The sequence below is a fragment of the Kribbella albertanoniae genome (genome assembly GCF_004348455.1).
In the GTDB taxonomy this organism is placed as follows: Bacteria; Actinomycetota; Actinomycetes; order Propionibacteriales; family Kribbellaceae; genus Kribbella; species Kribbella albertanoniae.
The window spans coordinates 1-57,671 of sequence record NZ_SMKA01000018.1 but is presented as its reverse complement, the minus strand read 5'-3'; the positions used below and the strand labels follow the sequence as shown (position 1 = coordinate 57,671).

The window sequence follows — 57,671 nt, the reverse complement described above, 5'->3', positions numbered from 1 at the left end:
CACGGCGGCACCGCCATGCCGCGCGGAGACGACGTACGCGACGGCACCGCCCAGCAGTACGGCGAAGCCGGCGATCAGGGCGATGATCTTCCTCATCGTGCAGCCTCCAACGGTCGGATCACGGCCGCGGCGACGGTCACCGTCAGCAGGGCCGCAGTGAACAGAAGCAGGGCCGGGCCGACGTCCCACAACGTCCAGAGCAGTCCGACGGTGACGGCCGAGACCATCCGCGCCAGCGCCTGGCCGGTCTGCAGTACGGCGAGGCCCGACGCCCGAAGCTCCTTGGGAAGCATCGGGCCGGCGGCCGCCGGCAGCACGCCGTCCGTGGCTGCGTAGAAAGCCCCGTGCAACGCAAGAGCCAGCCACCAGTTGCCGATCGGCCCGCAGACCAGCAGGACCGCGACGACCAGCGCCAAGTGCCCGGCGATGAAGATCTTCCAGCGACCGATGCGGTCACCGAGTCGGCCAAGCGGAATCGCCAGCAGGAGGAACGCGCCCGCGGTCCCGAGCGGCAGCAGCGGGAACAACCGGCCGTCGATATCCCAACGGCGTTGCAGCGCTAGGTAAAGGAACGAATCGGTGACGGTGAAGAGCCCGAGCGCCGCAGCCCAGACGCAGCAACGCCGGAAGCTTGCCTCCCGCAACAACCCCAGCATGGTACGGAAGGACGGTTTGTTCTTCGCCGGCTCAGTGCTGAGCCGGGTCCGGTTCGGGACCAGCACCATCAGCAGCAGTACGGCGCACGTCGCCAACGAGAAGCTGGTGACGAAAACGGCGTTGTAGTTGCCGAGCGCCGCCCAGAGGACCGCGGTCGCAGCCAACGGGCCGAGGGCAGCGCCGACCGTGTCCATGGTCCGATGGACACCGAACGAGCGCCCGAGCGTTTCGGGCGTGCTGCTCAGTGAGATCAGGGCGTCGCGCGGTGCGGTGCGAATGCCCTTCCCAGCCCGGTCGACGGCCAGTACGGCGCCGATCGCGGGCACCGACGAACCGGCCACCAGGAACCCCAGTTTCGCGACCGCCGAGACGCCGTACCCGATGCCGGCAACAGCCTTCAGGCGCTGCCAGCGGTCGGCGACATGCCCTCCGACCAACCGCAGTACGGCGGTCGCACCGGCGTACAGGCCGTCGAGCAGTCCGAACTGCAGCGGGTTCAGACCGAGCCCGAAGACCAGGTAGAGCGGCAGGATCGCGGTCACCATCTCGGAGGAAATGTCCGTGACCAGGCTGACGACGCCGAGCGCGACGACAGTGCCGGGCACACGGCCGAGGACCGTGCGCTCTGGGGTCGTCCGGGCCGCGGCCTGGTCAGCGGCTCGGGTTCCGGCTAGGTACATACAACCTCCGTGGGGCGTGCCGGAGAAAATTGTTAGGAAGGTTACCTAACAGTCCGAGCACCGTAAACCCCCGGTGAACCAGACGTCCAGAGTTCAGTGTTCATGCGTTTCATGCATGAACATGGTTTCAAACAACTATTGGACGAATAAGCCCTCACCTGGTTGGCTCAACGCCATGGAGACGCGGAGCTTGGGACGAGTAGGGATCGAGGTCAGTCCGGTCGGGTTCGGCTGCTGGGCGATCGGCGGTCCGTTCAGCAATCCGGCCGGTGATCCGCTGGGGTGGGGCGAGGTCGACGACGACGAATCGATCCGGGCGATCCGGCGGGCGATCGAGCTCGGCGTGACGTTCTTCGACACCGCTGACGTGTACGGCGCCGGCCACAGCGAGCGCGTTCTCGGCAAGGCGCTGGAGGGCCGCCGGGACCAGGTGGTGATCGCCAGCAAGTGGGGCAACACCTTCGACGAGACAACGCGAGTCATGCACGAGCAGGACGGATCACCGGAGTACCTGCGCAAGGCCGTTCAGGCCTCGCTGGACCGCCTCGGCACCGACTACCTTGACCTCTACCAGTTGCACTTCGACACCAGTGACGAGGTGGCGCTGCCGTTGCGAGCTGCCTGTGAGGAACTAGTTGCCGAAGGCCTCATTCGCAGCTACGCCTGGAGCACAGACACTCTGCGCAGTGCCCAGTTGTTTGCCGAGGGCACCCATTGCTCAGCGATCCAGCACGAGGCGAGCGTTCTGCACGACGCCCCGGATTTCTTCGCCTTCTGCGAGCAGGCCGACCTGGCCAGTATCAACCGGACCCCGCTCGGCATGGGCATCCTCGGCCGGCGCGACGCTACTCGGCCGGCCACTGGTGCGGATATCCGCAGCCTGCCGCCGTCCTGGCTCCGCTTCTTCGACAAGGGCGGCGTACCGGCACCGGAGTGGTGGGAGAAGGTGTCCGCGATCCGCGAGGTGCTGCAGAGCGATCGGCGCACCCTGGCCCAGGGCGCGCTGGCCTGGTTGTGGGCGCGCAGTCCGCAGACTGTTCCGATCCCCGGCTTCCGGACGGTAGCGCAGGCCGAGGAGAACGCTCGTGCCCTCGAGTTCGGACCGCTGAAACCCCAGCAACTGCAGGAGATCGCCGGCCTACTGGCCTGATCTCGTCGTACCCCGTAGCACCAGGCGCGCCGGGACGGTCAGCTCGTGCGGACCGGCCGGCTCGGCGCCGCCGAGGTGCGCCAGCATCCGGGACGTGATCTCCTCGGCCATCTGCTCGTGGCCCGGATTGATCGATGACAACGACGGCACCAGGTACGCCGCCTCGTCCAGATCGTCGAACCCGATCACCTGCACGTCGGCAGGCACCCGGAGCCCCGCATCCGCCAGCGCCCGGAGCGCTCCCATCGCCACCACATCGGTCAATGCGAACACCGCGTCGAACGAGATACCGCGATCGAGCAACGACCGGATCGCGTCGTACCCATCCTGTAGCCCGAAGTTGGACGGCACGTTCAGCAACGGATCGACCGGCACGCCGGCCTCCTCATGCGCGAGTGCGTAGCCGCTCGCGCGCAGGCCCGGCATGGTCGCGCTCCCGGACGGATCACCGCCGATCATCGCCACCCGCCGGGCACCGGTCGAGAGCAGCTGCTCGGTCGCCATCCGGGCACCACCGATGTTGTCCATCCGCACGTGGTCGAACCGCGAGGGCAGTGCCCGCTCGCCGATCATCACCACCGGCGCATCGGTGTTCAGCCGGGACAACTCCCCTGGGTCGATGTCGACCACGCTGAGGATCAGGCCGTCGTACATCCGCAGCCGCGAGAACGCGACCGCTTCGAGCTCGCCCTCGCGACTCGCGCCGGTGCGCTCCATCACGATCCGCAGGCCGTGCGCGTCGAAGCGATCCGCGAGCCGTCCGGCCAACTGGGCGAAGTACGGGCGCTCGAGCTCAGGCACGGCCAGCCCGATCACGCCGGTCCGGCCGGCACGCAGGTGCCGCGCAGCCAGGTTCACCTGGTAGCCGAGCTCGGTGATCGCGGCCAGCACCCGCTCCCGGGTCGCCGCACCGACCCGCGGCCGGCCGTTGACGACGTTGGACACGGTCATGGTCGACACCCCCGCGGACCGGGCGACGTCAGCCATCGTCACCACGGAGGCCTTCTTCATACAGGCCACCCTAGAGGTCTTTGGTCCCCTGTATACGGCCTGCCTGACGGGCTAGTCCGCAAAGGGAGTCAGGAACCGATGTGGGTACGGCGTTCCCGGACGGCCGCGAACCCGAATCCGGCCACGGCGATCAGCAGCCCGCCCCCGGCCAGACCGGCGACCAGATTCATCCGGTGATCCAGCCGGGTGTCGCACTGCATCGGCGTGATGCCCTTGTCCGGCGCGTACACCGAGCCACAGCTGACGCTGTCGACATGCAGCGGCCGAATGGCGAGGAACAACCCGGTCAGCAGCAGGAGCACCCCCACCGCGCCGAGTACCTTGCTCAGCACTGCCCAGCTCTCGGCAGGTCCCGAACCAGGCCGCGCGTCGGACCTTGCCGCAGGCTCAGCAGACTCGACTGCCTCCGAAGGAGGGCAGACAAGCCCGACCGAATCGCGGTGGTCAGACCCTGCATGCACGCTCACGCTCCCTGGACGCCTGTCAGATTTGATCAAATCTAACGCGCCTAGCGCCCCTGGCTGAAGCCCAGCCCCATCCGAACGACCAATCTTCACTCATTCCTAACGATCCCCCGCCCTACCGACGATCCACCGCCCTAACCGGTTCACGTCCCGGCCGCTCGATCAAGGCCGCCCCCACACACAACGTCCGAAGAACCCGCAGGCCAGGTCACCGAACCGCCGGCCGACTCCTTCATTCGGCAAGGCGTACCGACGAACGGGTAGAGGTAGGCCGTCAGGCGATCCGCTGAGCCTGAACCCGCTCACAGACCGCCGCCGACCGCCACCACTACCCGCCCGCCGGTACACAAAGCCACGTCGCCCGCCAACGTCCGAAAGATCGGAGGGCCCGTCTCCGACTGTTCGGACGTTAGCCACCGCTCCGAGCTAACGTCCGAAGGATCGGAGGGCCCGTCTCCGGTCGTTCGGACGTTAACCACGACCCCCGCCAACGTCCGAAAGATCGGAGGGCCCGTCTCCGGTCGTTCGGACGTTAACCACGACCCCCGCCAACGTCCGAAAGATCGGAGGGCCCGTCTCCGGTCGTTCGGACGTTAGGAACCCGCAGCGAGCGGGTCGCCGAGTCCCTGCCCCAGACCGGTTGGGGAGGAACACTGGCCGGTCAGAGTGAACACCCACCCCAACCTCCAGCAATGAGTCCCGTCTCACCCGCCGGGAACTCAAACTTCCACACCCGACCACGGCTTCACGTTGCTTGGGGCTGAACCTTGAGCACCCATCAACCACACGAGCGCCGCCCAGACGGTCGAACCGTGCTCAAGGTCGACCGGTCGGCTCGCCTTGGGCACGCATCGACCACTTGCCGGCCGCGTACGTGGTTGAACCGTGCTCAACGTCGTACTGGGTCGTGCGGAGAGCCCTTGGCCGGCTGGCGAAAGGGTCATCTGACGGCGCTTCGGAGGGCTCGTTCTCGGCGGTCGGCTACTGCTGAGCCGGACTCGCGGCGTGCCATTCGGCGGAGGACGATCGGCGCGAGCAGTAGCCCGGCTACCGCCCAGAGTCCGAGAACGCCGGCCGTCTCGAGGTGCCGCCAGGATTGGGTGACCTCGACAACGACCGCTTCGTCGGGTAGCAGCGCCGAGCGCATGCCGAGTCCCATCCAGTAGATCGGGGTCAGCTGACCGATCCACTCGAGCCAGGTGGGGAGTGCGGTGAGCGGGTAGAAGATGCCCGAGATCGCGATGAAGCCCAGCATCGGCAGCTGGATCAGCCCCTGCGCCCGGGCGGTCGTGAAGACCGATCCCAGCACCGCGCCGATCGGCAGCGTTGCAATCAGCCCAAGTAGAAGCACCCAGATCAGAGTGAACCAGCCGGCGGCATCGACGGCGAGCCCGCCGACGATGATCAGCCCCGGAATCAGGACGATCAGGAGATCGACCAGCAGCGAGCCGGCCACCGAGACGACCTTGCCGATCAGGTAGCCGAGCATGCCGTGCGGTGTCGCCTTGGCCCGCAGCAATGTGCCGTCCTCCCGATCGCCCGTCAGTTGCTGACTCATCGCGACCATGCCCATCGCCGCGTTCATGCCGAGGATGCTCGGCAGGGCCAGCGCGCCGAGCAGCAACCCGCTCGATCCGAAGTCGCGGTGCCGTAGGAAGAACAGTGCAGCCAGGGTGAGCGCCGGCCAGAGGAAGTGACTCACCAACTCGGGCCCATTCATGAACGACTGCCGCAACTCGATCAGCCCACGCCGCCAACCGGCCCGGATCGCTGCGCTTCGGGGCGTCATGCCGCTACCTCCTGACCGCGCACGAGCGCGAGATAGGTGTCTTCCAGCGAGGCCCGGCGGACCTCGAGTTCGCGGAGCTCTTCGCCGTACTGGGCGAACAGACCGCGGACGAACTCCGTCGAATCAGCGGTCCGCTTCCGGAATCCCTGCCCGCCCACGCTCCACCGCACCTCGTCTTCACCGGCGATGGCGGTCGTGAGCTCGCTCGGTGTCCCGACGGCGACGATCCGGCCGCTGGTCAGGATCATGATCCGATCCGCGAGCCGGCTCGCCTCGTCGAGGTCGTGGGTGGTGAGCAGGATCGTCGTTCCGTACTCCGTAGCCAGCCGACCGACCAATTCGTGGAACTCACGCCGCGCCTCGGGATCGAACCCGGTCGTCGGCTCGTCCAGAAACAGCAACTCGGGCCGCCCGACGATGCCGATCGCCACGTCGAGCCGCCGCCGCTGACCACCCGAGAGCGTCCGGATCTTGTGATCCGCGCTCTCAGCCAGACCGACCGCGGCGAGCAGTTCGCCGGTCGGCCAGGGCCGCACGACTCCAGCCGTCGCGTACGGCGTGTAGTACGAACCGAGGTGTTGCAGCAGCTCACCGACCCGCCAGTTGCCGTGGTCCCGCCACGACTGCAGCACGATCCCGACCCGCGCCCGCCAACTCTCATCGGCCTCAGCCGGATCGGTCCCGAGCACCTCGACCCGCCCGGCCGAGCGCAGCCGGAAGCCCTCAAGGATCTCGATCGTCGTGCTCTTCCCAGCACCATTCGGCCCGAGCAGCGTCAGCACCTCCCCCGCCCGAGCCTCGAACGACACCTCATGCAGAACCTGGACCTCGCCGTACTGCATCTGCAGCCCGTCGACCGTCACTATGCCTTTACTCATGCCCGAAAGCTACGTTGCGTTTATCTCGCAAGAAAGCTCACTGAGCGGCAGCTGTGCAATCATATGAAGCTGAATGCACTGATGTTGCAATGACTAGAGATGAATGCTCGCGGAGGATCCCATGCCAGGTGGCCGGCTGACCCAGCAGGAACGACGGTCGATCGCGGCCGGCCTGAGCGAAGGCCTCGGGTACGCCGAGATCGCGCGGCAGCTCAACCGGCCGACCTCAACCATCAGCCGGGAGATCGCACGCAACGGCGGCGCGCGCGCCTACCGAGCCGACCATGCTCACTACGCCACCTCGTTCCGGGCCCGGCGGCTACGGCCGCAGAGCCCACCACCGTCCGGTGACACCCATCAGTACGCCGAGCGGTTCGCCGCGATCATGGTCGAGGGTGGAGTCCCCCGGATGGCGGCGCGGGTGCTCGTCCAGCTCTACACCGCGGAGAGCCGCAGCCTGACCGCGGCCGAGCTCGTCAGTTCGCTGCACGTCAGCCCAGCCTCGATCTCGAAGGCCATCGGCTATCTGGAGCAGGTCGGGATGCTGCATCGCGAGGCTGATCCGCGCCGGCGGCTGCAGCACTACGTGATGGCCGAAGACGTCTGGCAGAAGGCGTGGCAGGCCAGCTCGCGCACCAACGAGAGCTGGGCCGGGATCGCGGCCGAGGGGGTCGAGTTGTTCGGTGCCGACAGCCCGGCCGGCCGGCGCCTCGCGCTGATGGCCGACTTCTTCCACCAGCTCGCCGACGACATGAGCGGCGGGCCCGGGTTCGCCGTCATCGACGATGCGCTGACGATTCTCGCGGCGTACCGGGAGGCCGGTCGGGTGCTCGACGCCGACCGGGTGGCCGCCGTACTGGACTGGCCGGTCGACCGGATCAAGACCGCGCTGGACGTGGCGGCGGTTGCTCGCCTGTCCCCCGAGCAGCGAGCAGTCCTCGCAGCAGGCGCGGAGTGATCGTGCCCTCGGCCAGGCCGAGTTCCACCAGGTCGTCGAAGACACCCTGATCGGCCGCGGCTGCCCGGATGCCACGGGTGAGCACGTGCGGGGAGTTGGTGAGGTAGGCCGTCAGCGCCGTATGGCGGATGTGCCGGCCAAGGAGTTTGCGGACGCTGCGGTCATAGCGGCGACTGGGGTCAGCCTCGTTGCCACGAAGGGATTCCGCGACCGCGCGACCAGCGAGGAGACCGGTTGCGATCGCGTAGTAGATCCCCTCGCCGGTCATCGGATTGATCAGACCGGCCGCATCACCGGCGAGCAGCACCCGTCCCTTGGTCGGTCGCCAAGACCAACCGGTGAGCGGAAGATGGTGACCTTGCCACTCGCTACCACCGGCCGTGGCCCCCGGAAGAAGAGCCTCCAGCTGGGCAAGCAGTTCGGCGCGGGTCGGATGCGGACGGTCGGCGGCGAGACGTTCGCCGTACCCGACGTTCGAGAGACCGTCGCCGCGATCGAAGGACCAGGCGTACGACGGTTGCCGGCCGGCGCCGTACGCGATCACCTGACTGGCGGCGCGTCCCGGCGGGGTCGGCGCGTAGCCGCGAATCGCCAGCGCGACCGGACCGGGCGGTACACCGAGTTCCCGCCGTACGACGGAGTGCGCCCCGTCCGCACCGATCACACAGCGAGCCGCCAGGTCCTCGACCATGAGCGATCCGGGCCGGAGGTCGAGTCTGCGCACTCGGCGGCGAACGAATTGAGCACCCGCTGTCTGGGCAGCCGCCACCAGTCGCTGATCGAAGACTGCGCGCGGGACGACCCAGTTCGGCCGGGCCATATCGCGCTCCACTCCGACCGCCCCGTTGGTCAGCACGAAGCGCCGTACCGGGGTCCAGTCGTCGACCAACCCGGTCACGCCGACCGCAGCGAGGAGGTCGAACACGTGCGGAGCGATCCCGTCGCCGCAGGTCTTGTCGCGCGGAAAGTCGTGGCGGTCCACTAGTAATACAGACAACCCCGGGTCGACCGCGAGCGCGCCCAGAGCGGCCGCGGCCCCGGCCGGTCCGGCGCCGACGATCACCAGATCCCACACGGCTCCAGTCTCCCATTGGTCTAGCCGGTGTTCGAGGGTGTTCGAACAGGTTCACGCCGACGATGCTGACCGCGACCATCGAGGGATGAGAATCCGCCTCCTCGCGGCCGCCGTACTGATGTTCGGAGCCACCCTGGTCGCTCCGGGTACGGCGCAGGCCCGCGATCTGCAGATAGAGAGTGTCGCGAACGGCCCGATCTCGCGGCAGGAGATGCTGCTGCGCTCCGCGTCGTGGATCCGCGACAAGGTGCCGTACAGCCAGGACAACGGCAGCCCGCACGTGAACGAGTTCGGCAGCTACCGCCGCGACTGCTCGGGGTTCCTGTCGATGGCCTGGCACCTGAGCAGCTCACTCAGTACGGCGACGCTGCCGTCGGTGATGCGGCAGATCACGTACGACGATCTGCAGCCGGGCGACGCGTTGCTGCGGCGATCGGGTGGGGTGAACCACGTCGGCCTGTTCGTCGGGTGGTACGACACGGCGCGGACCCGGCCGAAGGTCCGTGAGGAGTACGACTTCGGCCATATCGCCGAGGAACGGATCTGGACGAACAGCTACTTCAAGACGTTCACGCCGTACCGGTACAACAAGGTGGTCGGGGCGACCACGAGCCCGGGGTCGTCGATCGGTCAGGACGTGACCGGGCGGCTGATGCGGTTCGAGGCGACCGCGGACGGCGCCGTCGAACTGACCGAGCAGACCGGCCCCGCGACGACCACCTGGCAGACCGGCACGATCGACCCACCGGGTGGCGTCGTTCCCGGCGTACCGATTGCGACGGCGGCCGACTCGATCGGGCGGGCGTACTACTTCGCACGAACGCCGGACAACAAGTTGCGGACCGGTTGGGAGAGCACCCCGGGTGCAGGACCGTGGCTGTCGGCAACTATCGAGCCGACCACCGACCACGATGGTGCCGAGACCGTGCAGCCGGTCGGGCGGCCCGCCGCGGCGATCGATGCCCGCGGCAAGCTCACGTACTTCGTCCGGACCAGCGACGGCCGGCTTCTGCATGGGTGGCAGGACCAGCCGGGTAGCGCGGCCTGGCATGCGACGATCATTCGGGATGGTGCGGGCGTCGCCGTACAGCTCGATGGCGATCCGGTGGTCTCGCAGGACGTGCACGGTCGCATCGCGTTCCTGGCTCGCACCTCCGACGGCAAACTGCGCTATGGCCGACAGGCCGCACCGGGTACCGGTCCGTGGGTCGTCAGCACCCTGGCGGCGACCGGCATCGTCGGCAACCCCTCGGTCGGTCTCGATGTTTCGGGCAAGCTCGTCTACTTCGCTCGCGGCACCGACGGCAAACTGCAGCACGGCTGGCAGTCGACGCCGGGTGCCGACACCTGGCTGTCGACCGTGGTCCCGCCGACCACCGATACGGACGGCATCGAAACCGTGCAGCTCGCGGGCGACCCGGTGGTCAGCCTGGACAACAGCGGCAAGCTGACGTACTTCGTCCGGACCACGGACAGCCGCATCCTGCACGGCTGGCAGGACGTCCCTGGCTCGGACCCGTGGCACGCCACGATCATCCGCGACGCCACCACGAACCAGGCCGCCCCGGCTCCCGTCGACCCGGTCCTCTACACAGACTCGGCCGGCAAACTCGTCGTACTGATGCAGGGCACGTGGCTCTACCAGCACGCGCCCGGCACCGGGCCTTGGCACCTTCGGGCAATCGCGGGGTAGCGCCGGAACTACCTCGATCAGGGTCCTTGGGCCACTGCAGACGCTGGAGTCCAGCTCTAGCGTCTGCAGTGACTCCAAGGAGGGGACGATGAAACTACTGCTGGCGCTGGCGCTTCTGGGCGCATCGACCAGTACGACGGCCGTCGCGCAGGCGACGCCGATTGGGTGGCATCAGTGCGCGCTGAACGCGAACGATGCCGAAGGCAAGGCTCTCGACGAGGCCGGGGCGCAGTGCGCTGAACTCGAAGTCCCGCTGGACTACACCCGACCGAACGGACCGAAGATCACGCTGGCGATGTCGCGGATCAAGGCGACCGGTGATCGGATCGGCGCGCTCGTCCTCAACAACGGCGGGCCCGGTGGTCCGAGTCTGAGCGCGGCGCTGGACCGGCCGGACGTGATGGGGACCGTTGGTCAGCGGTACGACCTGATCGGGTTGGATCCGCGGTCCGTCGGTCGCAGTACGCCGATCGATTGCAAACTGCCGTTCGCCGGCTGGCCGTGGGCAGGCGGCAGCACGCGTGCGTCGTACGCGGAGAGTGTGGCGATCCAGGCCGATGTCGCGAAGCGGTGCACGCAGAATGCCGGCTCGATGCTGCAGTACATCAACACGCGGAACACTGCGCGCGACATGGACCAGGTCCGGGTCGCGCTCGGCGAGCAGAAGATCTCGTACCTGGGCTACTCCTACGGCAGCTACCTCGGGGCTGTCTATCTGCAACTGTTCCCGGGGCGGACCGATCGCGTCGTACTCGACGGTCCGGTGAACCCGCAGACGTTCGGGCCGCGACTCCTGCAGGGGAACGGTGCGGTGAACGAGGACAACCTGCGGGCTTGGGCGTCCTGGACAGCCGCCCGGAACTCGACGTACCAGCTGGGCGCGACCACCCGCGAGGTGCTGGCCTCGATCGACCGCGTCTATCGCCACGTGCGGACGACCGAACTGGAGATCGGCGGGCACAAGGTCGGCGAGGGGCTGCTGCCGATGCTGTTGTTCGTGTCGATCAACGACGACCGGGAGACGCCGCGCGCCGACGCTGCCGTCCTCGTCCAGTCGTTGGTGAAGGCGATCGATGGGCCGGTGGAACCGCGCGCCGACCTGGGCGAACTCCTCGATGTGATCCTCTCCCCCACGATGTCGCAGACCATCAGCGCCCAGACGGCGATCGTCTGTGGCGACCGGGCGGCTCCGCGTGATCCGCAGGTCTACTGGCGCGACATCCAGACGCACCGGTCCCGCGAACCGCACTACGCGCCGCTCACCCGAAGCATCTCGCCGTGCGCCTTCTGGCCGGTGCAGCCGCAAGAGGCGCCGACCAAGATCGCGAACTCCGAGCACGCACTGATCGTCGCCGCCGAATACGACCCGCGGACTCTCTACGCGAACGCCGCGACTTTGCGGAAGAGCATCAGCAACTCCCGGGTGCTCACCGTGCAGAACGCGCGGAAGCACGGAATCTTCGGTGAGTACGGCAACACGTGCGCCGATCAGAAGGTGACGTCGTACCTGATCAGCGGCAACCTGCCGGCGATGGACGAGAGCTGCTAGTAGCCCGGTCGCCTTCCAGGCTTGTTAGTACGGCGAGGCGTCGTACGGCGTGGGCGGGGTGTCAGGCGATCTGCGTGGCCCCCGCCTGTCGGGGCTGATGGGGTGACCGGCCGCGCCTCGTCCAGGTCGACCACCTTGGGTGGCGGCGGGACGAAGAGCGGCTTGGTCCTCTCCTCTACTACTGCCGGCGGCGTCGGCGCCCGGGGTGCTTCTGCTCGGGCGACCGACTCCTTGCTGGCGCGCGGCACGATCGCTACGGCGGCAGCCGCGACCGGAGGCCGGATCGCACGACGTCGCAGCTTGGTGCGAAGCTCAATCCCGAGCGCGTCGATCAACCGGCTCCAGGCGACGAGCATCAGCGCGACCGCGAAGACCGTACACCCGGCGAACAGGATCGACTGGAAACCGGCTGCCCAGTCCGACGGGCCGGTACGGGACATCGCGGCGAGCATCGCGACCACCACCGCATTCGTGAGGCCGACGGCAACAGCGACCCCGACCGTGCGGAGCAACACCCGCCGCTCCAACCCGACATCGTCGGCCGCGGCCACCAGCCCGGCGATCAACCCGGCCAGAACCGGCACTGTATAGACAAGCGCCAGCGTCAGGCCCGGGCTGGCGACCAGATAGAACACGTCGAAGACCAGGGCCGTCCCGGTCAGGGCTGCCGCAAAGCAGACCACCATCGGCGGATACGCCCGCACAATGGCAGCCGCGTCCGCCGGCACCGTCCTGATCATCCCGAACGCCAACCCACCGGCCCTTCCACTCTTCCCCCCATTGTGCCGCCTCCCGCACCTGCAATAAGCAACGACCGCAGGCGAGTCGGGTCACTCCCACCTCGAGCACCGTTGCTGGGGGCAAAGGGTCAGGCAGCGGTGGGGAGGGGGGTCAGTTTGGTGCGGAGGTCGTCGAGGGTTTTGCGGAGGACCCGGGAGACCTGCATCTGGCTGACGCCGATGTCCTTGCCGATCTCGGACTGGGTCCAGCCTTCGACGAAGCGCAGATGCAGGATCCGGCGTTCGCGTTCGTTGAGATCGGACAGGATCGGCTGCAGCATCTCGACGGTTTCCAGCTGGTCGATGCTGTCGTCGTCGGAGTCGGCGACCACGTCTGCCAGGGTCAGGTCGGCGTCGGTCTCGGCCGGGCGGTCGAGGGACAGCACGTTGAAGCAACCTTTCGCGGCCATCGCCTGCTCGACCTCGGCCACTTCGACATCGAGGCAGTCGGCCAGCTCGGCCGGGGTGGGTTCGCGGTTGAGTTCCTGCTCCAGCTCCGGCAGTTTGCCGGCGATCGTGCCCTGCATCTCCTGCAGCCGGCGCGGGATCCGGACGGTCCAGGCGCAGTCGCGGAAGTACCGCTTCACCTCGCCGCGGATGGTCGGGATCGCAAACCCGATGAACGGCGTCTCGGCCTCGAGCCGGTAGTGGTGTGCGGCCTTCACGAGCCCGAGGTAGGCGACCTGCTCCAGATCGTCGGCCTCGGCACCCCGGCCGCGGAACCTTCGGGCGATACCGCGCGCCATCTCCAGATTGAGTTCGACGACCTCTTCGAGCAGCTCCTGCCGCTCGGCCTCGTCGGTGCTGGCGGCCCGGCGTTCCATCAGCTCCCGGGTGGCTGCTTCGCGAGCGGCCCGATCGGCCGCGGTCGAGCACTGAAACGTGGTGCTGCTGCCCTGCAATGAACGGTTGAGCATTGGATGACCTCGCGACTGTCTCGTCACGGCGTGGCTCTTAGCTGAACCACGGTCATGCCTGCTCGTAGCCCGTACCCATCTCGCGGGATCGCATGCACCCACCGCTCAGGGTCCGATTTCGCTCACTGATCGCGACCGAACGGCGTGTTCGAACGGTCGCTTGAGCGCGACACGGTGACAGCAAGTAAGGGAGCGGACACGAGACCCTCAAACGTGTACGATGCAAATGCAAGCCCAAATGCACGTGCATATGCCAAGGACGTACGGAAGGTGCAGCTGATGACTGCTATCTACAACGGCATGCCCGGCGACTCCATGACCGAGCTGGACTGGCGCAAGAGCCAGCGGAGTGGCCCCAACGGCAACTGCGTTGAGGTGGCGAAGCTGCCGGGCGGCGGCGTGGCGATGCGGAACTCGCGTCACACCGACGGACCGGCGCTGGTATTCACCAAAGCGGAGATCGAGGCCTTCCTGGGCGGCGCCCAGGACGGAGAGTTCGACTACCTCGTCTGACCTCGGGGTCAGACGATCGGAAAAAGACCAGGGCCCCTTCGCCAGGCGAGTGACGAAGGGGCCCTTTTCCATGCCCTCTTTGAGGTACGGGCGCAGACAACGTCGAAGGCCGGCCCTCGGAGGGAGGACCGGCCTTCGGTGTTACCGGGAATGCTTGCTGCTACTACCTACTGAACGGTGAGCGGCCAGAGCTGTTCACTGCTCGGAAGCTCGGACGCCTTGCCGGTGGCGGCGTTGTCCACCGTGATCCGGAGACCGGTGAACTTGGGCGTCATCACGCGCTGGTACCGGGAGGCACGGTCAGGCTCGGCCAGGTACTCCGCGATCAGATGATCTCCCAGCCAGATCCTTACCATCTTCCGTCCTCCTCGGTCCGTGTTCATGGGGCCAGGCTCACGATGGGGTCACCGTCGAGCTGACGGACACCGCGCAACCAGCCTTCGAAGGCCCAGCGCTGCTGCTCGGGGCAGCGCGCCACCAGCTCCTGGATCTCCCGCTCAGTCAGCTCGTCGGGCGCGCGTCCGCCTGCATAGGCGGTGTGCTCGGCTACCTCACTGTCGTCGTCAATCATCGACTCGGGTTCCCCAACCAGTCATGCCGGTGCGCTCGTCACCAGCGATCTGTAGGACCGGCCTACCGGCTCTCTCGATGTCACCAAGTGCGAGAGCCAGCTCACCTTCTGTGCATGATTCAATCATGGCGTCGGCACGCTGCGAATGCAAGCGCCCGATGCACGTGCATCCGCACGTTTTCCGTTTCGAGACCCAATTCGGCCACTTCAGGCGTGATGTGGGCCCACGGAGGGGGCGCCGAACACTGTTCGAGAGCCCGTGAGGGGTCGAGTTTGTCTTGACAAGAAAGCCGCTCGCCGACCACCCTGGATCACCGAACGTCACGACCGATGGCGATTCGCGTGGCTTATGTAAGAACTTCGGCAGATTCGGTGACGGACATGCGATGATGTCTGCCTGCGGGACCGGTTCACCCCGGAACCGCGCTGGGGTAGCTGAGGACTGAGCCACTGGGGGCCGGAGGTGAGTGTGACGGAGTCGGGCGCGCAAAGCGGACCGACAGCGCTCCGCATCATCCTCGGAGCGCACCTGCGCCGGATGCGGGACGCCGCCGGGATCAGCCGGGCGGACGCCGGGTGGGAGATCCGCTCTTCGGAGTCGAAGGTCAGCCGGATGGAGCTCGGCCGCGTCGGCTTCAAGGAGCGGGACGTCCGCGACCTGCTCACCCTCTACGGTCTGGACGACGGGGACGAGCGGGAGCGCCTGCTTGCCCTGGCCCGTGAAGCGAACAACCCCGGCTGGTGGCACCGGTACGGCGACGTGCTGCCGAGCTGGTTCCACTCCTACCTCGGTCTCGAATCGGCCGCCGCCCTGATCCGTTCCTACGAGTTGCAGTTCGTGCCCGGTCTGCTGCAGACCCAGGACTACGTCCGTGCGGTCGTTCAATTGGGGCGCGGTCTGGTCACGGCCGAAGAGGTCGAGCGTCGCGTCACCCTGCGGATCAGCCGTCAGGACGTGCTGACCCGTCCGAGCCCTGTCCGGCTGTGGGCTGTTATCGACGAGGCAGTACTGCGCCGGCCGATCGGCGGCGTGAAGACGACGATGATGCAGCTCGACCACCTCATCGAGATGAGCCAACTGCCGAACATCACCCTGCAGGTGATGGGTTTCGGTGCCGGAGGCCACGCGGCCACCGGCGGTGCGTACAGCATCCTCCGCTTCCCCGAGCCCGACCTCGCCGACGTCGTCTACATCGAGCACCTCACCAGCGCCCTCTACCTGGACAAGCTGGAAGACCTCGACCAGTACACGGCGACGATGGAAGCGCTGTGTGTCGCGGCACCGCCGCCGAACAAGACCCGCGACATCCTCGCCGGCATCCGCCGCGACTTCGACGCCTGACGGTAGCTCCGCGATCCCCCAGTCCCAGGCGGTTGCGGTGGATCGGACCGCGGAGATGGGAAGCGGGACGGACACGGGCGTCAGGGATCCAGCATGCCCGCCCCGCTGCTCAGGGACCCTTGATCCGTTGAAGGAACTTGTGGTCGTCATGGAACGACCGTACGGATGGTGACGGTGTTGTCACCATCCGAATTTGGGCCGCTGATCGGGGTCGGCCGCCGTCCGTTGGGAGCTCTCGTCGTACCTATCGACAGCGAAAACGCGAGGTTGTGGACAACTGGGCTACCGAGCGATCAGTCCTGCGATGAGGGTGCTGGTGTCGCGCGGGCTCAGGGCGGTGGCGCGGAGCTGGTCGAAGACGTAGCTGTAGCGGTCGATCTCGGATTCCAGTTCCAGGAAGAGGTCGCCTCCCCAGCGCTCTTCGTAGATGAGATCCGGTACGCCGGTGCCGAAGATGAGGCGCGCGAACGACCCGTTCATCCCGGCATGGGCGCCCTTCTCGAACGGAATGACCTGCAAGGTGACGTTGGTCCGTTCGCTCAGCTCCAGCAACTTGCCGAGCTGAGCACGCATGATCTCCCGGCTGCCGACCACCCGGTGCAGAGCACCCTCGTCAACCACCGCCCAGAACTGCAGCGGCTCAGCATCCCGGCTCAGGATCGCCTGCCGTTCCATCCGCACCTGCACTCGCCGCCGCACAGCCTCTTCCTCGATCGGCAGACCGTCGACCATCGTCGCCCGGGCGTATTCCTCGGTCTGCAGCAGGCCGGGAACGAGCAGCGTCTCGAAGTTGTGCACCGCCTTCGCCTCGGACTCGAAGCTGATGTAGGTCGCGTACCCCTGCGACAGCTCGTGCGAGTACTCGCGATACTGCCGGAGCCAGCCAGGTGACTTCGCCCCACGAGCCAGTTCGATCAGCTCAGCCCGGCGCCCGGCCGGAACGTCGTACAGGTCGAACAGCGTCTCGAGGGTGCCGTTGTGGGGTTTGGCATGGCCCTTCTCGAGTCGCCAGAGCGTGCCCTGATTGACGCCGGTCTGCTCCTCAACCTGCTCACGGGTCAGCTTGGCCGCTGCCCGGAAGGCTGTCAGTTCGGCGGCCAGGCGGCGGAGGCGCACGGTGGGTGGGCCTGGCGATCTCGGCATCTCCCCATCGTACGAGTCAGAGTCCCTTCAGGAACTCGAGAAGCGCGGTGTTGACCACGTCGGGTTGTTCTTGCTGGGTCCAGTGGCCGCAATTCGGTACGTCGATTGCCCCGCGGAGGTTCGGGACGATGGCGCGGGCGGCGGCGTCCAGCGGATACAGGTGGCGGACGCCGTCGTTCTCGCCGCTGATATACAACGCAGGCGGAGTGATCGGGGCGTCTTGCCAGGCTGCGGTCTGCTCCCAGTTGCGGTCGAGGTTGCGGTAGTAGTTGAGGCCGCCGGTGAACCCACTGGCGGTGAACTGGTCGACGAAGACAGCCAGATCCTCAGCCGGAAGCCAAGCAGGCAACGTGGACGGGTCGAGGAACCGACCGGCGAAACCTGGGGATGGTTCGGGAGCAGGCGCGCCGGCGTAGATGCGGCGGAGTGCACCTGGAATGTCCTTGCCCAGCTCGGCATCCGCGACACCGGGCTCCTGGAAGTAGTTCTGATAGAAGTCCGGGCCGAAGCGTTGTTCGGTGGCGGTCAGCGGCGGCAACGCACCCCGCGGGATCGGCGGCACACTGATACCGACAACTCCTCGTACGACGCCCGGCCGCAGCAGCGCGGTGTTCCAGGCAACGATCGAACCCCAGTCGTGGCCGATGACAACGGCTTGCTCCTCCCCCAGTTCATGGATGAGAGCGACGACATCGCCGACCAGGTGGAAGATCGAGTACTGGTCAATCGCGCTCGGCCGGTCGCTCCCGCCGTACCCGCGTTGATCCGGCGCGACGGCGTGATAGCCGGCCTCGGCGAGGGCTTCGAGTTGGTGGCGCCATGAATGCGACGTTTCGGGGAAGCCGTGCAGCAGGAGGACGAGTGGGCCTTCGCCCTGCTCAGCGAGGTGAAGGTCGATGCCGTTCAGCCGGACAATTCTGTTGCTGGGCAAGGTTTCTGGCTCCTCTGTTATTTACCGATGGATTCCAGGAGTGCTGCGCGCTTGATCGCGAGCTCGGCGAGGGCTGCGTCGGCGGTGGCACGGACGTCGCCGGGCCCGGGTTCTTCGGGACCGAGCAGCGCGGTCACCGCGGCGGCGATCACCCGGGACGGTTCGCGGACGGAGATGATCGCGAGGGTCCGGCGTTCGACGGCTGTGTTCAGGAAGCCCACCAGCAAGGCCTGTAAGGCATAGGCCTGCTCGTCGAACTCCCAGTCGGTGCGAGCGAGGCGATGCCGACGCCAGACCGGCAGGGCGACACCCACCATGGCGGCAGGACCGAGGGTCTCCAGGAGTTTCGCACTGCGCGGGTGCTGGGTGAGAACGCCAAGCAGGTCATCGTCCTCGGTCTGCAGCGCGCGGATGAACGGATGCTCGACCGTGCTCTGGACCATCATCGGCACCAGCCGGCTGGGACGCGCGACCTCGGGGTCGGCGGCCAGGCGCGCGGCGGACTCGTCGAGAGAGGCCATGAAGTCCCGGCCGAACAACCCGACCAGCAGGTCCTCGCGGGTGCTCCAGTGCAGGTAAATGGTGCCCTTGGCAACATGTGCCCGGTCCGCGATCTCCGCGACCGTCAGCCCCTTGACCCCGCGCTTGAGCACCAGCTCCCGCGCGGCCCCGAGAATGCGTGCCGCGCTGCCGGATTCCTGCTCGGCCAGTACCGCCATCGTTCGTCCTTCCGTTCACACCCGCGCGATGTCGAGGTCCTTCATCCGGCCGGACTTGTTGTGGGTCCGGACGAACTTCAGCACCTGCGAGGCTACCGGCATCGTCATCCCCCGCGTCATCAGCCGGCGCACCGTGATCTGCTTGCGGTTGGGCGTGAAGATCGCGGTCTGCTGGATGCCCAGCTGCTGGTAGTAGCCCATGTGCGGGCGCAACTGGCCCTCCCACTCGGACAGCGCGCGCCCGACATCGTCGTACCGGCCGAGCATGGTCCCGAGCAGGTCCGCTCCGGCCAAACCTGCGGAGACGCCCATCCCGGCGTACAGAGTCACGCACCAAGCCGAGTCACCGACCAGTACGACGCGTCCCTCGTGCCAGCGGTTCATATGTACCTGCTCGACCGAGTCGAACAGCAGATCGTCGGTGGCCTCGAGCGCTTCCAGAGCTGCACCCAGTACGTCGCCCGTCGGATTCGGACCGAATGCCTTGCGCACGCGGACCGCCGGCGGCTCGGTGAACTCGGCGTCCACGTCGTCGGTCTGATAGCCGAAGAGCACCGTCGGTGCGTGGTCGGCGAACGGGAACACCCACAGCGAGCGGTCGGGCTCCAGCAGGGTGAGACCGTCGTGCAGCGCGAGTCTGCCGAGCCCACCGGGCAACTGGAACGCGGCGATCATGTAGTTGAGCCGATGCAGGTAACGCGTATCAGGCCCGAACGCCAGCTTGCGAACCGTCGACCGCAGACCGTCCGCACCGACAACGAGGTCGAAGCGCTCGGTGGCGCTGCTGCCGTCCGCCGTGTTCGTCAGCGTAACGTCCACGCCGTCGGCGTCCTGCTCGATCTTGGTCGGCACCGTCGAGTAGCGAACCTCAACGCCCGCGGGCAGCGCCTCGAACGCGGCCTGCTCGACATCACCGCGGACCATCAGCCACGGCTCGCCCGGAATATCGCGGAAGCCGATTCCTGCCCGCCACTCACCGAACCGATCGGCGTCGTAGTTCCGTCCGTCGTACGCCGTCCGGTCGTGCAACAGATCCAGGATGCCGAGCCGCTCGGCCGCGGTCTTGCCCGCGCCGAACAGACCGACGAAGTACCCGCCCGAACGCCGTTGCGGCGCCTTCTCCACCAGAACCGGCGTCCAGCCGGCCCGGAGGAGCGCGAGTGCTGTCGACGTGCCGCTGATGCCGAGCCCAACAACCAGTGCCCGGCGCTGCCGTTCCGTTGAAGTGGTCATGACTCCCACATTAGACGCACTGACCAAATTCGTCATTTGGTTCATTACGTGAAGCGCGTCACTCCCCGCGACCGGCTCGGTACGGGGTTTAGGTGTTGTCGGTCAGCCAGGTCAGCAGGGGCTGAGTCGCCTGCCAGTCGGCCCGGATCACGTCGGCCAGCTCCGGCGTGTGGATGACAGGCTCGAAACCGTAGGACTTCACGACCGTCAGGGACTTGTGCCGCAGAAGCTCGATCCGCGGGTGCTCGGCGTCATAACCACGCGGACTGGTCTTGAGCCGATCGCCACCAACCGTCCACCCGGCTGCGGTGAGATCGTCCAGCAGTTTCTCGAGCTGCTTGCCCCGACGGTCGTCATCGATGGCAGTCCGAACCCGGGCCAGCCGCTCCGAGTTCGCCTCATAAAACCCCGCCGCCACCCGAACCCCGGGAGCCGACACCTCGACGTACCAGCCCGTTGCCGGCGCCAGGTCGATGAACGCACCCTGGTGAGTCTTGTACGGCGTCTTGTCCTTGGCGAACCGGACATCGCGGTACGGCCGGAAGAGTTTCGCCTTACCGAACTCGGCTTCCAGCTCGGCCAGCAGCGCCGCCATCGGCGCTCGCACCGACTCCTCGTAGACGTGCTTGTTCGCCGTCCAGTAGGTCTTGCTGTTGTCCATCTCGAGGTCGTCGTAGAAGTCCAGCGCTGCCGCCGGGAAACCGGTGAATCCCATGCGGGCAACCCTAGTCCGGCCTCGGGACAGTTCAGATCCAGCCCGCCCGCTCGGCCTTACGGACCGCCTCGATCCGGGTCCGTGCCTGCGTCTTGGTGAGGATGCGGGACAGGTAGTTGCGCACCGTCCCCGAACTCAGGCACAGCTTCCGCGCCACCTCCTGCGCAGTCGCGCCGGTGGTCACCAGCCGCAGCACCTGGCGCTCGCGATCGGTCAGCGGATTGTCGTCGGCCCGGAGCGCGGCCAGCACCAGCTCCTGATCCAGCACCGTCTGCCCGGACGCGATCCCCCGGATCGCCGTGACCAGCTCGCCGGGTGACGTATCGGTCGCGATCAGCCCGACCCGCGGCGTCTGGCGGATCAGCCCCAGAATGCTCGCTGCCGGCAGATCGCGATCGGACAACATCAGTACGGCGGTCAACGGCGCGCGCCGCATCACAGTCTCGACCCGAAGGTCGCCTGGCAACTGGGCGTCCAGCACCAGTACGTCGGGCTGTTGCCGCGCGGTCGCGAGCAGCACCTCGTCGGCGTGCTCCAGCACAGCAACAACGTCCAGATCAGTTTCAGTAGCGAACACCGTGGCCAATGCCCCACGCAGCAATGCGCCCCGGTGTCCGAGCAACACTCGGATCACGGCCCCGCCCCCCATGACGATGTTCCGCCAATCTGATGGCCCCCCAGCCGATGCCTAGCTTAGGTAAGACTCAGGAAGAACGCACGTACGTCCCCGACGAAAACGGCCATCTGTTCCATGGCCGCAAAGTGCCCGCCGTGCGGATGGCTCGTCCAGCGGACGATGTTGTCGGTCTGCGCGACCTTGTGCCGTAACGGGATGAAGTTCTCGTGTGCGAGGTCGAGCAACGCGGTCGGGGTGGTCGAGATCAGATCTCCGTACGACGCGTGCGCGCGCTCGTAGTAGATCCGGCCCGCTGACCCCGCTGTCCGGGTCAGCCAGTAGAGCATCACGTTGGTGAGCAGATGATCACGGTCGATCTCGGTCGCCGGATCGCTCCACGCCACGAACTTCTCCGCGATCCACGCCAGCTGCCCGACCGGCGAATCCGTCAACGCATAGGCCAGGGTCTGCGGTCGGGTCGACTGCAGATCGGCGTACCCCTGCTCCTCCTTCGACCACGCCTGGAACCGCCGCCACGACGCCCAGGTCCGGTCCCGCTCGGCCTGGTCCAGCGGCTCCAGCTCGGCAGCCGTCGGTTCCGAGGTCGCCCCGGCGCCAGGGATCAGATTGAGATGTACGCCGATCACCCGCTCGGGGTGGATCCGCCCGAGTTCGCGCGAGATCGCGGCACCCCAGTCGCCGCCCTGTACGCCGTACCGGTCGTAGCCGAGCTCGTTCATCAGGACGGCCCAAGCGCGCGCGATCCGCTGGTACTCCCAGCCGCGGTCGCGGGTCGGCCCGGACAGCCCGAAACCGGGGATGCTCGGGATGATCAGGTGGAACGACTCCAGCAGCGGGCCGGCGACCTCGGTGAACTCGACGATCGAGCCGGGCCAGCCGTGCGTGAGGATCAGCGGGATCGCATCCGGCGCGGACGAGCGGAGATGGGCGAAATGAACCTGGGCGCCATCGATCGTGGTGGTGAACTGCGGCCACTCGTTCAGCCGGGCTTCGGCTGCTCGCCAGTCGTAGGTGTCGCGCCAGTAGGCGACCAGATCCTGCAGATAGGCCACCGGTACGCCGTACTCCCAGCCGGCGTCGGGGATTTCGTCGGGCCAGCGGACCAGGTCGAGCCGGGTCCGCAGGTCAGCCAGTTCACTGTCGGGCACGGCAAGCCGGAAGGGTTCGATAGTCATCCCCGACACCTTCTCGCGCCCGGGCACCGGACGCACCCGAATTCAGTCGCCGACGCGGGCCGAGATCTTCTTCACAGCGACCGCCCCGACCAGGAGCGCCACCCCGGCAGCGATCACCACGGTGACCAGCGTGCCGGCGCTGCTCAGCGCGCTGTCGCAGGCCATCGGCGTGATCCCGGCCGCGGTCCGGAAGGCCGAGCCGCAGTTGGTCCCACTCGACGACACCGAGCGGAAACCGAGCGCGATCCCAGCCAGCAGGACGACCACCCCGGCGACACCGAGCACCCTGTTCAGCGCCGTCACGATGTCAGCTCCGGCGCGTGAGGGCATGCCGACGGCACACCACGCGAGCCCCGTTGCACGTTCCTTCACCCCAAACCTCGACGGACCACCCGCATCCGAACTTACGGTCCGGACCGGATGAACCACAGCCGAGGAGGCCGTCAGCAGCGATTCTTCACAGAGTCCTTACTCAGTACATGACAGATTGTGACCGCCGCCACGAGATCCTGGCCGGTTCAGAGCCGTTCCGTGAGGTGGACGGTGATCTCATCACCAGGGTTTTTCGCCAGGACGGTGCGTAGATCGGCCTTCACCGGCAGTTTGTGGGTTCCGTCACCCAGAGCCATGAACGAGCTCTCGAACGGGTGCCCATCCATCGTCCCGCGCACCTTCACCAGCCCGCGGGTCCCGAAATACTCCGCCGATCCCGGCAGCTGCACGTAGGTCCAGCCGCCCTTGGCCGGGCTCTTCTGCAGCGGTGCGGTGAAGGTCTTGTCCAGCTTCTGTGCGCTCACGGTGAGCTCCTTTCCTCACACCTAGGTAGAGACTGCCAGACGGCTTTCGACATCTATCCTCAAAATTGTGCAGATCACGATGCGACCCGGCCACGGGGACGACGTACCGGCGGTGCTCGCGTTGCTCGACGGAGCGACCGAGTGGCTGGTCGCGCAGGGGCGGACCGAGCAGTGGGGCACGCAGCCGCACTCGACCAGCCCGTGGCGGATCGAGCAGATCACCGGGTTCGCCACCGATGGCGGCCTCTGGATCGCCGAGTACGACGGTCGCCCGGTCGGCGCACTCGCCATCGGCACCGCCAAACCGCCGGTCCCGCCGGCCGACGTACCGGAGATTTTCGTCCGGCTCCTCGTCACCGATCGGAACGCGACCGGCCAGGGCCTCGGCGGCGTACTGCTCGATCACGCCCGCAAGCTCGCCCGCGACGCGGGGATCGCGCAGGTCCGGCTCGACTGCTTCGCCGGGAACGACGGCGCCCTGATCCGGTACTACGAATCGCAGGGCTTCACCCGGGACGGCGCCTTCGTCGTCCAGCGGGTCAATGCCCCGGACTGGCCAGGTCAGGTCCTCGTCCAGCGGTGGTGATCGAGCGGTGCACGGTGCCGTGCGCGTCCGAACAGTGCGCGTCGATCTCGTCGCCCGTCGCATGGTCGACCTGCAGGGTGGAGTGCGTCAGCCCGTGCCGCTCAGCCAGCAGCGCCTCGATCTGAATCCGGATCTGGTGACAGTCCAGGCCCTCGGCAACCAGGATGTGCGCTGAGGCCGCAGGCTCACCCGAGGTGATCTCCCAGACGTGCAGATCGTGCACCTCGACCACACCCTCGATCGCGCACAGCTCGGCGCCGAGCGCCTGCGGGTCGATCGCCGCCGGCGCAGCCTCGAGGAATATCCGGCCCGAGTCGCGCACCAACGCGACACCTGCCTTCAGCATCAGCGCGGCGACGATCAGCGCGGCGATGGCGTCTGCCCGGGCGAAGCCGGTCACCAGGACGACCAGACCGGCGATCGCGGTCGCGATGAACGCGAACAGGTCGTTCAGGATGTGCTGGAAGGCGCCTTCGACATTCAGGCTCGAGCGGTTCGCCTTGCTGATCAGCCAGGTCGCGAACAGGTTCACCACGATGCCGACCACACCGGTGATCAGGACCAGCGCACCCTTCACCTCGGGCGGATGGATCATCCGGGTGACGGCCTCGTAGACGAAGTAGACGGCGAGCAGCAGCAGGGTGATCCCGTTCGCCTGGGCGGACAGGATCTCGACCCGCTTGAACCCGTACGTGAACCCACCGCGCGGCGGCTTCGCCGACAACCGGATCGCAACCAGTGCGAGCACGATCGCGATCGCGTCGGTCAGCATGTGCGCGGCGTCGGTGATCAACGCCAGCGAACCGGCCGCGAACCCGACCACGACCTCCACCAGCATGAAGCCGACGATCAGCGCCAGCGCACCACTCAGCAGCTTCCGGTCCGCGTCACCACTGACCGCATGCCCGTGGCCGTGCCCGTGTCCAGCGTCAGCCATCTCAGCGCTCCGGGTGAATCGCGTCGGTGTGCTCGGTATGCGCGACCGCGAGGTCGACCAGCATCCGCACATGCGCGTCGTCCAGACGGTAGAACGCGTTCCGCCCATCCCGCCGTACGGCGACCACCCGGTGCGCGCGCAGCAGCCGCAGGGCATGCGACGTCGCCGACTCACTGAGCCCGGTCACGGCGGCCAGGTCGCACACGCACAGCTCACCATCGAGCAGCGCGACCAGCAGCTTCAACCGCCGCGGATCTCCGAGCAGACTGAAGACGTCGGCGGTGTCGACGATGTCGTCCTCGGCCGGCATCCGGGCATTGACGCTCGTCACCCGCTCCGGGTCAACCAGCCGGACCGCACACTCGTCGAGACCCTGCACATCTGCAGAACTGTTCATATGTCCACGCTAACCCATCGCACCCGAGTCCGCCACTTGTGTGACCGGCGCCTCGTCTCCCTGGCCTGGGAACGGTCCCACGGGGCGGGCAGAGGGCGGTGTGGGGGCCGGGGAACTGTTACGGTCCGCGCATGCCGCCTCCCTCCTCCAGGATCCGGTTGCTCGGCCCGATCACCATCGGCACAACCCGCCTGGGCGCGCCCAAGCTTGCGTGCGTGCTCGCCGCCCTTGCGCTCCGACCCGGTACGCCGGTCGCCCAGACCGAACTCATCGACCGCGTCTGGGACGGCGACCCACCTGACGCCGTACTGAACGTCCTCTACTCGTACGTCGCTCGCCTGCGAACCGCCCTCAAGCCGATCCCGGGCGCGGCGATCCGGCGAGCTGGTTCGCACGGCTATGTCCTCGACATCGAACCGGACGACGTCGACCTGCACGCCGTCCGCGCACTGCGCGAAGAAGCCGTGGCGGCGGGCCCAACCGAAGCCATCGAACTCTGGCGCCAAGCCAGTGAGCTGGTCGGCGCTGAGGCTCTGGTCGGGCTCAGCGGGCGATGGGCCGACGAGACCCGTGCCGCGCTTGCTGCCGAACGGCTCGAGCTGCTCACCGAGCGGTACACCGCCGAACTCGACGCCGGCCACCACGCCGCCGTACTGGGAGAACTCGCAGCACTCAGCGAGGCTGAGCCCCTGGCCGAGCCGCTCGCCGAACTGCTGATGCTGGCCTACTACCGCAGCGGCCGGCCCGCCGACGCACTCACCCACTTCGAAACCATCCGGGTGCGCCTGCGCGACGAGCTGGGCGCCGACCCATCGCAGCGGTTGCGCGACCTGCACCTGCAGATCCTGAACCAGGATCCGGCGCTAGAACTGTCGGCGACCGCGCCGATCCTGCTGCCGTCGGATATCAGCGGATTCACCGGCCGCGCCGCCGAACTGAAAGCGCTGGACCAGTACGCCGAAGCTGCGTCGCTCGCCGCGGTGGTCGGACCGGGTGGTGCGGGAAAGACAGCGCTGGCCGTCCACTGGGGACACACGATGGTCGACCGGTTCCCCGGCGGGCTGCTCTACGTCAACCTCCGCGGCTTCGACGAAGGCGAGCTGGTGCAGCCGCGGGACGCGATCGGACGGTTGCTGGTGGCAATGAATTTGCCGGGCGAGGCAGTCCCCGACGACGTCGACGCGGCCGCCGAGCTGTTCCGGACAACCACGGCCGATCGCGGCGTACTGGTGATTCTGGACAACGCACGCGATGCCGAACAGGTACGCCCGCTCCTTCCCGGCAAGGGCTGCTTCACCATCGTGACCAGCCGCGACCGCCTCACCGGCCTGATCGCACTGAACGACGCCCGCCCCGTCCCCGTCGGCACGCTCGACCGACCCGAAGCCATGGAACTGCTCACCCGAATCCTCGGCGCGGACCGAGTCCACACAGAGCAGGAGACGGCCGAGCGGCTGGCAGACCTCTGCGGCCACCTCGCCCTGGCGTTGCGGATCGCCGCGGCGCACCTTGCAGGCGAACCGAACATCCGGATCGCCGACTACGTCGACGAGCTGGAACGCCGCGACCGACTCGACGTACTGGCGGTCGACGGCGACCCCTCCGCAACGGTCACCACGAACCTCGAACTGTCCTACCGCGTCCTCGACCAGGACACCCGCGACCTCTTCGCCCGGCTCGGGATGCTGCCCGGCGAAGACTTTGCCGAAGAGCTGATCACCTCCGTGTCCGGGGCATCCGAGCCAGACACCCTACGAGCGCTGCGGCGGCTCGTCACCGCGCACCTGATCGAACAGCCACGGGCCCGCCGCTACCGGATGCACGATCTCGTCCGCCTGTACGCCGCGCGCACGGGGCACCGTGAGTTGAGCGAACACGACCGATCGACACTCATCGACAACTTCCTCGACTGGCACCACGACCGCGCCTACCAGCCGATCGCCGACGAGGAGACCAACGTCTTCCTCGCCTGCGAAACCTTGCAGGATCATCCGAAGCTGTGGCGACTCGTTCTCCCGCTGCGCAACACCATCAACGAATGGCGTTTCATCAACCGCGTTCACCGGCTCATCGAGGTGGCCGCCCGCCGAGCGGAAGCGGCCGCGGACCAGGTCGGGTTGTTCCGGATGACGAGCATGGAGGCCACCGTGCTCCGTGCGAACGGCGACAGCGATGCCGCGGTCGAGCTCGGCACCCGGGCGCTCGCCCTCGCCGAAACGCTCAGCGACCTGGAGCGAACCGTGGCGAGCGGGAACCTCGGCATCTACCTGTTCGACCACGGTGACCTGGCCGGGTCCGCCGCCGCGTTCCTCCGCGGAGTCGACCTCGCCATCGCGTCGGGCAACTCCCGGTCGCAGCTCATCTTCACCAGCAGCATGGTCCAGGTACTGGTCAGGCTCGGCCGGTTCGATCAGGCCGAGACCTACGTCCGGAGCGCCGAAGCACTCGGCAAGACCACGCTCGAATCCCAGGACCGGCTCAGGCTCGAACTGTCCACCGCGGAGATCCAGTTCAACCGCGGCGATTTCGAGCGGGCGATGGCAGCCGCCGACGCGGCCGCCGCCATCGCCCGCGGAAGCTCGTACGGCCATCTCGACCTGTGGTGCATGCAGGTACAGGCCCAGATCCTGCTGCACAGCGGCCGCGCGGAAGAGGCTCGCGCGGTGTACGAGGAGGAGGTCAGGCAGGCGCGCAGCCGCAAAATGGTCTCCTACGAACCGGAGGTCCTGTCCTACCTCGCCGGCGTGCTGGTCGAGCTCGGCGACTACTCCGGGGCCGGCGAGCTCATCGCCGAGGCCCGCCGGAAACAGCCGAACGTCGCCCGCGGTTTCCAGGCCTTCGTGAACCTCGTGCTCGCCGGTGTCCACAACGGACTGGGCGAATTCGAGACCGCGCTCGCCCACGCGACGGAGGCAGTCACCGGCTACGCAGCCATGCCGTGGCCGGCGCGCCACGAACTGGCGCTGGTCGCGCTGGCCGACGCGTACGCCGGCCTCGGCGATCCCGAGGCCGCTCGTCAGCACCAGGTTCTGGCCGACCAGATCGCAGCTCCGGTCAACCAACTACGGAGGCAGCGCTAGATGCCGCCTCCCCCGCCCAGGATCCGGTTGTTCGGCCCGATCAGCATCAACACGAACCGAGTTGGCGCGCCGAAGCTCGCCTGCGTGCTCGCGGCGCTTGCCTTGCGACCCGGTACGCCGGTCGCCCAGACCGAACTGATCGACCGCGTCTGGGACGGAGACCCGCCCGACGCCGTACTGAACGTTCTCTACTCGTACGTCGCTCGTCTGCGTACCGCCCTCAAATCGGTCCCGGGCGCGGCGATCCGGCGGGCTGGTTCGCACGGCTATGTCCTCGACATCGAGCCGCGCGACATCGACCTGTACGCCGCCCGCGCACTGCGCGAAGAGGCTCTCACCCTGTCGGGGAGTCCAGCCCTTGAGGTGTGGCGCCGGGCCTGCGAACTGGCCGGCGATGAGGCGCTGGTGGGTTTGAGCGGCCAATGGGCTGACAACACTCGTGCTGCCCTCGCGGTCGAACGCCTCGAGCTGCTCACCGAGCGGTACGCCGCCGAACTCGACGCCGGCCACCACACCGCCGTACTGAGTGATCTGGCTGCCCTCAGCGATGCAGAACCACTCGTCGAATCGCTCGCCGAGCTGCTGATGCTCGCCTACTACCGCAGCGGCCGACCCGCCGACGCGCTCACCCGCTTCGAAGCCATCCGGGTCCGGCTGCGCGACGAACTCGGCGCCGACCCGTCACAGCGACTGCGCGACCTGCACCTGCGAATCCTGGATCAGGATCCGCAGCTGGACGCGCCCACCGCACCAGCGCCCGCGCCCATCCAGCTCCCTTCGGACATCAGCGGCTTCACCGGACGGACTGCAGAGCTGAAGATGCTGGATGAGGCCGCCGACGTCGCGCCACTCGCCGCAGTCGTCGGTCCAGGCGGAGCGGGGAAGACTGCCCTGGCGGTGCGCTGGGGACATTCGTCGGTCGAGCGGTTCCCCGGAGGTCTGCTCTACGTGAACCTGCGCGGCTTCGACGAAGGCGAGATCGTCGCGCCGCGGGAGGCGCTCAGTCGGTTGCTGGTGGCAATGAATATGCCGGGGCAAGCGGTACCGGAGGACGTGGACGCCGCTGCCGACCTGTTCCGGAGCGTCACGGCCGATAGCGGCGTCCTGGTGATTCTGGACAACGCGCGGAGCGCCGAGCAGGTCCGCCCGCTGCTGCCCGGCGCGGGGTGCTTCACGATCGTGACGAGCCGCGACCGGCTCACCGGACTGATCGCGCTGAACGACGCCCGGCTGGTGCCGGTGGGCACCCTCGGGACGAACGAGTCCGTGCAGTTGCTGGCCCGGATCCTCGGTCCGGAGCAAGTCCAGTTGGAGCAGGCCGCAGTCCAACGGCTCGCGGAACTGTGTGGGCAGCTCGCCCTGGCACTGCGGATCGCGGCCGCCCACATCATCGGCGAACCGAGTCTCCGAATCGCCGACTACGTTGCTGAGCTCGAACGGCGGGACCGGCTCGACGTCCTGACCGTTGACGGCGACCCCGCAGCAGCCGTCACCGCGAACCTCGCGATGTCGTACCGCGTGCTCGACGACGATGCCCGCGAGCTGTTCGCCCGGCTGGGATCGTTGCCCGGAGAGGATTTCGCGGAAGAGCTGATCGTCGCGGTATCCGGAAGGCCTGAAGCAGACACACTGCGTGCGCTGCGAAGGCTCGTCGCGGCGCATCTGGTGGAACAGCATCGGGCCCGGAGATACCGGATGCACGACTTGGTGCGGTTGTACGCCGCGCGCGCCGGCGCACAGGACCTGAGTGCCGACGACCGGGCAACGGGTATCGACCGCTTCATCGAATGGCATCACGACCGCGCCTACCGGGAGAACACCGACGAGGAGACCAACATCTTCGTCGCCTGTGAGGCGCTGCAGGATCATCCGAACCTGTGGCGACTGGTTTTCGCTCTCCGCAGCACGCTCAACGAAGCACGCTTCGTCGGCCGGCTCCGGCAGCACGCCGAGGTGGCCACGCAGCGAGCGGCCGAGTCCGGGGACGAACTCGGCCAGTTCCGGATGATGAGCATGAAGGCCAACCTCCATCGCAAGGCCGGCGACACAGCCAACGCCATCGAGCTCGGCACCCGTGCGCTCGCAGTCGCCGGGACCTTGACCCATCGGGAACAAACCGCCGCGGGTGGAAACCTCGGCATCTATCTGGTCGATCACGGCGATCTCACCGGAGCCGCCGCAGCTATGACCCGAGCACTCGACCTCGCGATCGCGTCGGGCAACACCCGGTCCCAGCAGATCTTCACCAGCACCGCCGTCCGGACGCTGGTGCATCTCGGACGGTTCGACGAAGGTACGGCGTACCTGCGGAGCGCCGAAGCGATCGCCGGCGACGGTCTGCCGCTGCTGCATCGGATCGGGTACGAGGTCGGCGCCGCGGAACTGCAGCTCGGCGCGGGCGAGTTCGACCGGGCCCTGGAAACGATCGATGCCGCGCTCGCCGTGGCTCGTCAGCAGTCGCATCCGTACACCGACATGTGGTGCCTGAACGTGCGCGGACGCATCCACAGGGCCGCCGGTCGCCCGGAACAGGCCCGGGATTCGTTCGCGGAGGAGCTGAGACTCGCCCGGGTCCGGAAGCTGTTCTCGTACGAACCGGAATCCCAGTGCGATCTCGCCGACGCGCTGGTCGAACTCGGCGACCACCGCTGGGCCGCCGAACTCCTCGCCCAGGCCCGCCGCAACTGGCCGGACCTCCCCCGAGGCTCCCAAGCCTTCCTCGAACTCGTCCAAGCCGGCGTCCACAACGGACTCGCCGAGTACGACGCCGCCCTGGCCCACGCAACCGTTGCCGCCGACATCTTCGCCGCCATGCCCTGGCCCGCGCGCCACGAGCTAGCGCTACTCGCACTGGCCGATGCCCACGCGGGCCTCGGAGATACCGAGACCGCACGTGAGCACCGAGCCTTGGCTGATCAGATAGCCGCTCCGATCAACCGCCTGCGGAGAAGGCGGGGCTGAGCCCAGCCCTCCGACATCTAGTCTCCCCAGCCCAAGACATCTAGGGCATCGTCGAGCGTCACCGCCTCGGATTCCTCGCGGAAGACCGACACACAGATGATGACGTCAGGTACACAGACGCCGGCTCCGCCTGCAGAGTTCGCTCCCACAGTCCAGTCACCGGTATCAGAGACGGAACCACTCGCTCCGACAGAGACGATCTCACCGAGACCGACGTCGACGCTCAGTCCCCACCCGCCGCCTCCCACTCCTTCAGCGTCATCCGACGATGTGAAGATCGGGCCCACATTGACACCGGCACCGACGGCATTGGAACCGCTCCACTGCTCCCCTCTCGAGAGGACGAGCCCATCATCCCTGGTGTAGGTAACGCAGGCATTCGACCCCTGTCCATAGAAGACGGACCAGGATGAGCCGGAGCACCACCCAACGCCGCCGAGTGTCTGGGTTTCCTGGTGCTCGACGCACTGCTCGTAGGCGGCGGCCATGAACGCTGCGCACATCACCATTGAGTTCCCCGATGCCAGGAAGTCGGAATAGTTCCAGAGCCACTCGTCCCCGCGGCTTTCGCGCCCCAGACCGTGACCGCCGTGGTGATAGTCGCTCTTGGGGCCGGGGCGGTGACGTTGGCGGTTGCGGTCATAGTTGTCGGGCAGTGGCTTGGGGGCTCGCGGCGGGTGAAGTTCGATGCTGCCTCCGCTGCCGCCTCGGCGTTTGGGTCCCTTCTGGTGATTGCTGCTCTTGGACTGCTTCTTGGCCAGCTTCTTCTTCTTTTGTGGGGTCGCACCTCTGGGGGTCTTCTTCAGGCTCTTCAGGCCGCTGGCGTCCGAGGTGGTGATGGGTGAGTTGTTGGCGTAGGCGTAGCCATTGATCTGTTGGGGATCCATCAGATCCATGATCGGGTCCGCGGACATGAACCGGCCGGTGGCCGAGTCGTATTCGCGGGCTCCGACGGTGGTCAGTTCGACGTCGTCGTTCTCGAGACCGCCGACGAAACCGCGGTCGTCCGGCCAGCTCGGCGGGGCCTCGCCCCGAACGCCGCCGAAGGGATCACGTCGCCGTACTGTCGCTGTCAGGGTGTCGCCGTTGACGATCCACTGGTTCGTTCCGTGGTGATCACCGGCGAGCCACTGGATGTCGCCCAGACCGTTCCGTACGCCGACGACGGCGTCACCGTGCTTGTAGTAGCGGGTGGCTTCGACCTTGTTCGTCGCCTTCGTGTAGGTCAGTTCGTAGCCCGCGACCCATGCGGTCAGGTCACCGTTGGCGTCCGCGCGCAGGATCCGCTGACCGTCCGCGTTGTCGACGAACTTCGCCGTACCTTCGTCCGACTTGATCGTGTCCAGCCGGCCGGTCGGGTTCCAGTTCAGGACGTCGACCTGGCCACCGCGATCGATGCCAGTGGTGAAACCGGCCTTGTCGTAGGTGAATGCGGTCGCTGCACCACCGGTGGAAGTCACGCCGGTCAGCTCGTGCGGTCCCGCCTCGCCTTCCTTGGTGTAGGAGTACTTCTTCTCCACCGGGCCGGTCGGCGTCCACTTCGTCTCGCTGGTCCGGTTGCCGACCACGTCATACCCGTACGACGAGTGGTACGCACCCGGCCCACCTGCTACCGGATCCGCGGCACAAGCCGCCGAAGCACCTGCCTGTGCCCACGCATCCGTGAGCCGTTGCAAGTAGTCGTACCGGAAACACTGTGTCTCCGGGTCGAGCTTGTCCGACGTATGCACCGGGTCATCCTTGATGGACAGCACGTTGCCCGACTTGTCGTACTGGTAGGACAACGCCGCGATCCCGTAGTTGGACCCGTCGAACTCTCCCGCAGTGTCCTTGTCGAAGTAGAACTGCGACAGCCTCCGGGTGCCTTCCTCGTACATCCAGGTCTGCCACGTCTGTCCCGAGGTGCCGCTGACATCAGCGGGGTCACCGAGCTTGCGCTGCAGCAGTTCGCCGTACGGCGAGTAGATGGCCTGGTCGACATAGACCTGCCCGAAGCCGAAGTCGTCGCCCCACGCGGTGACTCGTCCCGGCCGACCCATCGAGTCGTAGGACTGCGTCATCACTTCCTCGTTGAGGCTGCCCGCGGCCTTCGCCCCGGACGTGTGCAGCGAGCCGTCCTCGTTGTAGGTGAACGCCTCCCAGTACGACCCGGCCAGTGCGCCGGCCGCGGCAGGCAGGTGCGTGTAGACCTGCTTCGGCTGCCCTTCGGGCGTGTACTTGCGCGTCTCGGTCGTCCACGCCTGCCCGTCGACCCACCGAGTGGCTTTGAACGGCATGCCGATTCCGAACTCAGCACCGTCGTAGGTACGGTCGATGAGCGCGGTACCCGCGGAGGTCACCTTCGTGGGTCGGCCCAACTCGTCGTACGCGTAGCTCAGGGTCTTGCTGTTGGCGTTGGTCGTCGCCGTGATCTGACCCGCCGGGTTGTACGTCGTCCTCGAGGTCCCAGTGTCCGGATCGTGCAAGGCAGTCCGCCGGCCACGAAGGTCGTACTCGTACGTCCACTTGTTGTTCGCCGGGTCGGTGACCTGAGCGAGCTGGCCGTTGCCGGCGTACGAGTACTTCGTGGAGTCAAACGCGCCGGTCGCGCCGCGGTCGCGGTACTGCCGGAGCTCGACGGTTCGGCCGAGTGCGTCGTCGAAGGTGGCCTTGGTGGTACCGCCTTCTGGCGCGATGACAGTGGTCTTCCAGTTCGTCGCGTCGCCTCCGAACTGGTACGACGTACGCCACTTCTCCGTGCCCTTCACCACGAAGACCTCGTCGGTGACTCGGCCGGCGCCGTCGTACACGAACTCCGTGCGGGACAAGTCGTTCGTCCTACTGATCCTGACGAGCTGGCTGTTCGGGCCGGAGGCGTTGTTGTACACGGCTCCTGACGTGTATCGCTCGCGCCCGTACGAGTCGTACACGGTCTGCGTAATAAGCCGGCCGCCGTTGGTCTGCGCTTGCACCTGCCGCTCCCGCATGAGCCCGTCGTACAGCGAGATGCTGGTCAGGTATGTGCCGTCGTGGATCATCCGCTCGGTCTTGACCGTGGTCGGAGCGGTCTGCGACAGGTTGTAGGTGAACTTCTGGTTGGGGCTCTCCGTCGCCGGATCGCGGCCGGGCAGCCAAGCGGCGGTCCGCCGGCCGAGCGGGTCGTACGAAGCGACCGTACGCCGGGAGTTCGGGTCCACCGTTTCGGTGGCCGTGCCCCAGGCCGGCGAGAGCTTCGAGGTCGTGGCGTGTCCCAATGCGTTCGTAGTGACTGTCGAGGTGACCGGCCCACCTGCGCTGGGTGTGAGAGCAGTCGTGGTCTTGTTGCCGAGGGCATCGGTCGCGGTCAGCTGACGGCCGAGCGCGTCGAAGGTCGACGTACCGATCGTCTTGTAGACCGCAGCGTCGCCCCACGACTCGAGCGCGTCCGACCGAGTCATCAGACCCTTGGTCGGCGCCGTGGTGAGCGAGGTGCTGCCGTCGTAGTAGGCCCGCAGGCCACCAATCACGTCAGCGGGACGATTCGCCGCGACCGCACAACCGACTGATACCGAGTCCACGGTCGACACCGACTCCAGCAGCCAGGCGGCAGCGTTGTCGACGTACGTCGTTCGCACGCAGCGCTCGTCGCCGGTCTTGCTGACGTCGCCGTGCTCGTGGGACTGCACCTCACGACCGTGATCGTCGTAGACGGTCTCGGAGCGCGTGGTGCGCCAGGTCGAGGCCGTGAGCAAGGTGCGGCTGTCGGTACGGCGCTCGCCGGTCAGCCAGGCTTCGATGAAGCCACCGTCGTACGTGCGCTTGGCGGTTCGCGACGTCCAGTACCAGGTTGTCTCCGTTCCGATCACGGTTGTGTCGTCGAAGGAGGCGGACTCCCACTCGGCGCCCGCGAGCGCGCGGTGATCGGGTGCGGTGTTGCCGGCTTCGTCGGTCACTGCGACCGAACGGGTCTCGCCGTTCGGCAACTTGTCGCCGTCCAGGCCTCGGTAGTAGCGAGAGCGTGATCGCAGTTGCGGGCCCGGGTCTGCCGGGTCGCCGGTCAGGGTGACGACCTGCGCATAACCCCGCCACTGGTTCCAGTCGCGGTCCTTCTTCTGCACGAACTCGGCGTCGTTCCATGCCCACAAGGCGTTCGTGCCGCCGCCGGTCGTGGAGTACTCGTAGAACTTCCAGACCGTGTCACCGCCGCCCGTCGCGTCGGACTCGGCGATCGAGCGGACGACGTACTTGTGGAAGTACACGTCGACGGGCTCGGTCAGCCCTTCGGGCGTGTAGCGGGAGGGGAAGCAGCGCCGGGTGTTCTGGTGCGCGCTGGACGGCATGCTTCCGGCCCGGCAGTCGGGTTCGGTGTAGTTGATCGTGGTGACGCCGCCGGTCTCGGACTTGATCGAGGTCAGCCGCGGCCGCCAGATTCCGGGGAACGACTCCCCGTTGTCGACCCGGTTCGGCAGGAAGGTTCCACCGAACTCGGTCGGCGGGGTGGACGCCGTACCGCCGACGTGGCCGGTGTGCTTGACGGCCGAGAGCCAGAGGACGACCTGTTCCTTGTCGCCGTAGTTCTTGAACTCGTGGGTCAGCGCCCAGGAGTCGACCGCGGAGTATCCGGTGCCGGAGGCAACATAGGTGGTGACCGCCGTCAGTCGCTTCGCTGAGAAGAAGGCGGGCGAGTACTCCTCGCATTTGACGCCCGCCGTACAGGTCAGCTTCCACGGTGTGTCCGGCCACTTGACCTTCTTCGGATCACCGTTCGCCTCACGACAGTCCGACAGACAGCGGTCCGCCGTCGTGAACTCGACCTTGGCTGTCTTCACCGAGGTGCGCTGGCCGTACTCAACCGTCTTCAGCCAGCCATCACGGATGTACGTCGCCTGGGTCGCCGAGTCGACTGCTGGTGCGTAGCGACCAGTCGCCGTTTCGTAGGTGTACTGGGCGAAGGTCCCGTGGACATCGACCGACTTGTCGAGCATCCAGCGGTACGCCTGGTTGCAGCGCGAGCCCTTGAAATCACCTGCCTTGTAACAGGTTTCGCCGGAGTGGTTGCCGAAGACCGGCATCGTCCAGCGGGACGTGGTCACGGATCCGAAGTGGTGCTTGGTTCCGTCGGTGGTCGTGATCGTCCACTGCTCGGTGGTCGCGCCACTCGCGGTGGCCCGGGAGCCGGAGTGCTCGACGCGCCAGTCGACGTCGTCCGCGGCCTTCCACTTCTTGGTGGTGTCGTCGAGGACGAGCGACGTACTGACGCCGTCGAGGTTGACCGTGATCGAGGGTGAATCGCCTTCCCAGCAAAGATCACCGGTAGGGTCGTCGCCCTGGTTGCCACCCTTGTCGTCGGTACAGCCGATGTAGGTGCGCTCGATGAAGCTCGGCGACGCGGACCAGCCGTCACCGACCATCGAGGCCTGGTTGTTGGTTCCGGACGTGCGCCCGTCGTGCTCGGCGGACGAGTAGGACAGTCCGACCGACGGCGTCGGTCCGGCGGCCGGTGGGAGCCTGATGTCGTAGTTGTAGGAGAAGGCGCCGGACGAGCCGCCCTGTGCCCAGGCCCCGGCCGCAGCCAGATCCGTTGCGGACCAGTTGCCGTCGTTGGCGTCACCGGCCGCGTCCGAGGACTCACCCGACCAGTCCGCCGCGGCATCCTTGAACGCCGAGTCGGCACCGGCGACGGTTTCGACGGGGGTCGAGGAGAACGCCTGCGGACTGCGCTCGAAGTTGGCGAACGCCGACGACGAGAGGACCAGCAGGGAGAGGACCATCGAGGTCGCGACAGCGCCGGCTTTGACCTTGAGATTGCGCATCGTCAGCTCACCACCGTCTCGTTCGTCCCGAACATGTTGCTGATGGCTTTGGCAGTGACCGTGCTGTGCCAGACCACGGCGTCGTCGACCCGTCCCTTCAGGTAATGGCTGGGTGTAGTGGCGGTCGTGTCATGAGCACCGATCGTCAGCGGCCCTGCTGCCTTCCACGGGCTGACCGGGCCAGTGGTGCTCCCAACCTCGTCGCCATCGACGTAGATGCGCATCATCTTGGTACGCAGGTTGTAGCTGCCGACAACGAAGTACCAGGTGCCGACTACAGGAGCCGGGCCGCCACTCGTCCAGTGCGTCGTGGTGTCAGCGGTGTCCTGCGCTGCCATCCCGAACTCGAAGCGCTGGTACGTCGGGCTGTACCGCAGCCGAAGCGCGGTGGCGTTCGCACCGGTTGCCGCCACGATCGTCTGGTGCACGTCGAGCGCATCGAGTCGCACCCAGGCTCCGACCGTGAACGACTCGTCGGTGTTGACGACCGGTGTGGTCGTTGCCGCGTAGTTGGTGCCGTCCAGCTCAAGAGCGCTGTCCGGGTTGTTCCACCAGCCGTCGTTGTACTGCGGCGTGCGGGCGAAGGTCAGGTTGCGGCCCTTACCGGTCTCGTCGAGGCCGGTCTCCTCCAGGGACCACCACGAAGCGACCTCAGCCGGCGCGGATTCCTTCAGCGACGCAATCGGCTTGACCCCACGCCACACCTGTACGTCGTGGATCAGGCCCTGGTAGAAGTCCTGCCGGCCTTGCCCCTTGTCGTGGCAACCGATGGTCAGCGGCGCGTCCGCACGACCCGGCAGACCCTTGGTCCACACCACGCCGTCCATGCCGTTGACACTCGCGGTCCACTTCGCATCACCGTGGTACTGGAATTCGACGTACTGCCAGCCGGCCTTCGGCGGAATGTACGTTCCACCGGCTGCCCTGGTGCCCATGGTCGCCAGACCGATCTGGGACAGCGCCCCGAGCTCCCACTTGCCGTCGGCCGTGATCATCATCGCGAAGCCGTCCCCGGCAGAGTCCGCCTGCGAGAACAGCACCTGGCGTCCACCGGTCACCTGACCGGGCTTCACCCAGGCACCGATACCGAACGGCGTGTCCGACGGAATGATCGGCGTACTCGTCGTTGCGCAGGACTGACCGTCCAGGACCAGCGCACCGTCCGGACGACCGAACGGGTCGAAGGACTGCTGGGCCGAGGCGGGCAGGGTCAGGTCACGACCGAAGCCGCTGGAATCCGTGCCGTCGCCACGGAGGTCCCAGTGCGCGATCTCGCCGTACGGGAGCTTCGCTCCGTTCGTGATCTCGGTCGGGGTCATCAAACCCTGCCAGACTCCGACGTTGTCCACCGCACCGGTGAAGGTGTGGGCGGCGCCGCCGCTCGAGGTCGGCAGGCAGCCGAGGCTGAAGAAGCCGGTCGCGTTCCACGGTGTGAAGCTCACGGCCTTCTCCCCGGCCAGGGCGCCGTTGAGGTAGATCCGCGACAGTCCGGCATCCGGGTCGTACGTCGCGACGATGCGCAACCACTTGCCGAGGGCAACCGGATTGGGAACGGTGATGCTCTTCCACGCGTACGTGTCACCGGGTGCGTCGAGCAGCGAGAAGGACCAGGTGTTGTCGGCCGCGTTGTGCTGGATCTGGTACATCGAGTGCGCGGTGTTGCCTTGAGCAAGCAGCTTTGTGTACGTGGCGTTCATGGCGTCCATGCGGACCGACAGGGCGACGGTGAACGCCGCGTCCGTGCGGATCGCGATCGGCGCCTTCAGGCAGTCGTTGCCGTCGAACTCCACAGCGGTGTTGTTCGGGTCGACAGGGTCGGTCGCGAAGGCCGGATCGCCGGCGAGGACACTCATGTTCTTGCCGTGGCTGGTGTCGTCGACGAGATCGCTGCCGAGCGGCCACGCGGCCATCGGCGTCTTCGGGATGTTGCGTCCGGCGAAGAATGTGAACACCCTGTGCTTGGACTTGTTACCGGCGTTGTCGACCGCGCGGATGTACAGCGCGTGCCGGCCCGCGGTGACGGCCGACTTGCTGATCTTTGCCGTTGCGGTTCCGGCCGCCTTCTGATCGAAGGTGTCGGTGTTCCACGAGTACTCGTAGCGATTCAGACCCGAGCTCGACCCGTTCACGACCGCATCGCCGCCCGTGAGGTTCATGGTCACGGTGGAGCCTTCGGTGACGGCCCCCGTCGGTCCGGTCACATCCGGCACTCTCGGCACGGTCGCGTCGACCCGGAAGTAGCAGTAGTTGGTGTACCCCGAGTTCACCGCGTCGCTCTGGCGCGAATCACTGCGCGCCTGCCACCGGTACGGTCCGTCGGGCAGCGACTTCGTACTCTGCCGGGACTGTGTGGACGCGGCGACCGGCGCCGGCGTGCGGTAGTAGAAGATCTCGCTGTCCGCGGCCGCCGGGCGGACCCGGAACCTCCAGTACACGGAGTCCGACTCGGAGGTCCGTACCCGGGCGGAGAAGGTCGGCTTCCGCTCGTTGACCCACGGCGAACCCGACAGGGTCGGGTCGCAGCTGGTGCCATCGACAGTCAACCGGTCCGGATGCGGCGGGTAGATGTAGTACGTGACGTGCAGCTTCACGCTCGTGGCCTTGATCCGCCGCCATGCGTCCCGGGAGGACTCGTTGGACGACCGCACACCGAAGGTGATGGTGGAGTCCTTGTGGGAAGCCGCCGACTGGACGCGCGTCTTGATGTTCGCGCCGTCGAACTCGACCCATTCGTCGGACTTGCCGGAGCAGCCGGTGGTGTTCGACGAAGGCACGGTCTTGGACTGCAACGGAGCGCCGTACCACCAGTTGATCTTGTTCCAGGCGGTCCCGTTCGAGATCTCGCCGGTACGCCAGAGTTGCAGCCCCTGGTCGCCACAGCCACCGGTGTGCGTCTGGAGCATGTTGACGCTCGCCGAGGCGATGTACTTCCCCTTCAGCTTGCCGATGTCGAGTTTGATCGCCGAGCGCCACAGACCGCAGCCGTCGCCACAGGTGCTCCACGTGTCGTTGCCGACCCGCATGCCACCGGACCGCGGCCAGCTGCTGTCTCCCGTCCAGCCCTGACTCGGACGGCCCTGGAACACGTTCGCCCACGCCTTGCGGGTCGAGGTGAACGGCGGGTCGATGTACAGCGGGAACTTGAGGTTCGGGTCGGCCAGCATCTTCGTGTCCGGAACCAGGGTGAGCCCCGTCCCGGTCTTCTGGACGTCTACGTCACCGATCCTCCCAGGGTCGGTGACGGCAGTCTGCTTGCGCGCGCCGGCACCGGCGGGCGAGGAGTCCCACATGATGCCCTGACCGGCCTCGAACACGACGTCCCCATCGGCGTTCAGTACGTCGATCCGCCCGGACTCTGCATCCTCCACGACGGTCAGCCCGACCGTGGTGATGCCGACCCGGATCGTCTTCAGCTCCGGGTTCTCGGCCGCCTCGGGGGTCTTGACGACGAGCACCCAGGAGAAGCCGACGGCCTCAGCCTGTACGGCGAGATCCACGTCGGGAAGCACATTCGGGTACGTCGCGACCGCGCCGCTGATCGTCGGTGTCGGCAGCGGACCCTTCGGCCAGGTCAGCGACAGTACGCCGCCGTCCGGGTCGGTCGCGGTCACGAACGGCGCCGTACCACCGGCGCCGGTCTCGATGCGGATCACCGTGGCCTTCGCCTGCGCGGAACCGTCCGGCCGCGCGGCGAGCGTCGGGTCGATGTCGACCCACGCGCCCGCGGAGTTCTGCACCCAGTACGGCTCGACGGCGATCTGGGTGTCGAGAAGACCGGCCGGCGTCGCGAACGCCTGCCGATCGATATCGCGCAACGACAGCACCTCGATGTTGCGGTTGCAGGCAAGCGCGAGCTGGTAGGCCTGGAACTCGTCGGCGGCGGTGGGATCACCGTTGAAAGTCGGACACGCGACCGGCGGGAGCTCGCCGTCCGGCGGCTCGTCCGCCGCCCCGGCAGGCAGAGCGGCCGTGGCCAGCAGGGCCACAGCGGTGAGAAGAGTGGTGGAAACACGAGTCAACGAATGCCATCGCGCACGGCGCAGTGGCGGGCGACCGAACATAGGAGCCTCACAATTAGGCGGGCATGCGGTGTGGACTCACCGCAGGGCCGTGCCACCGTAAGGAGTGGAGGCCCCAGCATTCTTGAGCCAAACTTGAGCGGTGATCTATCCCAGCACCACGGCCGGTGAACGCGACTCCCTCGAGCAGTTCCTCGACTTCCACCGAAGGTGCGTCCTGCAGACCCTCGACGAGGTGTCAGAAGCCGAGGCGACCACCCGGGTACTCAGCGCCACCGAGCTGACGGTCGGCGGAGTCGTCAAGCACCTGGCGTCCGTGGAGGACCTCTGGTTCAGCCACAAACTCCTCGACGTACCGAGCGCCGAGCCCTGGCTGTCCGCTCCCTTCGACCAGGATCCCGACTGGGAGATCCACTCGGCCGCCGAGAACACCGTGGCCGAGCTACGGCAGCTGTACCTCGACGCGTGCGCGGCCAGTCGCGCGGTCGCGGCCCGCTTCACCTCCCTGGACGACCGGGCCAAACGCCCGTCGTTCGGCGGCCAGCAAGTAAGCCTCCGCTGGATCTACCTCCACATGATCGAGGAAACCGCACAACACCGCGGCCACCTCGACCTGCTGCTAGATGCCGTACGTCAGGCGAGACCGAACTAGTAGGCGACAGCCTGGGCCGGTCGCGGAGGTCGGCCTTTCGGCCCCGCCGTCAATGAACCACCCAGCAGTTCGACCCGCATCCCGCACAGCCGCCCGGTGCTGCGCCATCCGGCCGCCAACCTGGGTGGTCCACCACGGTCAGTCGCCCCCGCCGTACTCCAAAGCCGCCACCGCCGACGCGCCCACCGCGTGTTTTCGGGTATTGGCGAGCGCCTCCTGCAGCGTCCGGTACAACGCCTCGACTGCCAGCACGACGCCGGCCCACCGAGCGTCGAGGCAGACCGGCAAGCTAATCGTGCAGAGCTACTCCGAATCCGTCAGCTCGATCATGCTGCGATGCTCTGACGCGATCGCGCCTTCTTCGATACCGATCTTTCCCTTACTATTCAAATCAAGAAGGGATAATCTCAGCGATCGGTAGTCAATTTGCGGCGGCACGTCTATTGCCCAGAGGAGTTCCGATGAATCAATCTCCCAGGAACATTCGAGACCCCGAAGTAGATCATTGACCAAACCTATCGAGTCAGGATCCTTGATAATGACCCGAACCGTTGAATGCCCGGACTCCGAAACGAATTCATCGAACACGAGTTCCCGGCGTTCACCATCGGGCTTCACCTTGACAAGATCACCGAATGCCACTCCCTTCACATAGAATGGAGTGTTCCGCACTCGCACTTCCAGCTTTCGATCGGTCTTCTCGACCCAAAGCCGCTCCGCGGAGGCTCGAGCCCAATGCGCTATATCCTCCGGAAGATCGAACGCCACTTTATAGAGTTTCACGGACGTGCCCACTTCTTCTTCATTCATCTAGGAACGTCCTGAGTTCATTGTCCTAATCCTCTACCGACTCCGTAGACTTATCTCTGTTGCATCGTCGGCAGGCGACCACTCCATTATGTTCGCCGCCGTGCCCACCAACAACCAACGCCCCGAACAGCCCCTGCAGCCAGCACACAGAAGCCCGCTACCGCGCGCTGCGAACCACACTGTCGTCCTTTGGACACACCCACCCGTACATCGCCCCACCGCTCCTGGACTCCCCGAGCCACAGATGCGATCCGCAGCGTAACGTGGCACGCAGGCCCTGGACCGTCGACCTTGCAACCCGCGTAGCTGCCGGTGGGATGGCGCTGGCGATGATCGCCTGCCTCAAGCGATTGCCGCCCTTGTACTGCTCCTCCGAATACTGTTTGCGGTCACCAGTGAGACCTCGCGTTCCTCCGGCTGGACCTCACGGGTACGCCGGTTGGTCGACGCGAGAACCAGCTCTGCCGTCCCGAACACGCAGCAGCGCGATGTCGGCGATCGGTCAGCTCGCCGTCCTGCAGGAAGAGAAGCCCTCCGTTGCTGAGGACAACGAGCACCACGAGCACCGGGAACGGCAGTTGGCGCGACCCGTCGGCTGTAGCGACCGTGGAACCTCGACCTCAACCCTGGGGTTGAGGTCAAGGGGTGAACTTGAACGGGGCTTCTGCCTGGTCGGCGCAGATTGCGTCGGCGGCTGCGTCGGTCGACTGCAGGATGGAGACGCGCGCCGCGTAGCTGGTCCAGGTTGGAGCTTGCCGGCCGTTGATGGAATCAGGGCCTAGGACGTTCCGGGCGTTCAAGCGGGCGACGCCGTCGGACCCGGTGGTGGCAGTGCCAAGGATGACGCCGTTCGGGCCGAGCGCGAAGAACTCCACTTTGGCGCCGACGACCAGATCACCGTCGTTCGTCAGTCGTGCTTCGAGCGGCAGGTCGACGGTCCGCCGGCCGTGGCCGACGATCGTCACCGGCTCCACTGACAGCTCTGCGCCGCAGCCCATGCCGCAGCCGGACAGGGCGGCCGGCGACGCCAGCACCAAGGCCAGCGCCGCCGCCAGTTTCGAATGATTCCTCACCGGCGAAAACTATCCGAGGCTCAGGCCAGCGAGACCAAGGACAGGTAGTCGTCGGACCAGAGGTCTTCGTCGGCGTCGGGGAGGATGAGGACTCGGTCGGGGCGGAGGGCTTCGATGGCGCCTTCGTCGTGGGTGACCATGACGATCGCGCCTGGGTAGTTGCCGACTGCGCCGAGTACCTCGTCGCGGGAGGCGGGGTCGAGGTTGTTGGTTGGCTCGTCTAGCAGGAGGACGTTGGCGCCGGAGTGGACCAAGCCAGCCAGGGCCAGCCGGGTCTTCTCGCCGCCAGACAGGACGCCGGCCGGCTTGTCGACGTCGTCGCCGCTGAACAGGAATGAGCCGAGCACGTTCCGGACCTCGCCGTCGGTCAGGCCGGGCGCGACTGCCGCCAGGTTCTGCCGGACCGTGCCGGCCAGGTCCAGGGTGTCGTGCTCCTGCGCGAAGTAGCCGAGCCGCAACCCATGACCCGGTACGACGCGCCCCGCGTCCGGCTCCTCCCGGCCGGCCAGCAACCGCAGCAGCGTGGTCTTGCCTGCACCGTTGAGGCCCAGTACGACGACCCTGCTGCCCCGATCGATGGCCAGGTCGACCCCGTCGAGCACCTGCAAACCGCCGTACGCCTTCTTGAGGCCTTGGGCGGTCAGCGGTGTCTTGCCGGACGGTGCCGGTTCGGGTAGCCGGATCTTGGCCACCCGGTCGGTACGGCGTACTGGCTCGAGCCCGGCCAAGAGCTGGTCGGCCCGACGAGCCATGTTGCGCGCGGCAACCGCCGTACTGGCCCCTGCCTGCATCTTGCGGGACTGGGCGTGCAGGATCGCGGCCTTGCGCTCGGCCGTGTTGCGCTCGCGGGACCGACGGCGTTCGTCGAGCTCGAGCTGCTGCAGGTACTTTTTCCAGCCGGTGTTGTGCACGTCGATCGTGGTCCGCTGCGGGTCCAGGTGGAACACCCGGTTGACCGTTGCCTTGAGCAACTCCCGGTCGTGGCTGATCACGATCAGCCCGCCCGGATAGCCGAGCAGGAACGACCGCAACCAGACCACCGAGTCGGCGTCCAGGTGGTTGGTCGGCTCGTCGAGCAGCAGCGTCTCGTGCTGCGCGAACAGGATCCGGGCCAGCTCGACCCGGCGCCGCTGCCCACCGGACAACTCGCCGACCGGCTGCTCCAGCGCGCGCACCGGCAGACCGACACCCCCGGCAAGCCGGGCCGCCTCGGCCTCCGCGGCATAACCGCCGCCGGCCTGGAACCGCGTTTCGGCGCGCGCGTACGCCGCCATGGCACGTTCCTGGGCCGCACCGGTCGCCGTACTCATCGCGGCCTCGGCCTTCCGCAGGTCGCGGATGGCCGTGTCGAGGTCACGGGCGGACAGGATCCGATCGGTGACCGTCGTGCCGGGGTCGGCCGCGCGCGGGTCCTGCGGCAGATAGCCGACAGACCCGGAGACCGTGACGGTCCCGGCGGCCGGACGGTCTTCCCCCGCGAGCGTTCTCAGCAAGGTGGTCTTGCCGGAGCCGTTACGCCCGACAAGCCCGACCCGGTCCCCCGGGCCGACATGAAAGGAAAGGTCGGACAGCAGCAGACGAGCGCCGACGCGAAGATCTACACCACTGACGGTGATCATGACAATGACTCTCTGTGAAGGCATGCGGACACACTTCGGGTACGGAAGCGGGTCGCACACCTAGACACAGAGGCAAGTAGCCATGAGCCCAGAGTAAGGGCCCACCTTGTGCACGCACCAACCAATTTCCAGCCGCTGGGATGGTCGGTGGGTGCTCAAGGTCGGGGGCCCGCGCCACGTTGTGCACGGATCAACCACGAATCGGCGCGCGACGTGGTTGGTGGGTGCTCAAGGTGGCGAGCGGAGTTGGAGGGCGCGCGGGAGGGGCCGAATTACTTGGCGGGGAGTTCGATGATGAAGCGGGCGCCGCCGGTGGGGTGGGCGGTGACGTGGATGGTGCCTTGGTGCCACATGACGTGGCGGGCGACGATGGCCAGGCCGAGGCCTACGCCCCGGCCGCGGCCGCTGGTTTCGCCGCGGCCGAAGCGTTCGAAGATGCGGTTGCGGTCTTCGGGGGCGATACCGGGGCCGGCGTCGTCGACGGTGATGACGACGCCCAGGCCGCCGGGAGCCACCGTGACGCCTTTGCAGCCGCCGGCGTGGTCTTCGGCGTTCTCGACGAGGTTCGCGATGACGCGTTCGAGGCGGCGTTTGTCGGCTTGCATGACGAGGAACTCGGCGCGCGGTTCGACCGTGGTGATCGGGCGGCCGGCGGTCGCGTCGGCGGCGGCGCGGACCAGGTCGGCGATGCGGACGATCTCGCGGCTGCCGCGGTCGCCGCCGTCGTCGCGGGAGATCTCCAGCAGGTCGATCACCAGGCGCCGGAAGCGGTCGAGGTCGTCGCCGAGCAGGTCGACCGGCTCCCGCACGGCCTCCGGGAGTTCGTCGCGGTGGTTCTGGATCAGCTGCATCGAGTTCAGCATCGTCATCAGCGGCGTCCGCAGCTCGTGACTGACGTCGCCGGCGAACCGCGCGTCTGCCGCGACCCGGCGTTCCAGATTGGCCGCGGTCTGGTTGAACGACCGCGCCAGACCACCCAGGTCACGGTCCTCCTCCGCATCCAGCCGCGCGTCCAGCCGACCACGAGCGACCGCGTCCGCGACCTTGGTCAGCTCGGCCAGCGGGCGAAGTGCGAGTGTGCTGGCCAGCCTCCCGACCGCGAGCCCAACCAGCAGCGTCGCGATCGTCGCGGCAATCAGCGTGATCCGCAGAGTCTGCAGGGTGTCGTCCAGCTCGCCCAAGGGATGCCACTGGAAGAGCGCATTGCCCGGCTGTTCCAGCGGAACGCCGACCGCGACCACCCGCTGACCGCCCACGACCATCCGCTGATCGGCCGTCGTCCCCGTCAGGGCCGATTCGAGCAGATCCTGCGGCAGGTCCTCGGGCCGACCGGTCAACGAGTACCACTCGCTGTCGACATAGACCATCGAGGCGGCCGAGTCGCTCGTCGGCAGGCTGTTCAGCACGTCCATCACCGTCACGCCCGGTCTCCGCTCGGCCGACCCACACTCCACGCGTAACCGGGCCGGCGTGCAGGGCGAGGAAGCGCCGTACAGACCGAACCTGAACGCGGCCGCGTTGTCGGAGGTCTGGCTGATCGCCGACTCCCGGCGCTGTTCGGTGAGGTAGTTCGACACGATGCTCCAGGTCACGATCGCGAGCACCAGGGACAGTCCGAGCGCGAGCAACCCGTAGGCGATCGTCACCCGCCCCCGCAGACTCGTGCCGTCCAGGAGCCGCACTCAGCTCACCAATCGGTAGCCGAGACCGCGCGCTGTCACGAGGTGCTTGGGGCTGGCCGGGTCGTGCTCGATCTTCAGCCGCAACCGCCGGATGTGGACATCGACGATCCGGCTGTCACCGAAGTACCCGTAGCCCCAGACCTTGGAGAGCAACTGCTCCCGGGACAGCACCCGTCCCTCGGCGCCGGCCAGCTCGGCGAGCAGCTTGAACTCGGTCCGCGTCAGCGGCAGCACGGCGTCCCCGCGCGTCACCTCGGCACCCGGTACGTCGATGGTCAGATCACCCACGACCAGTACGTCGGGCTGCCGCGCGTTGGCGGGCTCGACCCGGCGCAGCAGCGCGCGGATCCGGGCCGACAGCTCCTTGGCGACGAGTGGCTTGGTCACGTAGTCGTCCGCCCCGGCCTCCAGACCGGCGACCACGTCGTGACTGTCGGTCCGGGCCGTCACCATGATCACCGGTACGTCGCTCTGCCGCCGGATCTCGCGGCAGACGGTGAACCCGTCTCGATCCGGCAGCATGATGTCGAGCAGCACCACGTCCGGTGGTTGCCGGCGCAGCGCGGCCAGCGCGTCGAGCCCGTTGGCCGCCTCAGCGACCTCGTAACCCTCGTCTTCCAGGGCGAGCCGCAGTACCCGGCGGATGCGGGGCTCGTCGTCGACCAGCAACAGGCTGTGTGCCACGGGACCAGTGTCGCTCACCAGCGGTCCGGACGGCGGTTACGGCTGTCATGAATCCGTCATGTTCGCTCCGGAGCGAGATGACAACTCCTTGACGCTTCGGTGATCGCGGTTCCGGCCGGGTCCGAAAGTCCTAATTTCAGGCCATCCAGTCCTGGAGGAGGACACATGGCTCGAAAGAGGCTGGCGGCCGTATCCCTGGCCGTCGTGGCGACGTTGGTGCTCGCCGCCTGCAACAGTAACGGCTCGTCGCCGACCGGATCCGGCACGGGGGGCGAACCGGTCAAGGGTGGGACGCTGAACATGCTCGGCGCACAGGACGTCGACTACATGGATCCGAATATCAGCTACTACTCCGTCGGCTATCTGAGCCTCCGCCTGTGGAGCCGCCAGCTGTTCACCTACCCGGCCGAGCTGAACGGGAAGAACACCACGCCGGTCCCGGACATCGCACCGGAGATCCCGACCACCGCGAACGGCGGGATCAGCGCCGACGGCAAGACCTACACGATCAAGATCCGCCCGGGCGTGAAGTGGGGGACGACACCGGCCCGCCAGGTCACCGCGGCCGATGTCGTCCGTGGTTTCAAGCGGACCGCCAACCCGGTCCAGCCGTTCGGTGGTTCGCCGGACTTCGCCGAACTGATCGAGGGCTACCAGAAGTTCGCCGACGGGTTCGCCAAGGCGCCGAAGACCGTGGCGGGAATCCAGGAGTACATCGACAAGACTCCGCTGCCGGGCGTCGAGGCCAAGGACGACAGCACGGTCGTCTTCCGCCTCACGCAGCCGGCCAGCTACTTCGTCGACATGCTCACGCTGCCCGCCCTCTCCCCAGCTCCGGTGGAGGCGCTGAAGTACCTCCCGGCCAGCACCGAGCTCGGCAACAACTTCCCCGCCGACGGCCCGTACAAGGTCGACTCGTGGGTGCCGAGCAAGTCGATCACGTACTCCCGCAACCCCGCCTGGGACCCCGCCAGCGACCCGGTCCGCAAGGCCTACGTCGACAAGGTTGTAGTCACCCAGGGCCTGACCCAGGACTCGATCCAGCAGCAACTGCAGACCGGTACGGCGAATGCCGACATGGAGTTCGATGTCGCGCCACCGCCGTCCCAGCTGCCCGCATTGCAGGCCAAGAAGGACCCGAACCTGAAGATCGGTGACACCGCGGGCTCCAACCCGTACGTCATCTACAACACCGTCTCGCCGAACAACAACAAGGCGCTGGCGAACCCGAAGGTCCGGCAGGCGATCAACTACGCGATCAACCGCGACAACATCCTGCAGGTGCTCGGCGGCAAGACGATCGCTCCGCCACTGACCCACGTGCTGCCCGATGTGATCATCGGCTCCAAGCAGATCGACCCGTATCCGTACGACCCGGACAAGGCCAAGCAGTTGCTCGCCGAGGCCGGCTACCCGAACCTCACGCTGAAGTTCCTGTACCGCAACGCGGCCGAGGGCAGCAGCAAAGCCTTCCAGACCATCCAGCAGGACCTGACGAAGGCCGGGATCACCGTGACCGGCGTACCGTCGCCCAACTCGGACTTCTACGTGAAGTACCTGCAGGTCCCGACCGTCGCCCAGAAGGGTGTTTGGGATCTCTCGCTGGCCGGCTGGGGTGCGGACTGGTACGGCAACGCGGCGCTGTCGTTCTTCAAGCCGCTGTTCTACGGCAAGGCGGCGTTCCCGCCCGTCGGCAGCAACTTCGGCCTGTACGACGACGCCGAGACCAACAAGCTGATCCAGGAAGCCGCCAAGGCGCAGACCGAGGACGAGGCCGCCGAGCTGTGGGCCAAGGCCGACGCCCGCGTGATGGACCAGGCGCCGTTCTTCCCGCTCACCAACAACAAGCAGGCGAACTACCACGCCTCCCAGGTGAACAACGCCGTCTACGTGCCCTCCCTGCAGAACTTCGACCCAACCAACGTCTGGCTCTCCAAGGACAAGCAGGGCGGATAAACCTCATGGCTCTGCTTGAAGTGCGAGACCTAAGGGTCTCCTTCGACACCCCGGACGGTACCGTCCGCGCCGTCCGGGGCCTGTCGTTCGATGTCGAGGCCGGACAGACCCTCGCGGTCGTGGGCGAGTCCGGCTCCGGCAAGAGCGTGTCCACCCAGACGGTCACAGGGCTGACCCGCGGCGCGACGGTCTCCGGTACGGCGTACTTCGACGGCACCGACCTGATCACCGCGGACCAGTCGACCCTGCGCCACTTGCGGGGTGCCCGGATCGGGATGATCTTCCAGGACCCGTTGTCGAGCCTGCATCCGCACTACCGGATCGGCTGGCAGATCGTCGAGATGATCCGCGCGCACGACCACGTGATCAGTAAGCAGGCAGCCCGGAAGCGGGCCGCCGAACTACTCACGCTGGTCGGTATCCCCCGCGCCGAGGAACGCATCGACGACTACCCGCACCAGTTCTCCGGCGGGATGCGGCAGCGGGTGATGATCGCGATGGCGATGGCCCTCGACCCGGCGCTGCTGATCGCGGACGAGCCGACCACCGCCCTCGACGTGACCGTGCAGGCCCAGGTCCTGAACGTGATGCGCCGGCTCCAGCAACAGTTCGGTACGGCGATCGTCCTGATCACCCACGATCTCGGGGTGGTCGCCGAGATGGCCGACGAGGTCGTGGTGATGTACGCCGGGACCGTGATGGAGCGGGCACCGCGCCGGGACATCTTCTACCGCAACCACCACCCGTACACCCAGGGACTGCTCGCGTCACTGCCGACGCGCAGCGGCGAACGGCTGACCCCGATCCCCGGCAGCCCGCCGAGTCTGATCAGCCTGCCGAAGGGCTGCCCGTTCGCGTCCCGCTGCCCGCACGTGTTCGACAAGTGCCGCACCGAGGCCCCGCCACTGGCGGATATCGGCCCCCGGCACCAGTCGGCCTGCTGGCTCCCGGTTCAGGCAAATGAGGCGATCGCGTCATGAGCGAAGTGCTGCTGAAAGTGGACAACGTCTACAAGGAGTTCCCGACCCATGGCAAGGAGGTGGTCCACGCCGTAGATGGCGTCTCACTCGAGGTCTTCAAAGGCGAAACACTAGGCCTGGTTGGCGAAACGGGCTGCGGCAAGTCATCGCTAGCCCGCTGCATGGCCCATCTGTACGACGTGACCTCGGGCTCGGTGTCGTTTGAGGGCACCGAGATCAGCACGTTGTCCCGGCGGGCGATGCGGCCGATCCGCCGGGAGATCCAGGTGATCTTCCAGGATCCGTACGGCTCCCTGAACCCGCGCCGCCGGGTCGGATCCATCATCGGCGACCCGTTCGCCATCCACGGGATTGCCTTCGGCAACGAACGGAAGAAGAAGGTTCAGGAGCTGATGGAGCTCGTCGGCCTGAATCCCGAGCACTACAACAGGTTCCCGGCCGAGTTCTCCGGGGGCCAACGGCAACGGATCGGCGTCGCGCGCGCGTTGGCGCTGCGCCCGAAGCTGATCATCTGCGACGAACCGGTCTCCGCGCTGGACGTGTCGATCCAGGCCCAGATCATCAACCTGCTGGCCGATCTCCAGCGGGAGCTGGACCTGACGTATGTCTTCATCTCCCACGACCTCTCCGTGGTCCGGCACGTGAGCAACCGGATCGCGGTCATGTACCTGGGCAGGATCGCCGAGCTGGCACCCACGGACGAACTGTTCGGCCAGACCCGGCATCCGTACACCCGGGCCCTGCTGTCGGCGTTACCGGTCGCCGACCCGGATACCGCCGACAGCAGGGAACAGATCATCCTCGGGGGCGACATCCCCGCCGCGACGAACCCGCCGGAGGGGTGCAGGTTCCACACGCGGTGCCCGAAAGCCCGAGCAGATTGCGCAATCACGGAACCGCCGCTGGCCGCCGTACTGGATGACACCGACGATCATCGGACGGCCTGCCTGCACCCGCTGACACTGGGCGAGGACCTGTCGACCGCCGTACCGGACTTGAAGGCATCATGACGGCGGCGTTGGAGCTCGTCGATGTCGTCGACGAGCCGAAGGCAATCGAAGGCCGCAGCCCGTTGGTGCTGGCGTTGCGGCGGTTGCGGCGGGACAAGGTCGCGATGATCTCGCTCGCGGTGATCATCCTGATCGTGCTGATGGCGGTGTTCGCGCCGGTCTTCGCCGCGATCACCGGGCATCCGCCGAACGAGCAGTACCGCGATATCGGCCTGACCCCGGAGGGGTTGCCGAGGGCACCGAACGGCACCTTCTGGTTCGGCACCGACGAGCTGGGCCGGGACGTCCTGGTCCGGATCGCGTACGGCGCCAGGGTGTCGCTGCTGGTGGGAGTTTTCGCAACGGCGATCACGGTCGTGGTCGGCGTCGTCTTGGGACTTGCCGCGGGGTTCCTCGGGGGGATCACCGACACCATCCTGACGCGACTGATCGACGTCGTACTGTCGGTCCCGTTCCTGCTGGTGGCGATCGCCCTGGTGTCCATCACCGGGCCGAGCCTGAGCGTGACCGTGCTGGTGATCGGCTTCTTCAGCTGGGCGTCGGTGGCCCGGATCGTCCGCGGCCAGGTGCTGTCACTGCGCGAACGCGAGTTCGTCGAGGCGGCCCGGTCGCTGGGCGCGAGTGACGGCCGGATCATGTTCGTCGACGTGCTGCCGAACGTGCTGGCCCCGGTGATCGTCTACACCACCCTGCTGGTCCCGGTGGTGATCGTGACCCAGGCGACGTTGTCGTTCCTCGGGCTCGGGCTGCCACCACCCACCGCCGACTGGGGCGGAATGATCAACTCGTCGCAGAACTACTACACGACGGCCTGGTGGTTCATCCTCTTCCCCGGTCTCGCGCTGCTGATCACGACGCTGGCGTTCAACCTGTTCGGCGACGGCGTCCGCGATGCCTTCGACCCGCGCGCCGACCGGAGTTAGGGGTCCACCATGGTGAGGTTCTTGCTCCGCCGCCTCGGGCACGGGGTGCTGGTGCTGTGGCTGATCTCGATGGCCATCTTCGCGCTGTTCTTCGTTGCCCCCAGCAACGTTGCGCAGACCCTGGCCGGCCGGCAGGCCACGCCGGAGACGATCGCGCTGATCCAGCACCGGCTCGGCCTCGATCTGCCGGTCTGGAAGCAGTACCTGAACTTCGTCACGAACGCCGTCCAGGGCAACCTCGGGTACGACTACTACCATCAGGTGCCGGTGACAACGATCATCGGGCAGGCGTTGCCGGTTACGTTGTCGCTGGCCCTGGGCGCCGCCGTACTGTGGCTGCTTCTCGGGGTGACGAACGGCGTCATCTCGGCCGTGCATCCGCGGTCGCTGGCCGATCGTGGACTGACGATGTTCGCGTTGTTCTTCTACTCGTTCCCGTCGTTCCTGCTCGGTCTGTTGTTGCTGTACTTCCTGTACTACCGGATGACCATGGCCGGGTTCGACTGGTTCCCGGCCGGCGGGTACACGGCGTTCAGCGACGGGCCCGCGGTGTGGTTCCAGCACCTGATCCTGCCGTGGATCGCGCTCGCCCTGCTGCTGGCGGCGACGTACACGCGGTTGACCCGCGGCTCGATGCTCGACGTCCTCGGCGAGGACTACATCCGGACCGCACGGTCGAAGGGAATCCGGGAGAGCCGGGTGGTCGTCCGGCACGGGCTGCGCAGTGCGCTCACCCCGGTGGTCACGCAGTTCGGGATCGACCTCGGGCAGCTCGTCGGTGGTGTCGTGGTGACCGAGACCGTGTTCAGCCTTCCGGGGCTGGGCAAGACCGTGGTCACCGCGATCAACCAGCAGGACCTACCGGTCATCATCGGCATCGTGCTGTTCGCGTCAGCCGCGGTCGTGGTGGCGAACATCCTCGTGGACGTCGCGTACGCCTTCCTCGACCCTCGCGTCCGGCTGCACTAATAGAGGAGGGCGGTGGTCTGCGGGCTCGGGGTCTGGAGCTCAGCGGCCAGGATCGCGGTGAGGGCGTCGTACTGGCGTACGGCGGCGGCGCGGTCGCCCTGGATGAGGTGCAGCGAGATCAGCGCGCGGTGGGCAGCTTCGAGCAACGGCTCGAGGCCCACCGCCTGCTGATACAAGGCGATGCTCTCCTCGACCCGGCCCTCAATGGCCTTGGCCTCGGCCAACGCCAGCAGATCCCCCTCCGCCATGTCGACAGCGTAGCCTCCTGGGATGCGGATCGTCGTGTATGGAGCTGGTGGAATCGGCTGTTATGTCGGCGGGCGGCTGGCTGCGAGCGGGAGCCCGGTGACGTTCGTCGGGCGTCCGAGGATGGCTGCCGAGCTAGCCACCCACGGCCTGCGGCTGACCGACTACCTGGGCGCGGACCTGCGGGTCGAGCCCGGCGCGGTGCGGTACGAAACGGCGCCCGGCGCAGCGGCCGAGGCCGATCTGGTCCTGGTGACGGTGAAGTCGGCCGCGACCGCGACCGCCGCCGACGAGCTCGCCGGGGTGCTCAAACCGGGTGCACTGGTGGTGAGCTTCCAGAACGGCATCCGGAACGGCACGATCCTGGCGGAGCGGTTGACCGAGCAGCGCGTCCTGACCGGGATGGTCCCGTTCAACGTGCTGAACAGTGGCGGCGGGCACTTCCATCAGGGGACCGAGGGCGCGCTCGACATCCAGCGTGATGCCGCGTTGACGCCGTACGTCGCCGCCTTCGAGCAGGCGGGGTTGCCGCTGAAGCAGCACCACGACATCCTGCCGGTGCAGTGGGCGAAGCTCCTGCTGAATCTGAACAACCCGATCAACGCGCTGGCCGACGTACCGCTGCGCGACGAGCTGTCGGATCGGGCCTACCGGCGTTGTCTGGCCGCGGCGCAGGCCGAGACCCTGGAGTTGCTGGCCGCGAAGGGGCTGGAGCCGGCCCAGATTCTGCGAGTCCCGATGCGCCGCTTCCCGATGATCCTGCGGCTGCCGAGCTTTCTCTTCCGCCGGCTCGCCGCCTCGATGCTCGCCATCGACCCGCTGGCCCGGACCTCGATGTGGGAGGACCTGCAGGCCGGCCGGACCACCGAGATCGACTACCTGAACGGCGAGGTCGTCCGCCTGGCCTCCGAACTCGGCCGAACCGCACCGGTCAACGCACGGCTGGTCGAGCTGATCCGGTCAGCCGAGACCAACCGGCGGCCGTGGTCCGGTCCCGAACTACTCCGCGAACTGCAGGGGTAGCCGCGCCCGGACACTGACGCTGACCAGGCCGTAGCGGAAGCCGAGGTGTTCGTTCAGCTGACGCATGTTCCCGTTGCCCTCCTGCGTCCAGGTGTAGATCTCGGTGATCCCGTGCTCGGCGGCCCACGCCATACTCGTCCGCTTCAGCGTCGAGGCAACTCCCTTGCCCCGCCAGTCCCGCCGTACGGCGGTGTAGGCGACCTCTGCGCGCGCAGGCTGGTCGGTGTCGAGCATCAGCCCGGCGACCCCGATCACCTCGTCACCGTCGAGCGCGACGAACATCGCGGCCGGATCGTTGATCCACTCAGTGGCCCATTCCTCGGCCGTGACCTGCATCGGCGGCTGAATGTCCATGTCGGGAAGCGTCGGCAACGCCAGCTCGTCGTACGCACGCGCCCACACCTCCGGTCGCTCCGCCACCGACACGATCCGGTACGTCGTGGGTGCGGGCGGCTGTGGTTCGGCATCGATCGCGCGGATCTGCTCCACCTGCCGCGCGATTTCGGTGTACCCGAACCGCTCGGCGAACGCCAGCGAGCCCTCGTCATCGACGCTGCAGCCGGTCCGTTCGTAGCCCTGGGCAACGGCATGCTCGGCGAGCTCTCGTAGGACGGCGGTGCCAATGCCTTGCCGGCGTGCCTCCGGACGGACCCGGGCCGCCAGGACTGCGCGGCCGGGCTCGGTCGAACGGTCGGCCAGGCCGTGACCGACCGCCTTCCCGTCGATCTCGGCGAGCGTCAGCAACCGCCCAGGACGGTCCATCCCGCGCAGCTCCGCCACGCTCGGGCAGCGTTCGTACGGCATCGCCGCGATCCGCACTTCCCGCCATGCCTCGTAGTCCGCGTCGGTCAGCACGGGCCGGATATCCACCATGCTGACGGTTGTATCAGGGACGGGCAGCTGGTGGCAGCAGGTTTTCGTCGGCGACCGCCCAGTCGGCCGGCTCCGGGCCGAGGTGGTCGAGCTCGTCGAGCTGCAACTCCGCCCACGGGGACAGGCCCGGTACGCCGCGGATCTCGGACCACTCGATCCAGCGGTACGCCGCGACCTCGGCGGGAGCGGGCTTCGGGTCGCCGGACCATCGCACCCGATAGACCGGGCAGACCTCGTTCTCGACCATGCCGTTCGGCATCTCGGCGCGGTAGCGGAATTCCGGCAGCACGAGCTCCGTCGTACCGTCGCTGATTCCGAGCTCGTCCGACAGCCGCCGTACGACGGCGTCCTCGATCGCTTCACCGGGGAGCGGGTGCCCGCAGCAACTGTTCGTCCAGACGCCGGGCCAGGTCGGTTTGCCGAAGGCGCGCTGGGTGATCAGCACCCGGCCGCGGTCGTCCACGACGTAACTGGAGAAGGCCAGATGTAGCGGTGTGTGGGCATGGTGGACCGTCGCCTTGGCCTCGGTCCCGATCGACCGGCCGTGCTCGTCCAGCAGTACCACCAGCTCCTGCGTCACCCCACGAGGGTATGCGGATATCGGCCTGCGGGCCGAATGAGTGCGTGTTAGCGTTCTCGCATGAGTATGCGAGGCGTTGTGTATCGACCGGCTCTGGGAGGAGCCGGCGTTCGGTAGTACCCACCTCGCTCCATCCAGAGCCTCCTCTTCTGTTGCCGGAGGCGCTGTCGCTGGGTGTCTCCATTCATTCTTCCTTTGGAGCACACCCCGTATGAATGATCCGCTGACCGTGATCGACCGGTTACGCCGTACCACCGACTCCATCGTCGGCGAGGCCGACCTGCGCGACCGCCTGGCCGCCGGCAGGCCGCTGCGGATCAAGTACGGCGTCGACCTGACCGCACCGGACCTGCATCTCGGGCACGCGGTCAACCTCTGGATGATGCGCCAGCTGCAGGACCTCGGCCACCAGGTCGTCTTCCTGCTCGGCGACCTCACCACCCGCGTCGGCGACCCGACCGGCCGCTCCGACACCCGCCCGGTGCTGACCCCTGCCGCGATCGCTGCGAACGCCTCGTCGTTCCTCGATCAGGTCTCGCTGGTACTGCGGACCGACCCTTCGGTTTTCGAGGTACGACGCAACTCGGAGTGGTACGACGGGATGCCGATCGCCGACCTGCTCGGGCTGCTCGGACAGGTCACCCAGGCGCAACTGATGAGCCGGGACATGTTCCGGGCGCGGGTCGAGGCCGGGCGCGAGATCGCCGTACACGAGTTGATCTACCCGGTACTGCAGGGCTACGACAGCTTCGCGATGCGCAGTGACCTGACGATCGTGGGCTCGGACCAGCTCTTCAACGAGCAACTGGGCCGCCACTTCCAGCAACGCCTGGGCATGCCACCGCAGGTCGTCATCACCACCACGATCACCCCAGGTCTCGACGGCCGTGCCAAACAGTCGAAGTCCTTGAACAACTACATCGGCCTGACCGACTCCCCGCGGGACAAGTTCGGCAAACTCATGAGCATCCCCGACCACCTGGTCGAGCCCTACGCCCGGGTCTACACCGAGCTCCCCCTCGACACTGTCGCCGCCCTCGCCTCCTCAGCAGACACCGGCGGCCCCGCAGCCCGAGACGCCAAACTCCGCCTCGCCGCAGCGGTCGTAACCCGCTACCACGGCGCCGGAGCCGCCCGCTCCGAACTCCAGTCCTTCCAGCAAACCTTCACCCACCGAACCCAACCCACCGACATCCCCACCGTGGTTCTCGACCACCCCGTCACCACCGTCCTCGACCTCCTAGCCGCAATCCGCCCCACCGAAACCCGCTCCCAACTCCGCCGCCTGATCACCCAAGGCGCCGTAACCATCAACAACACCCGCATCACCGACCCGACCACCCCCGTGGACCCAGTCGAACTAACCGTCCGCTCAGGCCCCCGAACCTGGCACCGCATCCACCCCTCCGCTGACGGCACCGGCGTACCGACCAACGGGTAGTAGTAGGCCGCGCGCCCCAAGCC

At 67.2% G+C, this 57,671-nt stretch carries 49 protein-coding genes (1 of these 49 running past the window's edge); 17 read left to right on the top strand and 32 right to left on the bottom strand.

The annotated features are described in order from the left end of the window. Together E1261_RS07415 and E1261_RS07410 are read right to left on the bottom strand one after the other, a co-directional pair. On the bottom strand, nt 1-96 hold the beginning of the coding sequence (locus tag E1261_RS07415; protein WP_132403927.1) for a TolB-like translocation protein. Its footprint begins 897 nt before the window's first position; 96 of the gene's 993 nt are visible here — the first part of the coding sequence; its start codon is at nt 94-96; the stop codon falls past the left edge of the window. Further along, nucleotides 93-1,337: an MFS transporter gene (locus tag E1261_RS07410; protein WP_132403924.1), complete on the bottom strand. Its 1,245-nt coding sequence runs from the start codon at nt 1,335-1,337 to the stop codon at nt 93-95. Before E1261_RS07410 ends, E1261_RS07415 begins: the two co-directional genes overlap by 4 nt. A gap of 175 nt (nt 1,338-1,512) precedes the next feature. Between E1261_RS07410 and E1261_RS07405 the strand changes: the two genes are divergently transcribed. Next, nucleotides 1,513-2,487 (top strand): aldo/keto reductase, encoded by a 975-nt coding sequence (locus E1261_RS07405; RefSeq protein ID WP_132403921.1) that lies wholly within the window; start codon nt 1,513-1,515, stop codon nt 2,485-2,487. On the opposite strand, the gene E1261_RS07400 is transcribed toward E1261_RS07405, so the two are convergent. The 4 genes from E1261_RS07400 to E1261_RS07385 all read right to left on the bottom strand — a co-directional run bounded on the left by E1261_RS07400 (nt 2,476) and on the right by E1261_RS07385 (nt 6,629). Next, nucleotides 2,476-3,498 (bottom strand): LacI family DNA-binding transcriptional regulator, encoded by a 1,023-nt coding sequence (locus tag E1261_RS07400; protein ID WP_132403917.1) that lies wholly within the window; start codon nt 3,496-3,498, stop codon nt 2,476-2,478. The genes E1261_RS07405 and E1261_RS07400 overlap by 12 nt on opposite strands. Nucleotides 3,499-3,566: 68 nt before the next feature. After that, nucleotides 3,567-3,830 (bottom strand): hypothetical protein, encoded by a 264-nt coding sequence (locus tag E1261_RS07395; protein WP_132403914.1) that lies wholly within the window; start codon nt 3,828-3,830, stop codon nt 3,567-3,569. A 1,072-nt stretch (nt 3,831-4,902) separates the two neighbouring features. After that, nucleotides 4,903-5,751, bottom strand: coding sequence for an ABC transporter permease (locus tag E1261_RS07390; RefSeq protein WP_132403911.1), 849 nt, complete (start codon nt 5,749-5,751; stop codon nt 4,903-4,905). Then, nucleotides 5,748-6,629 carry an ABC transporter ATP-binding protein gene (locus E1261_RS07385; RefSeq protein ID WP_132403908.1) on the bottom strand — a complete coding sequence of 294 codons (882 nt, stop codon included), beginning with the start codon at nt 6,627-6,629 and terminating at the stop codon, nt 5,748-5,750. The genes E1261_RS07390 and E1261_RS07385 overlap by 4 nt, the downstream gene beginning before the upstream one ends. A gap of 121 nt (nt 6,630-6,750) precedes the next feature. On the opposite strand from E1261_RS07385, the gene E1261_RS46260 reads away from it, so the two are divergent. Then, nucleotides 6,751-7,587 (top strand): GbsR/MarR family transcriptional regulator, encoded by an 837-nt coding sequence (locus E1261_RS46260; RefSeq protein WP_165952407.1) that lies wholly within the window; start codon nt 6,751-6,753, stop codon nt 7,585-7,587. On the opposite strand, the gene E1261_RS07375 is transcribed toward E1261_RS46260, so the two are convergent. Further along, a complete protein-coding gene (locus E1261_RS07375) occupies nt 7,508-8,662 on the bottom strand; it encodes an NAD(P)/FAD-dependent oxidoreductase (protein ID WP_202874421.1) in 1,155 nt (384 codons plus the stop codon). The genes E1261_RS46260 and E1261_RS07375 overlap by 80 nt on opposite strands. Before the next feature lie 85 nt (nt 8,663-8,747). On the opposite strand from E1261_RS07375, the gene E1261_RS07370 reads away from it, so the two are divergent. Beyond that, nucleotides 8,748-10,355 (top strand): DUF8189 domain-containing protein, encoded by a 1,608-nt coding sequence (locus E1261_RS07370; protein ID WP_132403902.1) that lies wholly within the window; start codon nt 8,748-8,750, stop codon nt 10,353-10,355. An 88-nt stretch (nt 10,356-10,443) separates the two neighbouring features. Then, entirely contained in the window at nt 10,444-11,904 is a 1,461-nt protein-coding gene (locus tag E1261_RS07365) for an alpha/beta hydrolase (RefSeq protein WP_132403899.1), read from the top strand. Here the strand turns inward: E1261_RS07365 and E1261_RS07360 are convergent. Beyond that, the gene (locus tag E1261_RS07360) at nt 11,901-12,644 is read right to left on the bottom strand and encodes a hypothetical protein (protein WP_238176063.1); all 744 of its coding nucleotides are present in this window, start codon (nt 12,642-12,644) and stop codon (nt 11,901-11,903) included. The two genes, E1261_RS07365 and E1261_RS07360, sit on opposite strands and share 4 nt — an antisense overlap. A gap of 128 nt (nt 12,645-12,772) precedes the next feature. Next, nucleotides 12,773-13,600: a SigB/SigF/SigG family RNA polymerase sigma factor gene (locus tag E1261_RS07355; protein ID WP_132403893.1), complete on the bottom strand. Its 828-nt coding sequence runs from the start codon at nt 13,598-13,600 to the stop codon at nt 12,773-12,775. A gap of 279 nt (nt 13,601-13,879) precedes the next feature. Here E1261_RS07355 and E1261_RS07350 point away from each other — a divergent pair, with 279 nt between their 5' ends. Then, nucleotides 13,880-14,113 (top strand): DUF397 domain-containing protein, encoded by a 234-nt coding sequence (locus E1261_RS07350; RefSeq protein ID WP_132403890.1) that lies wholly within the window; start codon nt 13,880-13,882, stop codon nt 14,111-14,113. A 167-nt stretch (nt 14,114-14,280) separates the two neighbouring features. Here the strand turns inward: E1261_RS07350 and E1261_RS07345 are convergent, their stop codons facing one another. Together E1261_RS07345 and E1261_RS07340 are read right to left on the bottom strand one after the other, a co-directional pair. Then, nucleotides 14,281-14,469: a hypothetical protein gene (locus E1261_RS07345; protein WP_132176115.1), complete on the bottom strand. Its 189-nt coding sequence runs from the start codon at nt 14,467-14,469 to the stop codon at nt 14,281-14,283. Nucleotides 14,470-14,492: 23 nt separating this feature from the next. Continuing rightward, on the bottom strand, nt 14,493-14,684 hold the full coding sequence (locus E1261_RS07340; protein WP_132403887.1) for a hypothetical protein: 192 nt from the start codon (nt 14,682-14,684) through the stop codon (nt 14,493-14,495). Nucleotides 14,685-15,153: 469 nt separating this feature from the next. Here E1261_RS07340 and E1261_RS07335 point away from each other — a divergent pair, with 469 nt between their 5' ends. After that, nucleotides 15,154-16,026: a helix-turn-helix domain-containing protein gene (locus E1261_RS07335; protein WP_132403947.1), complete on the top strand. Its 873-nt coding sequence runs from the start codon at nt 15,154-15,156 to the stop codon at nt 16,024-16,026. Between the two features lie 282 nt (nt 16,027-16,308). Here the strand turns inward: E1261_RS07335 and E1261_RS07330 are convergent, their stop codons facing one another. From E1261_RS07330 to E1261_RS07290, 9 genes are all read right to left on the bottom strand, one after another. Continuing rightward, nucleotides 16,309-17,169 (bottom strand): helix-turn-helix domain-containing protein, encoded by an 861-nt coding sequence (locus tag E1261_RS07330; protein WP_132403884.1) that lies wholly within the window; start codon nt 17,167-17,169, stop codon nt 16,309-16,311. Nucleotides 17,170-17,185: 16 nt separating this feature from the next. Further along, nucleotides 17,186-18,100: an alpha/beta fold hydrolase gene (locus tag E1261_RS07325; protein ID WP_132403881.1), complete on the bottom strand. Its 915-nt coding sequence runs from the start codon at nt 18,098-18,100 to the stop codon at nt 17,186-17,188. A gap of 17 nt (nt 18,101-18,117) precedes the next feature. Then, entirely contained in the window at nt 18,118-18,819 is a 702-nt protein-coding gene (locus tag E1261_RS07320) for a TetR/AcrR family transcriptional regulator (RefSeq protein WP_132403878.1), read from the bottom strand. A gap of 15 nt (nt 18,820-18,834) precedes the next feature. Further along, nucleotides 18,835-20,052 (bottom strand): FAD-dependent monooxygenase, encoded by a 1,218-nt coding sequence (locus E1261_RS07315; RefSeq protein WP_202874413.1) that lies wholly within the window; start codon nt 20,050-20,052, stop codon nt 18,835-18,837. Nucleotides 20,053-20,140: 88 nt separating this feature from the next. After that, nucleotides 20,141-20,767 carry a DUF2461 domain-containing protein gene (locus tag E1261_RS07310; RefSeq protein WP_132403872.1) on the bottom strand — a complete coding sequence of 209 codons (627 nt, stop codon included), beginning with the start codon at nt 20,765-20,767 and terminating at the stop codon, nt 20,141-20,143. Nucleotides 20,768-20,798: 31 nt separating this feature from the next. Next, nucleotides 20,799-21,401 (bottom strand): response regulator transcription factor, encoded by a 603-nt coding sequence (locus E1261_RS07305; protein ID WP_238176062.1) that lies wholly within the window; start codon nt 21,399-21,401, stop codon nt 20,799-20,801. A 59-nt stretch (nt 21,402-21,460) separates the two neighbouring features. After that, nucleotides 21,461-22,579 carry an epoxide hydrolase family protein gene (locus E1261_RS07300; protein ID WP_132403866.1) on the bottom strand — a complete coding sequence of 373 codons (1,119 nt, stop codon included), beginning with the start codon at nt 22,577-22,579 and terminating at the stop codon, nt 21,461-21,463. A gap of 42 nt (nt 22,580-22,621) precedes the next feature. Next, nucleotides 22,622-22,951 (bottom strand): hypothetical protein, encoded by a 330-nt coding sequence (locus E1261_RS07295; RefSeq protein ID WP_238176061.1) that lies wholly within the window; start codon nt 22,949-22,951, stop codon nt 22,622-22,624. Between the two features lie 146 nt (nt 22,952-23,097). Next, the gene (locus tag E1261_RS07290) at nt 23,098-23,376 is read right to left on the bottom strand and encodes a DUF1905 domain-containing protein (protein ID WP_202874405.1); all 279 of its coding nucleotides are present in this window, start codon (nt 23,374-23,376) and stop codon (nt 23,098-23,100) included. A 67-nt stretch (nt 23,377-23,443) separates the two neighbouring features. Between E1261_RS07290 and E1261_RS07285 the strand changes: the two genes are divergently transcribed. Continuing rightward, complete coding sequence (locus tag E1261_RS07285) at nt 23,444-23,962, top strand: GNAT family N-acetyltransferase (RefSeq protein WP_238176060.1); 519 nt, start codon at nt 23,444-23,446, stop codon at nt 23,960-23,962. On the opposite strand, the gene E1261_RS07280 is transcribed toward E1261_RS07285, so the two are convergent. Then, a complete protein-coding gene (locus tag E1261_RS07280) occupies nt 23,916-24,899 on the bottom strand; it encodes a cation diffusion facilitator family transporter (RefSeq protein ID WP_132403860.1) in 984 nt (327 codons plus the stop codon). The two genes, E1261_RS07285 and E1261_RS07280, sit on opposite strands and share 47 nt — an antisense overlap. A gap of 1 nt (nt 24,900) precedes the next feature. Next, nucleotides 24,901-25,296 (bottom strand): ArsR/SmtB family transcription factor, encoded by a 396-nt coding sequence (locus E1261_RS07275; RefSeq protein ID WP_132403857.1) that lies wholly within the window; start codon nt 25,294-25,296, stop codon nt 24,901-24,903. Between the two features lie 131 nt (nt 25,297-25,427). Here E1261_RS07275 and E1261_RS07270 point away from each other — a divergent pair, with 131 nt between their 5' ends. Both E1261_RS07270 and E1261_RS07265 read left to right on the top strand, forming a co-directional pair. Then, on the top strand, nt 25,428-28,376 hold the full coding sequence (locus E1261_RS07270; RefSeq protein ID WP_132403854.1) for an AfsR/SARP family transcriptional regulator: 2,949 nt from the start codon (nt 25,428-25,430) through the stop codon (nt 28,374-28,376). Further along, nucleotides 28,377-31,337 (top strand): AfsR/SARP family transcriptional regulator, encoded by a 2,961-nt coding sequence (locus E1261_RS07265; protein ID WP_132403851.1) that lies wholly within the window; start codon nt 28,377-28,379, stop codon nt 31,335-31,337. It abuts the gene before it with no gap. A 17-nt stretch (nt 31,338-31,354) separates the two neighbouring features. Here the strand turns inward: E1261_RS07265 and E1261_RS07260 are convergent, their stop codons facing one another. Both E1261_RS07260 and E1261_RS07255 read right to left on the bottom strand, forming a co-directional pair. Next, nucleotides 31,355-37,108, bottom strand: coding sequence for an RHS repeat domain-containing protein (locus E1261_RS07260; protein ID WP_132403848.1), 5,754 nt, complete (start codon nt 37,106-37,108; stop codon nt 31,355-31,357). Nucleotides 37,109-37,110: 2 nt separating this feature from the next. Further along, nucleotides 37,111-41,094, bottom strand: coding sequence for a LamG domain-containing protein (locus tag E1261_RS07255; protein ID WP_165952405.1), 3,984 nt, complete (start codon nt 41,092-41,094; stop codon nt 37,111-37,113). 175 nt (nt 41,095-41,269) lie between these two features. On the opposite strand from E1261_RS07255, the gene E1261_RS07250 reads away from it, so the two are divergent. Next, nucleotides 41,270-41,779 carry a DinB family protein gene (locus E1261_RS07250; RefSeq protein ID WP_132403842.1) on the top strand — a complete coding sequence of 170 codons (510 nt, stop codon included), beginning with the start codon at nt 41,270-41,272 and terminating at the stop codon, nt 41,777-41,779. A 303-nt stretch (nt 41,780-42,082) separates the two neighbouring features. On the opposite strand, the gene E1261_RS07245 is transcribed toward E1261_RS07250, so the two are convergent. The 5 genes from E1261_RS07245 to E1261_RS07225 all read right to left on the bottom strand — a co-directional run bounded on the left by E1261_RS07245 (nt 42,083) and on the right by E1261_RS07225 (nt 47,647). Further along, nucleotides 42,083-42,589, bottom strand: a complete 507-nt coding sequence (locus tag E1261_RS07245; RefSeq protein WP_132403839.1) for a DUF4265 domain-containing protein — start codon at nt 42,587-42,589, stop codon at nt 42,083-42,085. Between the two features lie 638 nt (nt 42,590-43,227). Beyond that, on the bottom strand, nt 43,228-43,662 hold the full coding sequence (locus E1261_RS07240) for a hypothetical protein (protein ID WP_132403836.1): 435 nt from the start codon (nt 43,660-43,662) through the stop codon (nt 43,228-43,230). 20 nt (nt 43,663-43,682) lie between these two features. Beyond that, entirely contained in the window at nt 43,683-45,281 is a 1,599-nt protein-coding gene (locus E1261_RS07235; RefSeq protein ID WP_132403833.1) for an ABC-F family ATP-binding cassette domain-containing protein, read from the bottom strand. Nucleotides 45,282-45,553: 272 nt separating this feature from the next. Beyond that, nucleotides 45,554-46,963, bottom strand: a complete 1,410-nt coding sequence (locus E1261_RS07230) for a sensor histidine kinase (protein ID WP_132403830.1) — start codon at nt 46,961-46,963, stop codon at nt 45,554-45,556. Next, nucleotides 46,964-47,647 carry a response regulator transcription factor gene (locus E1261_RS07225; RefSeq protein ID WP_132403828.1) on the bottom strand — a complete coding sequence of 228 codons (684 nt, stop codon included), beginning with the start codon at nt 47,645-47,647 and terminating at the stop codon, nt 46,964-46,966. 165 nt (nt 47,648-47,812) lie between these two features. On the opposite strand from E1261_RS07225, the gene E1261_RS07220 reads away from it, so the two are divergent. From E1261_RS07220 to E1261_RS07200, 5 genes are read left to right on the top strand one after another with little or no spacing between them, the layout of a single operon-like run. Next, the gene (locus E1261_RS07220) at nt 47,813-49,603 is read left to right on the top strand and encodes an ABC transporter substrate-binding protein (protein ID WP_132403825.1); all 1,791 of its coding nucleotides are present in this window, start codon (nt 47,813-47,815) and stop codon (nt 49,601-49,603) included. Nucleotides 49,604-49,608: 5 nt separating this feature from the next. Further along, a complete protein-coding gene (locus tag E1261_RS07215) occupies nt 49,609-50,583 on the top strand; it encodes an ABC transporter ATP-binding protein (RefSeq protein ID WP_132403822.1) in 975 nt (324 codons plus the stop codon). After that, on the top strand, nt 50,580-51,593 hold the full coding sequence (locus E1261_RS07210; RefSeq protein ID WP_132403819.1) for an ABC transporter ATP-binding protein: 1,014 nt from the start codon (nt 50,580-50,582) through the stop codon (nt 51,591-51,593). Before E1261_RS07215 ends, E1261_RS07210 begins: the two co-directional genes overlap by 4 nt. Next, complete coding sequence (locus tag E1261_RS07205; protein WP_132403816.1) at nt 51,590-52,516, top strand: ABC transporter permease; 927 nt, start codon at nt 51,590-51,592, stop codon at nt 52,514-52,516. Before E1261_RS07210 ends, E1261_RS07205 begins: the two co-directional genes overlap by 4 nt. Nucleotides 52,517-52,525: 9 nt before the next feature. After that, nucleotides 52,526-53,485: an ABC transporter permease gene (locus E1261_RS07200; RefSeq protein ID WP_132403813.1), complete on the top strand. Its 960-nt coding sequence runs from the start codon at nt 52,526-52,528 to the stop codon at nt 53,483-53,485. Here the strand turns inward: E1261_RS07200 and E1261_RS07195 are convergent. After that, a complete protein-coding gene (locus E1261_RS07195; protein WP_132403810.1) occupies nt 53,482-53,733 on the bottom strand; it encodes a BTAD domain-containing putative transcriptional regulator in 252 nt (83 codons plus the stop codon). The two genes, E1261_RS07200 and E1261_RS07195, sit on opposite strands and share 4 nt — an antisense overlap. 22 nt (nt 53,734-53,755) lie before the next feature. On the opposite strand from E1261_RS07195, the gene E1261_RS07190 reads away from it, so the two are divergent. Then, nucleotides 53,756-54,754 carry a 2-dehydropantoate 2-reductase gene (locus E1261_RS07190; protein WP_132403807.1) on the top strand — a complete coding sequence of 333 codons (999 nt, stop codon included), beginning with the start codon at nt 53,756-53,758 and terminating at the stop codon, nt 54,752-54,754. Here E1261_RS07190 and E1261_RS07185 read toward each other — a convergent pair. Both E1261_RS07185 and idi read right to left on the bottom strand, forming a co-directional pair. Continuing rightward, nucleotides 54,731-55,627 carry a GNAT family N-acetyltransferase gene (locus E1261_RS07185; protein WP_132403804.1) on the bottom strand — a complete coding sequence of 299 codons (897 nt, stop codon included), beginning with the start codon at nt 55,625-55,627 and terminating at the stop codon, nt 54,731-54,733. The two genes, E1261_RS07190 and E1261_RS07185, sit on opposite strands and share 24 nt — an antisense overlap. 13 nt (nt 55,628-55,640) lie before the next feature. Further along, nucleotides 55,641-56,207 (bottom strand): isopentenyl-diphosphate Delta-isomerase, encoded by a 567-nt coding sequence (idi, locus tag E1261_RS07180; protein WP_238176059.1) that lies wholly within the window; start codon nt 56,205-56,207, stop codon nt 55,641-55,643. A 211-nt stretch (nt 56,208-56,418) separates the two neighbouring features. On the opposite strand from idi, the gene tyrS reads away from it, so the two are divergent. Then, nucleotides 56,419-57,648 carry a tyrosine--tRNA ligase gene (gene tyrS, locus E1261_RS07175; protein ID WP_132403798.1) on the top strand — a complete coding sequence of 410 codons (1,230 nt, stop codon included), beginning with the start codon at nt 56,419-56,421 and terminating at the stop codon, nt 57,646-57,648. The last annotated feature ends 23 nt before the right edge of the window (nt 57,649-57,671 follow it).

Coding starts and splice junctions, on each gene's coding strand:
- E1261_RS07410 (WP_132403924.1), bottom strand. CDS start 1,337: ATGTACCTAGCCGGAACCCGAGCCGCTGACCAGGCCGCGGCCCGGACG.
- E1261_RS07405 (WP_132403921.1), top strand. CDS start 1,513: ATGGAGACGCGGAGCTTGGGACGAGTAGGGATCGAGGTCAGTCCGGTC.
- E1261_RS07400 (WP_132403917.1), bottom strand. CDS start 3,498: ATGAAGAAGGCCTCCGTGGTGACGATGGCTGACGTCGCCCGGTCCGCG.
- E1261_RS07390 (WP_132403911.1), bottom strand. CDS start 5,751: ATGACGCCCCGAAGCGCAGCGATCCGGGCCGGTTGGCGGCGTGGGCTG.
- E1261_RS07385 (WP_132403908.1), bottom strand. CDS start 6,629: ATGAGTAAAGGCATAGTGACGGTCGACGGGCTGCAGATGCAGTACGGC.
- E1261_RS46260 (WP_165952407.1), top strand. CDS start 6,751: ATGCCAGGTGGCCGGCTGACCCAGCAGGAACGACGGTCGATCGCGGCC.
- E1261_RS07370 (WP_132403902.1), top strand. CDS start 8,748: ATGAGAATCCGCCTCCTCGCGGCCGCCGTACTGATGTTCGGAGCCACC.
- E1261_RS07365 (WP_132403899.1), top strand. CDS start 10,444: ATGAAACTACTGCTGGCGCTGGCGCTTCTGGGCGCATCGACCAGTACG.
- E1261_RS07360 (WP_238176063.1), bottom strand. CDS start 12,644: ATGATCAGGACGGTGCCGGCGGACGCGGCTGCCATTGTGCGGGCGTAT.
- E1261_RS07355 (WP_132403893.1), bottom strand. CDS start 13,600: ATGCTCAACCGTTCATTGCAGGGCAGCAGCACCACGTTTCAGTGCTCG.
- E1261_RS07350 (WP_132403890.1), top strand. CDS start 13,880: ATGACTGCTATCTACAACGGCATGCCCGGCGACTCCATGACCGAGCTG.
- E1261_RS07345 (WP_132176115.1), bottom strand. CDS start 14,469: ATGGTAAGGATCTGGCTGGGAGATCATCTGATCGCGGAGTACCTGGCC.
- E1261_RS07340 (WP_132403887.1), bottom strand. CDS start 14,684: ATGATTGACGACGACAGTGAGGTAGCCGAGCACACCGCCTATGCAGGC.
- E1261_RS07330 (WP_132403884.1), bottom strand. CDS start 17,169: ATGCCGAGATCGCCAGGCCCACCCACCGTGCGCCTCCGCCGCCTGGCC.
- E1261_RS07320 (WP_132403878.1), bottom strand. CDS start 18,819: ATGGCGGTACTGGCCGAGCAGGAATCCGGCAGCGCGGCACGCATTCTC.
- E1261_RS07315 (WP_202874413.1), bottom strand. CDS start 20,052: ATGACCACTTCAACGGAACGGCAGCGCCGGGCACTGGTTGTTGGGCTC.
- E1261_RS07310 (WP_132403872.1), bottom strand. CDS start 20,767: ATGGGATTCACCGGTTTCCCGGCGGCAGCGCTGGACTTCTACGACGAC.
- E1261_RS07300 (WP_132403866.1), bottom strand. CDS start 22,579: ATGACTATCGAACCCTTCCGGCTTGCCGTGCCCGACAGTGAACTGGCT.
- E1261_RS07280 (WP_132403860.1), bottom strand. CDS start 24,899: ATGGCTGACGCTGGACACGGGCACGGCCACGGGCATGCGGTCAGTGGT.
- E1261_RS07275 (WP_132403857.1), bottom strand. CDS start 25,296: ATGAACAGTTCTGCAGATGTGCAGGGTCTCGACGAGTGTGCGGTCCGG.
- E1261_RS07270 (WP_132403854.1), top strand. CDS start 25,428: ATGCCGCCTCCCTCCTCCAGGATCCGGTTGCTCGGCCCGATCACCATC.
- E1261_RS07265 (WP_132403851.1), top strand. CDS start 28,377: ATGCCGCCTCCCCCGCCCAGGATCCGGTTGTTCGGCCCGATCAGCATC.
- E1261_RS07260 (WP_132403848.1), bottom strand. CDS start 37,108: ATGCGCAATCTCAAGGTCAAAGCCGGCGCTGTCGCGACCTCGATGGTC.
- E1261_RS07245 (WP_132403839.1), bottom strand. CDS start 42,589: ATGAATGAAGAAGAAGTGGGCACGTCCGTGAAACTCTATAAAGTGGCG.
- E1261_RS07235 (WP_132403833.1), bottom strand. CDS start 45,281: ATGATCACCGTCAGTGGTGTAGATCTTCGCGTCGGCGCTCGTCTGCTG.
- E1261_RS07220 (WP_132403825.1), top strand. CDS start 47,813: ATGGCTCGAAAGAGGCTGGCGGCCGTATCCCTGGCCGTCGTGGCGACG.
- E1261_RS07215 (WP_132403822.1), top strand. CDS start 49,609: ATGGCTCTGCTTGAAGTGCGAGACCTAAGGGTCTCCTTCGACACCCCG.
- E1261_RS07210 (WP_132403819.1), top strand. CDS start 50,580: ATGAGCGAAGTGCTGCTGAAAGTGGACAACGTCTACAAGGAGTTCCCG.
- E1261_RS07205 (WP_132403816.1), top strand. CDS start 51,590: ATGACGGCGGCGTTGGAGCTCGTCGATGTCGTCGACGAGCCGAAGGCA.
- E1261_RS07200 (WP_132403813.1), top strand. CDS start 52,526: ATGGTGAGGTTCTTGCTCCGCCGCCTCGGGCACGGGGTGCTGGTGCTG.
- E1261_RS07195 (WP_132403810.1), bottom strand. CDS start 53,733: ATGGCGGAGGGGGATCTGCTGGCGTTGGCCGAGGCCAAGGCCATTGAG.
- E1261_RS07190 (WP_132403807.1), top strand. CDS start 53,756: ATGCGGATCGTCGTGTATGGAGCTGGTGGAATCGGCTGTTATGTCGGC.
- E1261_RS07185 (WP_132403804.1), bottom strand. CDS start 55,627: ATGGTGGATATCCGGCCCGTGCTGACCGACGCGGACTACGAGGCATGG.
- tyrS (WP_132403798.1), top strand. CDS start 56,419: ATGAATGATCCGCTGACCGTGATCGACCGGTTACGCCGTACCACCGAC.